Genomic DNA, 56,107 nt, shown 5'->3' with positions numbered 1-56,107 from the left:
CTCAGTGGTTATGATGAGCCAACAACACTCTCTTATCAAATAACGCTATTTGGACCCATAAGCGCTGACGTCAGACAAGTTAAATGTAGATGATCCCGCTGGACGAACATCCATGACTCTTAGCTCGCTGTTAAAGCTGATGCTGTAAGCCCAGGAGCGAACGGTTTCGAAACCCGTTAGGCTTACAAACCAGTGAGGGTTTCGCTTTCGGTATTGGGTCGCCGTCCAACTGCCTACAAATCTTGTTTTTTTCTCGGGCCGAGCAGGGTACAGAACCGGCTGGATATCGCCAACGCGGAACCCGTGATACTTCATCCATTGTTGCACCAGGGTTGGATGATCAAGGCTACTAGCAACCCTGAACAGACAAACTCGGGAGCCGATCATGTACCCAGTTTTTTTCCAGTCCATCAAAAGCAAGTTGGGACTCTCTTTGCTGGCCTCGTCTTCGACCAAACAACTCCCCACATCAGGAAATTGCTCCAACGCATCTTCGAATTGGCTCCAGCGCGGATGGTTTTCATCAATCAGTTTGGTTGCAAACAGAAACGGTTCACTTTCTTGATTGGAGAGATGATCAAATGGGATCGGGCACTCGGGCCCAAGTTCACAATCAGGGAGTGTCAGGTGTTCTGGGAGAGGCGGTAGTTCAGGCTTGTTGTCTGCGGCACCCCGGTCAGGAAACAGTATTAGCAAAAAAGCAAACAACGCAGAGATAGCTAGAACCGGGGTTCGCGTCTGCACTTGTGAAACAATTTTCATGACAACAAACTTAACTTGAGCAGTATTCAGCTTTGATAAGAGCGCAGACGCTGATAAACGTCAAGTCTTAGAAACCAAACCGGAGTAGTCAAACCGCTTTGCTCCCCAATGGTCGGTGGTGGAATATCCAGGTGCGTTCAAAAACGCTCCTTTTTGACACGCCTGTAAAACACCCCGATTTCCGCTGTGACGTTCATCGTTATCTGGCGCGGTTTCTTCGGCGCTACGTGGCGCCGATGACCAGCGTGGAGCGGGCGGCCTCGACCACATCGTCGGTGACGAGCGAGAGTTCGTTGATCTTCAGGATGCGCTCGATCTGGACGAAGAGCCGATGCAGGAGGCGGAAGTTGCCGCCGGTGATCCGGGCAATGGATGCGATGGCCTGATGGTCGGTGAAGTCCGCGTCATCCAGTTGCAGACCGAGCTTGCGCCAGTGGCGGGTGAGCACGAAGGTCAGCTCGTCACCCTTCAGGGGCCGGTAGTGATGGGCGAAGCCGATCCGGCTATAGAGTTGCGGGTAGCGTTCCAGTTTGCGTTCCAGACCGGGCATACCGATCAGGATAACGCCGATGCCGGTACGGTCGAAGATATCGCGGATGTGTTCGAGGCTCTGGGTAGAGAGGCGCTCGGCCTCGTCGATGACAAGCAACTTGACCCCGTCCGTGTTCACGGGTTCCAGACCGACCCGGCCGGGGTGGAGCGCCAGGTCGATGCACCCCTCGATGCGGATAGTGGGCACTGTCAGAAGAAAACTTGTTGAGGCGGGCAGGGTGAGGAATTAGCGTTGCGGTATGATCAAACACAGCCCTTTCCGCTACTTCAAGACGAGCCCAGAGATCATCCGTTTAGCAGTGATTTAGCAGTGATGATGTACGTTCGTTTCCCGCTTTCGCTTCGTAATGTGGAGGATCTTTTGCATGAACGTGGTATCGACATCAGCCACGAAACGGTTCGGTTTTGGTGGAGCAGATTTGGCCCGTTGTTTGCCGCAGAGATCCGCAAGAAAAGTGTCAGTCAGATGCGCGCCTATTCGAATTGGCAATGGCACTTGGACGAGGTGTTCGTGAAGATTAACGGCGAGACGCATTATCTTTGGCGGGCAGTAGATCACGAAGGGGAAATCCTGGAAAGCTTCGTCACAAAACGCCGTGATCGCAAGGCTGCCTACAAATTTCTGATGAAAATCATGAAACGTCATGGCGGCGCAAGTATCTTTGTCACCGATAAGCTCCGTTCTTACAGCGCGGCGATGAAGGTGATCGGCAACGCTGATCGGCAAGAAACCGGGCGCTGGCTGAACAACAGAGCGGAGAATTCGCACCAGCCATTTCGAAGGCGGGAACGGGCTATGCTTCGATTTAGACGGATGCAAACCTTACAGAAATTTGTCGCCATTCACGCCTCAGTCCATAACCATTTCAATGCGGAGCGCCACCTCTACTCCAGAGACAACCTTAAGCTGAACAGAGCCGCCGCTCTCGCCGAGTGGCGTCAGCTCGGCGCTGCATAAGGGACAGCCCCGCTGTCCTTGCAGAGACTGGTTCGCATTCGTCTGACAGCACCTTCCGGCATTGTGCAGCCAACTGAATTGGATGATTAGCGCGAGCATCCGCGTTCTGGTCTCTAGTCTATGAACGGCTGTTTTCTTCAAGCTGGATCTCCACCCACGCAGATGCAGCAAACGACGGCTTCCCCACCTCAGCGAAAATCCCTACTCGGAAACAACCGCTTCGCTTGGTCGCGCGGGTGCATGGCGCGGGGGTGGGGGCGCGTGCGCGGCGCGTCGTCGGCTTGGGGTTCGGTCAGACCAACCGCGGTGTCCATCGGATGTCCGAGCCTGCCGAGGCGGTGCGAGACATCTTCAATGTGCTGCGCAATGAGATGCACCACGATGCCCTCGCGCTGCACCACGCCCGTGACACGCAGCAAACGCCCGCCCATCACCGCGCGGCGAAACTTTTTGTAGACCGTTTTCCATACCACCACATTTGACACGCCTGTTTCATCCTCAAGCGTTAGAAACACCACGCCTGACGCGGTACCGGGGCGTTGTCGCGTTATGACCAGACCGCAGACCGAAATGGCTTGCCCCGCAATCGGGCCAAGGGGTATGTCAGGCAGGGCGGCATGGGGGGTGAGGCCCGTCATCTCGGGGCGCAGCAACTCCATCGGATGCGCCTTGAGTGAAAGGCGCATCGAAACGTAATCTTCCACAACCTCTTCGCCCAAATGCATGGTCGGCAAATCGACAGGTGTTTCATGAATTCCTTCGCCCTCAATAGGATCGCTAAATAAGGGCAAAGGCGCGGTGCCTTTAATTGCCTTCACCGCCCAGAGCGCATTACGTCGCCCCATGCCGAGACCTGCGAAAGCATCCGCCTCGGCCAGCCGCTCCAGAACCGCAGACCCAATCCCTGCGCGCAGCCACAGCGCCTCTGGGTCGGGATAGCCGTTGCCTCGTGCGGCGACGATCCATGCGGCATCCTCTTCGCGGAAGCCTTTGATCTGGCGAAACCCGAGCCTGAGCGCCAGCGACCCGTCGGCACGTTTCTCCAAAATGCTGTCCCATGCGCTGGCGTTCACACAAACGGGGCGTACCTCGATCTGATGCTCGCGGGCATCACGCACGATCTGGGCGGGGGCGTAAAACCCCATTGGTTGGGAATTGAGCAACGCGCAAGCAAAAGCAGCGGGGTGATGGCGTTTGAGCCACGCAGAAACATAGGCGAGCATTGCAAATGCCGCCGCATGGCTTTCGGGAAACCCGTATTCGCCAAAGCCTTCGATCTGGGAAAAACAGCTCTCTGCAAAGGCGCGTTCATACCCGCGCACCAACATGCCGCTGATAAACTTATCGCGCAGCTGGCCAATGGTGCCCATCCGTCGAAACGTCGCCATGGAGCGGCGCAGCTCGTCGGCCTCGGAGGGCGAAAACCCTGCCGCGACCACAGCGATTTGCATGGCTTGCTCTTGAAAGAGCGGCACGCCGAGGGTTTTACCAAGCACCTTCTCTAGTGCATCAGAAGGAAAGCTGACAGGCTCTTTGCCCTGGCGGCGGTTGATATACGGATGCACCATACCGCCTTGGATCGGACCGGGGCGCACGATGGCGACCTCGATCACCAGATCATAAAATTCGCGCGGCTTCATGCGTGGCAGAAAATTCATCTGGGCGCGGCTTTCCACCTGAAACACTCCAATGGCGTCGGCCGCGCAGAGCATATCATAGGTCGGCCCATCAGATTGCGGCACGGTCGCTATGCTGTAATGTTCTCCGCCATGCTGCGCGATCAAATCAAAGCTCTTGCGAATACAGGTGAGCATTCCGAGCGACAGGATGTCGACCTTGAGAATGCCGAGTGCGTCGATGTCATCCTTGTCCCACTCAATAATCGTGCGGTCCTCCATTGCCGCGTTTTCAATCGGACAGAGTTCGTCCAACCGCCCCTTGGTGATGATAAAACCGCCGACATGCTGGCTCAGGTGGCGCGGAAACCCGATGATTTCCCCGATGAGTTTAATCGTTTGCGCAAGGCGCGGATCGCTCATATCGAGGCCCAGCTCCTTAATCCGTTCAGGGTCCGCGCCGCTGTTCCCCGAGCCCCATATTTGGCCCGAGAGGCTGGCCGTGACATCCTTGGACAACCCCATGACTTTGCCCACTTCCGCGATGGCGGCACGCGAGCGGAAATGGATCACCGTGGCGCATAGCCCCGCGCGGTGACGACCGTATTTGGCGTAGATATGCTGGATGACCTCCTCACGGCGTTCATGTTCGAAATCCACGTCAATATCCGGCGGTTCGCCGCGATGCTCGGAGACGAAACGCTCCACCACCATAGTGATGGTTTCAGGGCTGACATCGGTGATGCCCAAGAGGTAGCACAGGATGGAGTTGGCCGCCGAACCGCGCCCCTGACACAGGATGCCCTGAGACCGTGCGAATTGAACGATGTCATGCACCGTGAGGAAATAGGCGGGGAAGTCGAGTGCCTTGATCAAGGCCAGCTCTTTGTTCATCTGTGCGATGGCGGTGTCCGGCGCGCCCTGTGGATAGCGGGTTTTCAGCCCCTCACGCGCCAATCGCGCCAAGCGATCTTGAGGCGGTTCATCGTTTGCGATTTCATCCGGGTATTCGTAGCTCAACTCGGACAGGCAAAAGCTCGATTTGGCGGCGATCTCAACAGTGCGGCGTAAGGCGGCAGGATGACGCTCAAATAGGCGTTTCATATCGGCCTCCCCTTTGAGGCGGCGCTCAGAGTTGGGCAGCGCGCGTGTGCCGATCTCGTCGATGGTGATGTGTTCGCGCAGGCAGGTCAGCACATCGGCCAACTGCCGCCGCGATCCGTGATGCATGAGCACATCCCCGACGGCCACCATCGGCGCGGCGGTGCGATGCGCGAGGGTGGCGCAGGCATCAAAATAGCGCTGATCGCTGCCGTCATAGCGAGGGGTCGCGCCGACAAAGACATCTGCGGGGAAGTGCTTTTTGAGGGTGGCGATCTCAGTCACACTGGCCTTTAGCGCCTGTTGTGGCAGGGCAATCAGGCTCATCCCCGCGCAGCCCTGTGACAAGTCGCACAAATCCAAATAACACGCGCCTTTGGGGGCACGTCGTTTGCCAAGGGTCAGCAGTCGTGTCAGCCGCGCATAGGCCGCGCGATCTTGTGGCAGGGCAATCCAATGCGTATCACTGCCGCGCAGGACCAGACGCGCGCCAATGATCAGCTTGGGCAGCGGGGCGCCGTCGCCAAGTTCACGGCGCAATTCCTTGAGCGCGGAATACGCCCGGACGACACCCGCCAGCGAGTTGTGGTCAGTGATGGCCACGCCGGTCAACCTCAGAGCGGCGGCGCGGGTGATCAGTTCCTCCGGATGCGAGGCGCCACGTAGGAATGTGAAGTTTGAGGTGCAGCATAGCTCTGCATATCCCGGATCGAGAGATGCGTTTCGGACTGTCATGCGAATTCGCCTTGCACGAACCAGCCGGGGTTTTGTGGTGTGTAGAACAGCCACAGCCGCCGCCCTTCGCGCGTGTCCACTTTCCAATAGTCGCGCAGACCAGACCGCCAGTTGTCGTCAGGCAGCCACCATTCGGGGGCGATGCGCTCGGGGCCTATTGCGCGCCCTGTTGTCAGCGACATGCGCCGCCACCGAAACTGTGCAGGCGGCCTTGATCCAACTGCGGCAATAGACTCGGGCGCAAACAGGCGCAAAGGGCGCGGGCGCAGGCTGGCCCATGATTCCGACGCGGTGCTATACGCCGCAGGCACACTTTGAAAGCTACGTTCTGGGATGTGGCTGTCCGCTGGCAAAAACCTCTGGATATTGTCGAGCCCAATGCGGTTGCCAAGGCGCGTGATCAGATCCTCCAAACCATCGGGGCGCGATGCCGTGGTCGAGGTGATCTGTGCGTCCATCAAGCGCTCGACCTGTGTGGCCTCAAGGCGCAGCTGGTCAATGCCATAGCCCGCATCCACCGCGTCAACGCCACGTGCGAACAGTGGCAAGATCCGTGCGGCATCGCGCATGGGGGCCGCCAAGCGCAACTCGACCATTTGTGCGCCTTGATCGACGCGGCGCAGGGTCAGTTGCAATTGCCGCGCGCCCATATCCTGATCTTTGAGCTTGTCGCACAACCGGACCAAAAGGCGCTCGGCGCCCATCATGACGTCTTCGACCAATCCAATCGGGTCGGGTAACGTTAGGCGCACGCCATAGTGTGGCGCCTCTCCCAGAGGCGTGATGGCCTCATCCTGCGCGCCCATCGCTTGATCCAGGCGGAGCACCACGTCTGGGCCAAACCGTCGTGCAAGAGTCGCGCGCGGCAAGGCCATCAGGTCGCGGATCGTTCGCAGCCCAAGACGTTGTAGAGCCGTGTCGGATTTTGCATCAAGGCGCAGGGCGGCCACAGGCAAGGAGGTGATATCCGCAGTGGGGGCGGGAGCATGATGCGTGAGCGCCCAAGCTGCACCGCGCGTATCAGCTGCGGCAATCCGCCCGCTCACCCCCGCTCGGGCCAGGCGGTGACGCATGTCGTCAAGCATCTGCGCCTCGCCGCCAAACAGATGCGCCGACCCAGTGATGTTGAGCATCAGCCCATCCGTGCCATCCAAGCCGACCCATGGGCAGTAGCGCTTGCTCCACCGCGCCAACGTATGCAGGAACTTAATATCGGCGACCCAGTTGGCCGGGTGGCTTTGCAGATCGGGGCAGTAAGCCCGTGCATCCGAGAACCCCATGCCGCGATGCAGACCTTGGGCCTCCGCCGCTTGGTTCAGGCAATAAATACGGTCGGTGTTTTTCTCATGGTGGATAAGGGCGAACGGGCGGTTGTCATCGGCGATGTGCCGCAGGCCTGCGCGTAGAACCCTATCGCTGGGCAACCTCGGAAACCACATTGATACGACGCGTTTGCGCATCCCACTTCACCGACCACGCACCTAATGTTCCTGATTTGTTCTTTATAATTTTCCACCGTTGGAGAGTCGAGTCCTCGCTTTGCGTGTCGAAGAGTGGCGCGGCTTTCCAGCGCGTTTCGGCGGCGTTTGACCCCATACCCTCGGGGATAAGACACAGACCAGTCGTTCCGCCGGCTTTGGCCGCCAATTGCAACCGCCGTCCCTCCCGCAGGTTCAAAGGGCGGGTTATCTCGAGGACAATAAAGGGCAACGCCCCATCCTTGAGCGCTTCCTCTGCTACGGCCAATGCGTCGGCTTGGTTCTTGGGGTGGGCGAGGAGCAGGTCCGCAGGATTGAGAAAGGACATCAGGCCTTGCGGTGCGGCCGTGTCGGTTAGCCAGCTTTCGCGGATCCAAAGGCAACGGCGCTGAGCGGCCATGGCGGCAAAGCCCATAGCACCTGCCCCGCAGACCTCATGGACGCGGGCAGGGCGCAGGGGGAAGACGTTTTGGAAAGTGACTCGCATAGAGGGAACATAAAGGGAACATTCAGGTGCGGCAATGTTTCCGTTTTGTGTATGCTCATCGCTTGAAACATGGTGCTGCTTTAGTTGGTTTTAGCACCTGACACGAACGGCCCTAAGTTGACATACGATTAGACCGCAGCAACGGCAGGTTTAAGTCTTTAATATCCAATGCCCCTGTTAGAGCAAACTGGCTTGAGCCGGGCAGGGCGCTCACCTAGGCTTTCGAAATGACAAAGCGCTCCCCTTTTCGGTATTTTAAAACCAGCTCTGAGATCATCCGCCTTGCGGTCATGCTCTATGTTAGGTTTCCGTATCGCTTCGGAATGTCGAGGATCTGCTGCATGAACGGGGCGTCGATGTCAGCCATGAAACTATCCGTTTCTGGTGGAACCGGTTTGGCCCAATTTTTGCTGCGGAAATACGTAAAAGGCGTGCCCAGAAGTTTTGGGCACATTCAAACTTGCAGTGGCACCTGGACGAAATTTTCGTGAAGATCAATGGCGTGACACACTATCTTTGGCGGGCGGTTGATCACGAAGGTGAGGTGCTGGAAAGCTACGTCACCAAACGCCGTGATCGTAAAGCGGCTTTGAAATTCCTCAGAAAATCAATGAAGCGTTACGGCCCACCAGAGATCATCGTAACGGACAAATTACCGTCTTACGGCGTGACCTGAGCCCCAAGTTTCCTCCAGCTTCGCGCAGAGTCCTCGGGGTTAAATCTTTGGCCTTAGGCAGCCATCTTGTCCATCGCCTTTCTGTGCAAAAATTCCATCGGTGTCAGGTTGCCCAGTGCTGAATGTGGTCTTCGCCAGTTGTAATCCTCCTGCCATTCTTCAAGCGTTTTGCGGGCATCGCGCAATGTACCGAACAGCGTTTCGTTGAGGCATTCGTCCCTCAGCTTGCCGTTGAAGCTTTCGATGAAGCCGTTCTGTTGGGGTTTTCCAGGCGCGATGTAGTGCCAATCAATGCCTGTGTCCTGCACCCATTTGAGGATCGCCATGCTGGTGAACTCAGTGCCGTAACACCTTCGGAATGTCATTGATTGAGAGGCTTTGAACGCCTGCGTAGTCTTCGTGTAACGAAGCAGGTGGTCATAGCCGTGCCTCAGGTCCCTACAGTGGTTTTGCACAAACCACACTGCAAAGGAGACCGACTATGACCGAGACCAGTATTGCACAGAACCCGCCCATTTTGGCGGCGATCGATATCGCGAAGGCGCGTCATGAAGTTCTAATTGCCATTCCCGGCAAGAAGCGACGCCGTAGATTGAAAGCGGCGCACCTTTTCGCCCTTTTCTCCGATGAAAGTCAGGAACTTAACATCCATCTGGATGTGATGACCTCCCTCTCGGGACATTGCTGCGCAATACCCTGTCAGGCAATGGGCGCCTGCTTCTGATAACGCTTGGTATGGACTTTTCGCATGCGGGTGCCACGTGGAAGGCGGTTTAGCCCATGCCGGCGCAGAATGCGCTAAACGGTTGCGTCAGATATCTTGATGCCGTGATAGCGCTCCAGATACCAAACGATCCGCATGGGACCGAGGTGGTATTTGCGACGAAGATAAAGCACCTTTTCCTCGCGCTCCGGTGGCGTTCTGTTCGCGTGCCATTTGGGGATGGGCGGCGCATTGATTAGCCCTGCTTCGCCGTGTTCTGCATAGGCTTTGCGCCAGCGGTAAAAACTGGCGCGACCGATCCCGAAATAGCGGCAGGTTTTGGCAACATGGCCGATCTCTTCGGCGTATCGCAGTATCCGTAACTTGCGTTGTATCTCGCGTTGATCTTTATTCATGATCATCTCCTTCTTCCCGGTGCCGGGAGGTTAAAGGAAATGTCTCGCGAGTAACGGCATATCTACAGACAGCTTAGAATCTGGCGCTTCGCTACAAAGGAAGGCGGCATTACTTTGGGTTATCCACGTGAACATGCCCAAGGCGGATGATACTCCACGGAAATTTGCCCAAACCTGTGTGCTTTACTACGCAATAGGCACCAATTGTTACCCTGTATACAACAAGCGGAATGCCCGCTAAGCAAAGGTGACCTTAATGAGCAAGACGACCCTTCAAATGTGCTATGATTTTCATACTATCGACGGCCAGCCTTTCAATAAAGAGATTGTCATAACGATGGCTAAGGCGCTCGACGTAACAGTGATATTGCCCACAGAGAAAATTGAGGCTGAGGAGTACTGGGGAGCTACAGGCCATTTTGTTGAGCTTTACGATGTAGCCGGGTTCGATCTTAAAATGGCTATCGGGTTCAACCAGAATACACTCCGTGCTTGCGGTCGGCTCCTGACACCCTATCAAGTCAAGGATGCAGGCATTACGCATGACATCCACGTCAACGGTGAGTATTTTGATATGATGAATTTTGAATATCGGTACGGCGAATTGCTTGGCGTGTTTCCTAGTCCGCGATATGGTGATCGCTCAAAAGACCATTGAACGCAAGAGAGGCCAGTTGGGCTAGAATTTTGACTGCTGCCCGGTAGGTAGGCCGACATTCGAAAGACAAACCCTTTATTTTCCTACGATTGGGTATTAGCTCAAATTTTGCACATCAGAATAGGTAGGTTACGGCGGCTGTGCCCTCTCGCAACCAAAAAAACTATACTTTGCATAACCTCCTGTTCACAGGAGGTTTTTTGCTGTCCAGATTTACCGGAAACCCCGTGACCCATCGATAAAATGCCGGAAAGAACACCGCGAACCTATATTGGTGGGGCCATCCGATTGCCGTCTGTCGGGATTGGCGTCACCACGATTTTCTCAACCAAGCTACGAAGTTCTTCCCGTACATCGCTTTTATTGCTGAGCGTGACCAAGCCTTTGATGAAAGGGGACTGTTGCATTAAGTTGATTAGCGCTTGTTCGGGCCAGTTGTGCGGTCAATCCAAACAGTTGATTGGCGAAGGTAACTTCGCCCCTGACGCCCTGTTGCTTTGTATCGACATGTCCATTCTTGATCGTTCTGGCGGGTCCGCTACTTGAGGAATTGCTTTTGCAGATCGCAAGGACCTGAAGTTTTGTCGGTACCCGAGTAATCGCTTTAGTGCAGCATGACCGCTCTCGACGTGATTATTAAGATACCTGCGATCAATGTGCGTGATGGAGACGGGCGATGCATAGCTGTCATCAACACTTCGCTCTGGAAGCATTTCCTCAACGTTTCGAAAACTCAACGGGAAGCGAAAGTAGAGCCAGACAGCCCTCGGAATGATTGCCCGTGAATATCGGTGGTGCGCGTAGGATATATTGCTCGTTCAACGACAATAATACGTCGTTGCGCCGATCGCCAAGTTAACGTGACAATGCCCTATTGCAGCTGCATGGCCAAGGTTTGGTTTCGTTGGCCGGTCATTTCCATCAGGCATAGCGCTAGGTTCCAACGGATGAAATCGTCGTTCAGATCGACGCGCTCAGGGCGACAGACACGGTCGCGTGCGCGGATCCATGCGCGCTGTTCCTCCAATACGACGTCGCCCAGTTTCTTCCGGGCGGCGCTGTATAGCGCGCCAAGGTGGCCGTCGGCATCTGCCAAAGCGGGGAATTTGCAGATCACGTTTGCGGCTGGATCGAGATTGCCGTCGCAATCGAAGCTGGGCCCCTTTATGTCACTTGTCCAATCGGGCAGCCACTCTGGAAATGCAGCATACAGTTCCGGTGCCCTGGACCAACTGCCCACATCTCCGAGTAAAAGGTATCGGTTGATTGGGTAACCTTGCTCGAAATCGAGAACGCGAATCTCGGTCAGATCGGCACCCCGGCCACGAACGTAGGTCCCTTCTCCATCAGGATAGTGGATATTACCGTTAAAGGTGCGCGCGTACCACTGACCGTCGTCGCCACGATAAGCGCTACACTGGATGGGGCCGATACCTGAAAGAATCCCTTCGGTGAAAAACGCGTCCGGATCATTTCCTGGCACCATGCGGTGGTGGGTGGCGTAGCCTATCATCTCCGAGGTGACTTCAGGGAATCTACCTTGCGCGAATTTCGTGGAGGTGGCGGTCCAGGTTCCATCCGCCGACAGATTTGGATTTGTGAGTGACTCCACGGACGAAGCAAGGCCTACCTGGAAAGCGCGACCGGTATTCGCTTGAACCAGAAAGCTGCATGCGGCGCTTGCACCAACACCCGTAATCTCTGCCGGGTATTCCAAAGTAGATGTCAGTACGTTGGCTTTGATCTGTGTGGCTACGAGGTAACTATCAACTAGGACAAACCGCTCCTCTATTGGCCGTGTGTCACCAATATAGCTGTCTTTCGTTAGCATGCCGAATACGAAATCGGATGAGATTTGCCAGTCTGAAATCCGTCCTGCGATCTCATTAATCGCGGCTTGCGCTTGACCGTAGAAACTTTGCGCCATTTGCTGAGTGAGGCCATCTGTCAAAGGTGTGCCTGCCGGGATTTGAATCCCTGTCGGGATCTCAGAAAACGGGGCATGGAACCCAAGCACTCCGTCGACGTGAATGTAACGGCTTGGCCAACTAGGTATACCACGCAAGACGATGGCGCTGCCCCCTAGGAACGCGATCGCGCAAGAAGAGAGGCAACGGTCGTCAGGCCCCACAAATGTGGCGGCCGCGAGCCCGGATATCATGTCTGCGATCGCAAGGCCTTCGTAGAAGTCGCCGCCGTCACTGTTGAATGATACGACAATGTCTTTGAACATGTCGACGGTCCAGTTTGGCTTCTCTTCCCGCAGCATTGCCCCGAGCTTGTCGGCGTCCCCCTTTTCGATCGGACCTTCGACGCGTAAATGCGGTATCGTGGCAAAGGATTTGACATCACCTGCCGCTGTGGGATCGCCGATGGTCTCGGCTGGATAGACGTATTTGAAATCGGCTTCTATTGGGGGCGCCCAATAGATATCGGCCGCCAGAGCAGATGTTGCGTTCAAAGTACAGGTTATGAGAGCGGGAATCAGTCTTGAAGCCATCGGAAACATGTTCCTCTCTTTACATACTCTTCGAGCGCGACCCCGAGGCCACTGCTGCCTAATGTGTCGCGTGTTTCGTCTATGAGTGGGCCGTAGAGTTCGTGAAAGCTCGTGGCATATTCGCAAATCGACTGATTGGTGGTTTTCGGGTCGCATTGGGCAAACATGTTGAACATGTCCCGATTGAAAGGAGGTTTTGCGCAGATTGCCAAGCGGTCGAGGCTATCGGTTAATTCTGCGATTGCGAGCCGGACCTCTTTTTGGCCTGCTTGGCCTAACTCGCCGACGATCGTGTTCCTGATAAATGCCTGTATAGGAGCGCTGGTTGCACCGTAGCCGGCTTCCTGCAAAAGACGCACGTCGTCCCAATGGGTATACCATCGGTCATTGAGAAAGCGTCGGTTCTCTCCGAGTTGGCCCTGGCTGAACTCTTGCACTAGCGACATCGCGGTATCGACGTGTCGGTCGATTCGAGTAAGCGAAAGCTCGAACACTGCGTAGGTACCTGCGAGTATGAGTGCGATAAATTTGGCCGTCTCAAGGTTGGCGAGGCGCTTGGCGAAGCGCCGCGTGGCCGATCCCCGCTGAGGGTGTTCCGACTTTTTACCGCCCGCATTCATTCAGCTTGAGCTCCGCTACCTTGTCCTCTACATCACCTGAAACCCCTTTCCAAATGAAGCTGGTGCTTTCCTTGGCGTCCACCACTTCGTCAAATCTGTCGCGTATACAAGTGATCTGGTCCCGAGAAAGAACGACGACCACGGCCTTCATATTGGCAGGGAGGTTGCCGAGCCCGGGCAGATCCCGCATCTGCTTTTCGGTGAAACGGATGACACTGTCTTGAAGCGAATTCCGCGTGCTGCTTGAACTGATCTGCCCCGGAGCCGGCTTGACGATATTGTCCTCGCAGAATCCGACAAAGACCAGACTCGGTCCGTCACCGATGGTATCTAGATACATGTCTGCCTTAGTCTTCAGGCACTCGGCTTGACTAAGGTAGAGCAGTGGACCGTATGTTTCAGGTCCAGCGGCAGCATTCTGCGCAGCAACGTAATCGGACACGAGGCCGCCAAGAAGAAATGCCGAAATGAATGCTCTGAAAGGCGATGAACAATTTCGCATGGTAAAGCATACCAAACAGAGCGAGGATATCAAAACTCAAAATTGCTATGAATTACGTCGTGCGGACCTTCACGAGGATACTGTTGGGCAAATTAGGTTGAGGCAGGCAAGGCGAGCAATTAGCTTTGCGGAGATAGAAAACGCACCCTGCATTCGCAGCTTTCAGTCTCACTTTATACTCTCGAACAGTTTTATGTGGCCAAATCTGAGCACGGATCAGAAGGAAGAGAACATGGATATGGTAGCCAGCGCAAATCAAAGCTTTCGCGAGTAGCCGAGGCCTGCGGGTCAAAATTGACAGGATTGATGCAGAATTCATTGCGCAGTTTATGGCCTTCCGGCCTGATGCGGAGCTTAGCCCCCCACAAAAAATACAGCCTATCAAGTATTTAGCGGATATGTGCGGCCAGCTATGTGCGGCCAGCGGGCAATTGGCGATGGTCGGCGACTGCTGAGGCATGTGCTGTTTCAGGTGACGCTCGTTGCCAGCCATCACAACCCAGTTCCGAAACTGTAGATATGCCGTTCATCAATGGAAAGGCTCACTACCTGAAGTTGCATTGCTGCAACTGGTAAAAGTTTCTGGGCGAGTAGCGTGTAAAATGTGGTGAACTTGTGTGTATTCATTAAAGTCGTGTGAAGTGCGAACGGTAGCGATTGAACGGGTTGTATTTCCCAAGTTTGAAAGCTGGCCAAGCAAAAAGTTGGCTAAAGGATTCAGTTTTTCTGGAGTTATGTTCATCAGGGTTGTGTAAATAAACTTTCAAGCCTATCAGCGATACTCCGCAATCAAACCATTAGGGGGTCTTGATCAAGGAAAGCCAAGTGGCAGGTGGTGAACGAAGACTATACTGATGAGAAAAGCACATAGACGCAGGGATATTTTTGCTGAGTTCGTAGGCAGGTTTCTCTGAGAGTTTTCCATCTAGATAATCGATGAACGGGAGCATGAGTGTTTTACAGAATAGAAGTTTTTGTAGCCGCCTTTTGTCTGGTTTTAGCCAGTAGCCTTTACCTTATTAGCAGCCATAAAAACGCCGAAGTCGCTAACAGAGAGTTCCAGACGCAAGTCGACGATCATGTTCGCACGCTTCAAACGCGGATTTCTACATATACACAGAGTATGAAAGGGGTTGCGGCCCTCTTGAACTCTTCGGAGTATATTACGGTAAAAGATTTCGAAATTTATGTAAGCTCTCTTGAGATTTTCGAGCAGCTCCCCGGAATTGCCGGAATCGGACTAGTCGTAAAAGTGCCTCATGCAGAACTTGAAGACCTCGTTAATGAAATGCGGGAACAAAACCAGCAGAGCTTCACCCTTCGCAAGCTTTCTAACGAACCTGTTCATTACATCATCAAGCATATGTACCCTGAGGCGGGCAACGAAGCCGCTATCGGGCTTGATGTGACCTACTCTAAAGACATCAAAAAAGTCTTGGATCGCGCGCGCACGACCAGATCAACACTGATGTCACATCCCCTCAAACTTGTACAGCAAGGGGTAGGGCATGCGCCTGGTTTTGTGCTCTATATGCCTGTCTACAAGCGCAACTTGAGTGAAGGAGATGGCGACGGGTTCCGTGGTTGGGTTGAGGCCCCATTTGTCGCGGAAAATCTGTTTTTCAGACTATCGTCTGGCGCAGGCCAAAGCTACCATCTGAGGGTGGTGGATGCTGAAAGTTCCGAGAACAGCACGTTGCTTTTTGATAGCGCAGATAGCGAAACGGAACACGGACAGTATGTGTCCATTCGGGAAATCAATCTTTTCGGGCGGACATGGACGCTAACCTACAACAGCACCCCCCAATTTGATCGCGCATTTCTGGCTTTTCAACCAATCGGTATCCTGATTGTCAGTCTCATCTTGACCATACTTTTGCTTATGTATCTCAGAAGCAAACGGCTTCGTGCTCAAGCTTTGAGTGAGATTACTGCTTTACGCTCCCGTAAAATTACGGCGCAAGAAGAAGAAAATAAGGCGATCATTGAAAATGCGGTGACGCCCGTGTTCGTCTTAGACAGTAGGGATAGCGTTGTGTTTGCGAACCAAGCGGCGCTTAACTGCTTTGGCTATACCCACTCAGAGATCATTGGAGAGATGCACTTCTCGTCTCTGGTTAAGGATAATGAAGACCAGTCAGACAGCTACAATGCGTTGGGAAAAACGAAGTCTGGCGAGATTCTAGAGCTGGACGTGCAGCGTAACAGTTGGAAAACGCACGATTGTGAAACACGTACCACCGCCATTATTCGCGATCTTACTGAACAGAATGATGCCCAACGGGAGTTAAAGCGCAGTCGGACATTGTTTGATTTGGCGTTGAGAGGGGCAAAAATTGGGGTGTTTGATGTCGATCTGAGAACAGGTAAGTCCCAGGTGTCTCAAACGTGGTGCCGTATCATGGGGGCTGATGACACCTGTGAAGGTATGGACGGGGACACGCAGCGCTTCTTTCTATCGCGTATTCACCCGGATGATAAGGCCATCCTTACAACGGCTGATCAGAATTGTATTGAGGGTAAAACGACCAGATCAATCGCAGAGTATCGCGTGAAGACATTGGATGGCACCTGGCGCTGGATGAGATCAGATTCTAGTGCGGTGACACGCGATAAAAATGGCAAAGCCACGCGTTTGGTTGGTACACAAATAGACGTCACCGAGCTTCGGCATGACAAAAATGCACTTGAGTCCAGTGAACGGAAGTTCCGGCAGGTTTTGGCACATGCGCCTATCGGCATGGCTCTCTTGGATTATAATGGTAAATTCACTGGGGTAAACGATGCCTTTTGCCAAATGGCAGGGATGACTACTGACGAGCTTATCGATCAGGCGCGGTTATCTGATCTTATGCCTTATGAGGAGCGCAAAGAAGTTTATAGCGCGATCACGTCATTGATGGAGAATGGAAGTGCTGCTGTTTATACGGCCGAGCATCGGATTTTACATGCGAAAGGGGGCGAAAGCTGGGGTTTGGTCAACGTTTCGTGGTCATACGATAAAAATACTAACAGTCCATTTTTCATCGCCCAGATAATCGATATTACCGAGAAGAAGAAACTGGACAAGATTAAGAATGAATTTGTCTCTACGGTGAGCCATGAACTGCGAACGCCCCTTACTTCTATTAAGGGCGCGCTTGGGTTGCTGACGGCATCAAAAACTAAAAACTTCACCACGGCAGAAACGCGGCTGGTCGAAATCGCGAGTTCAAATGCAGATAGATTGACTGATATTGTTAACGATATCCTTGACCTGGAAAAAATATCCTCTGGTGAATTAACGTTCAATTTTCAAGACGTAAACTTCTCCACCATGATTGAGTCGACCGTAAAAGACATGATGCCTTTTGCGGTGACCCATAAAAACAAGCTAAAGGTTGAATTGCCCAAAGAGCCCCTAGTCGCCCGTGCCGATCAGGGCAGGGCACGCCAGGTTCTTGCAAACCTGATTTCGAATGCCTGTAAATACTCCGATCAAGAAACAGAGGTGCAGATCAGAGCCGAAATAATTGAGGGTATGGCATTTGTTTATATCCAGAATTCAGGGCCAGGGGTGCCGGAAAGTTTCAAACCAAACATCTTTAAAGCATTTTCACAGGCTGATAGCTCCGACACCCGGGCAAAAGGTGGCACTGGGCTTGGGCTTAATATATCGCGACAGATTGTTTTGCGCCACAACGGTCAGATCGACTTTGAGAGCAGTCCGGGCGGTGTCACAGTTTTTTGGTTCGCAATCCCGGTTTCGGAGCCAGATGAACAGTGACGTAATTGGGGGGACTGCCTTTCCACCAAACCGTTGCTACAGTGGCAATGGAGGTGAAAAGGAAAGGGACATTCTAGGTGTTTGATGCCGCAACCGGCCAGCCTGTGCAGCCACGCTCGGCAACCTGCACTACGGTTTCTACAAAGTCTCGGTGCACCTTATTGCTCACGAAAGGCTCGGTTCATGCTATCGATGATTGGTTTCATAAGGTAGTCAAAGAAGGTTCGTTCTTCCGTCTGGATCATAATTTCGGCAGGCATTCCCGGAGTGGGGGTGAAGCCTCGAACTCGCTCCAGTTGCGATTGTGAAACCGAAACGCGAGCAACGTAGACTTCCTGCGGAAGCTCTTGGCTGCGATCGAGAATGGAATCCGCCGAGAGATAGAAAACTTCTCCCAACAAAATCGGGGTTGTGCGCGCGTTGAGGCCCGTCAATCTGACTGTGGCTTCCTGACCTTGTTGGACGACGTCAATCTCGGTTCGTGGAATGCTCACTTCAATGATGAGTGGTTCGCCTGTTGGAAGTATCTCGGCAATAGCTTTCCCGCTTTCGATCACGCCGCCTGCCGTGTGGTAGTGCAAGCTGACGATTGTTCCGGAAACAGGCGCTAGAACTTCGGAGCGTTTCAATACATTTTCTGCCCTTCGGGCTTGCTCACGCACGCTTTCCAGCTCCGATTGAACGATTTGAAGCTCGTTCAAAGCGGCAACTTGGCGTTCACTGATTGTTTGGGCGATCTGGGCTTCATAGCGCTTCGTTACTTCTCTTATTTCGTCTATTTCGGCAGTGAGACGACCGACTTGCCCCTCTGCTTCGGCAATCGCCCGGCGTAGGGTGTTAACCTCTGTTCGCCGAATGAGCCCGTTTTCCAGTAGTTTCTCTTTGGCTTCCAAGTCTTCATGCAGAATTTCAAGTTGTCTGCGCGTGGAGGTGAGCTGGAAGTTGAACCCAGTTGAACGTACCGTCAGGGCAGTTATGCTTTGCTCTAAAAGGGAGATGTCATTGCGGAGCTGGCGTGCAGCCGCGTCGAAGGTGACTTTCTGAGCATCCAACATCGAGGCCACGTTGAAATCGGAACGCAGGCTTTGGATGTGTTCGGGAATAGCCAGCTGCTCGTCCCCGGAGTACTCAGCCAGAATTCGTGTTTCCATCGCTTCGAGCCGCACGCGTCGCAGAAAGAGTTCGCGCTCAGTTGCAAGGGCAGAGGTCTCGTCGAGCATGAGAATAGGTTGCCCCTCTACAACGGTGTCTCCCTCGGCAACGAGAATAGAATGGATGATCCCCCCTTCAAGGTGCTGCACGATTTTGTTGCTGCCTGTTGCGACGAAACTGCCTTGAGAAATCACGGCGGCAGCAAGAGGTGCGCGAAAGGCCCACCAACCGAAGCCTCCAAAAGCCACGACAAATAGGCTTAACCCGAAAATGATATGCTTTGTGACAGAACGGGGAACGTTGGCATACCATTCGAGCGGTTCTTCATAGGTTACCAATTTTGACATCCTAATGGCCTCCGGTTCCGCTTTGGCTTGGAGGAAGGTTTCCGCCAGGCTGATTTCGCTGTGCGAGCTGTGCAAGAACTTGCTGTCTGTGGCCAAACAGGGCGATGTTGCCATCCGCCATAAGCATGATCTTGTCCACAACGCTCAGAAGCGAGGGCTTTTGGGTGATGACGGCAACTGTGATACCGTTCTCGCTTGCGTGTTTTATGGCATTGGCAAGGGCACGGTCTCCCGCGGCGTCGAGGTTTGAGTTCGGTTCATCCAACACAAGGAAACGAGGGTTTCCAAAGAATGCGCGCGCGAGTGCAACGCGTTGTTTCTGGCCTCCCGAAAGTGGGGAGCCATCGGCCTGCACGACGGTTTCATAGCCATGCGGTAGCATCGCAATCATATCGTGAACATCGGCCAAAAGGGCAGCACGGTGAACATCTTCGTCACGGGCATCGGTGCGCATACGGGCAATGTTGGCCTTGATCGTTCCAGGGAAAAGTTGAACATCTTGTGGCAGGTAGCCGATATTTTCGCCCAGTTGCCGTGTGTCCCAATTGCGTAGATCCATCAGGTCTAGCCGCACGTTGCCCGAGGTTGGCAGGATGGACCCCACGAGCATTTTGCCCAAGGTTGTTTTACCTGCGCCAGAATTGCCAATGATGCCCAGTGACTCGCCAGGATTGAGACTGAAGGTGAGGCCATTCAGGATCACTTGTTTGGTGCCGACAGGGACAAAGAGAAGGCGTTCAACGTTGAGGCGGCCTTCGGGATTAGGCAAGACAAGTTTTTCGAACCGCTGAACCGAATTGTGCATGAGCGAGCGGACCCTGTCATATGCCCCGCGCGAGAGTATAAAGCCGTTCCAGCCTTCGATGGAGCCCTCGATGGGAGCCAGTGCGCGCCCTGCAATGATCGACGCGGCGATGACCATGCCGCCAGTAATTTCGCCCTGAATGGCAAGAAACGCACCCCAGCCAAGCATGGCTATTTGAGTAAGCAGTCGTGCGGCCCGTGATACGGCGGCCCATGCGATATTGCGGTCTTGCGCACTAACTTGCGCGCGCAGGGAATCTGCGGTGTCGCGCCCCCAAAGTGCAACCGCTTCGGGGACCATGGCAAGAGCGTTGATAATCTGGCTGTTTCGCGACATGGAATCCAGATGCATGTTGGCTTTGCTCTGGGCGATATTGGCTTCTGCAAATGGTTTGGCCGTTACCTTCTGGTTGATGAACGCGATGATCATCAGCAGAATTGCAGTGACAACAACGATCATTCCGAGATGAGGGTGAACCAGAAAAATCGCGAAGATGAAGAGGGGGGCAAATGGCACATCCAGAAACGATATGAGCGTGCCTGATGTCAGGAAACCACGCAGTTGTTGAAGATCACCAAGGGTTTGGTATTGCCGCCCGTTATCATGAAGCGAGGCATGAGCCGCAGCACTCAAGACAGGCGCGCCCATTCTGACGGCAACTTCAACGGCAGTCCGCATAAGGATGAAGCGGCGTACGGCATCAAAAATAGCTTGCAAGACGACGGCCCCAACGATGACCACAGTCAGCATAATGAGGGTATCGAGTGAACGGCTCGTCAGAACACGGTCAGAGATTTGGAATAGGTAGATCGGGATCGCGAGAACCAACAAATTGGTTGCACAAGTCAGCAGCATGACGAAGCTCAGATTACGCTTCACAACCCGTGTTCCGTTGTTAAGTGATTGCAAAAACTGATCCGGAGCTGCGCGTTTGTGGAAGTTTGACGACCCGCCACCACCGCCGCCGCCTTTGCCGCCACCAGCATCTCTTGGTGGCTTCCCCGCGCCGCCAGTCTTCAAAACGGGTCCAGTGCTGCCTTCAATCTGTTCTCCACCTAAGCCTTGGGCCATTGATCGCTTGCTTTGAAAAACCGCTTCTTTTTGGGGATTGACGCGCTGATCTGGCCTTAGGGGAAGCGGATCAGCGCGTTTTGCACGTGCTTTTCCATTGGGCTTTTCATCATCTTTGAGAGCTGAGAGCTCCTCTGATGCGGCGAAACCTCGGGGATCGTTGAGTGTCATTTTTGGTTCCCTGTTACGCGAGCATTGTTTGCATCAGGTCTGGCGACATGGTGCTTTCGGGTGCTGTTGCCACTATGGGTGCATCCATTGGTTCTGAGCTGGGGCCGATCATGCCTTCGGCCAAAAAGGCGACGGCTTCTGATGCGAGGGCGGGCATGTTCACACCTAATGGATTCGCATCGGTATCGATGAACTCTGCTTGATACAGCATTGCATCATCATAGGTATCGCCGCCGACCATTACCGTGGAATCTACGCCGTATTCATTGATAGAGGCAAGATTGACCACAGCATTCGATCCAGCGGTTACGTTGATCTCGGCGTCCGTTGCGGCTTGAAAATTGTCCAAAGCCAAATGCACCTGATCGGAGTCGCCAAGCACGTTGGTTTGTTCGATCCAGTTAAGGGTGGTGAAGTCGCCCTCGATGTAGAGAACGCGGAGAACCTCGATGCCCTCAAACAGGCTGTCATGCGCAACACTTGTTCCGATATCTGCAGCACCTGTGGCAAGGCCGTTAGCGGCGCTGGCGAAGCTGTCTAGCATTGTGCCGTAGGTGTCCAACCCGACACCGTTGATTTGTGCGCCGTTGAAAAGAAGGTTGTCACCGCCGCTTAGGCTTGTTGGCGTAAACCCTGTGTATGACATCGTATCATTGTCGATCAACACGTTACACTGGCTGATCCAGTTCACGGAGATCATGTTGCCCCCAATCATGATGAGGTCATAGCCATAGCCCAGTTCGGCCAAATTGGTGAAGTTCACGACTGTGTTGTTGCCCAAGCCGATATAGGTGCTAGAGCTGCTGAAGCTGGCATCTGCAATGTCGTTGTCGGTTTGAAAGGTATATTGTTTGATTTGATTTAAGTTAATAAGATCTCCGTCAATTCTTGTGATGGCCCAGTTCGAGGGCAGCACAAAATTGTTGCTGCCTACGCTTGCTCCAGTTGTCCCTGTGGAGTTTTCTCCTGAAGGGTCTGGAACGGTGGTCGAGCTTGAGAAACTCATGGCCGCTGCGTTTAGAGTGGTAGACTCCAGTTCTTCGCCAAGGCTGCCAGTGTCGCGGTCAACCAAAAGGTTGATCTGGGAAATGATATCAAGGTTCACGACATCACCCATTACGGAAATTACAGATGCGTCGAGCCATGCAGAGTTGATCGAGACTTCATTGATCAGCGTGTTTGCACCCGCAACGACCGTATGGCCATCTTCGAATTCAGGCGCATCTTCAGTGCCAGTGATGCTGTTAAGCCCCTCGAACGGATCGGGCCATTCGTAATCATCTTCATTAGTGCCATCTACTTCAGAGACCTCGTTTGGCGCACCTTCGGAGATGGCATCGCTCGTTGCCATGAAGGCAGGCATAACGTCTTCGAGAGATGGAATTTCATCAATCAACTCGCCATTGACATGCAAGCCCGAGGCATCAGCCCCGTGTAACAGGGTTGATGTGAGTCCCGTGAGTGTGGTGGTTTCGACTGTTGCTATTTGATCGAATAGAGCGATTGCATCGTCGTTTGCGTTTTCGCCCGGGTGAATCATATCGGCACTTAATGGTGCTGTGATCGCCTGGGCTATAACCTGAAGAGCCTGCAACTCGGCAAGAAACTCTGATGGGTCGCTAAATTCGATCTCGCTTTCACCGCTAAAAAAGAGGTCGTTGTCTTCAAGAAATGCATATTGATAAGTAATGACAGCGACGCTGGAAGGAGGCTCCAGAGTGAGAAGCGGGCGGCCTTCAATCATAGGTTGATCCGGAATTTTGATATTGCTAGAACTTGAGGCAATAAGTTGAGCAGCATTGGGAACCGCTAGAAAATATCCATAGTAATACGGCGCGCTGATCTGTCCGTTTGGACTTTCCGGACCTGCATCGGAATAGTTGATGTCCGGCGTGAAGCCATCGAGTGTGTATTTTGAATTGAAGGTGATGTTTGCTGCGTCGAGTGCTTCCAATTCCTGCTCGGTTGAATGAAGTGCTTGGAACTTGTCATACGCATCGCGCATCCGTGCTTCTTCCAGAGCTATGTGGAAGTGTCCGAACATATGGGCAACCATTTCGGTTACTCTATCCAGTAGCATCGTAGCCTCGCTCTCAAGTTAAATGGTTTGCATCTCGATCTTGTAGGGTATGAGTTTGTAAAAATTGCTCGAAACGAGCGCTCTAAAATGGAGGTCTGAGCCTAGGGGACCCCAGGCTCAGACGCTTGTTTGGGCTAGGACCTATGCGCCATCGCCATCATCACCGATGTAGCTGGAGCTGAACGAGCCACCGACAACTGTCATATCGACAGTGTTACCGAGCACGTTCGCACCTTGCACGATGGTTTGGTTGAACGCCGAAGTGTCGATCTGCGAAGCAGCCGATGCGAAGGACTCTCCAGTGACGTAACCGTCGTCACCGTTGTTTGATCCCCACATGCCTGCGTTGCCACCGGCACCGCCGCCGCCAGCAAAGGCGTCTCCGCTGTTACCAGCATGGCCACCGCCGGCTTGCACGCCGCCAACCATAGCTTGTCCACCGAAGGCGTTGCCGCTGTCACCGCCCCAGGCGTGTCCGCCGTAGCCGTCGCCACCAGCGCCGCCGATTGCGAGGTTTTCCCCGCCGTAACCAGCTGTGCTGTTGAATGCACCAGAGGCTGCGCCCGCGGCTCCACCGTCGCCGCCGTTTGCATTACCTGCATCGGCATCTCCTGCACCAGCGCCCATGGCTCCTGAAATAGCACCAGCGTCGCCGCCGTCACCACTTGCACCCAAGCCATTGCCCATTCCGGCGCCAAGCGCGTCTGCATCGGCTTCGCCTGTTGAGCCATTATTGGCACCCGCTACGCCGAGACCAAGAAGGCCAAGGCCTGCGCCGATTGCACCGGCATCGCCCGTGTTGCTGCTGTCAGCTCCGGCACCCGCTGCGCCTAGGCCCACGCCCACGCCGCCTGCATCACCGGAATTGCCGCCATCAGCATTTGCATCGGAAAGGCCCGCGCCAATACCCAGAGCAGCGGCAACAGATGCGGCGTCGCCGCCGTTACCACCATCAGCATCGGCATCGGAGGACGCGCCGCCAAGACCCACACCTAGCCCAACAGCTGTACCCGCTGCGCCAGTTGCACCCGTTCCGCCAGCTGCGTTGCCGTTACCAGCCGTTCCGCTGGTTCCGCCCATTGCACCTGCTGCACCTCCGATACCGAGGCCGCCAAGTGCAGAACCGCCAGTCGCGTTGGCTGTTCCGTCGCCTTTGCCGCCGTCTGCACCGGCCGAGATGCCGTCATCAGAATGAGCAAAGCCGCCCTTGGAGGTGTTGGTTTGGTCCAGGCTGCCATCGTTTGACACATTCTTCAAACTGTCATTGTCTGTCAGCTTGTTGGCCTGCGCGTTGATTGTAGCGGAGTCATTGCCAGCACCGTTCAGAGCATCGTTCAGGATGTCTTCAATGTTCATGTCATCGCCGGGGCTGTAATTCAGATCACCGTGCGCCATAATGAAGTCACCTGTTGTCGACCCGTCCAGATCAATGTCTGCGAAGTCGTCATCAGTAGGCACCCATCCTGCCATGTCGAGATCAATATCGACATCAACATCTACGTCGGATGTATTTGTGTTTTCGTTGGCATTCAGGTTCCCGTTCAAGTTCCCGTTGGCATTCAGGTTGCCGTTCATGTTTCCGTTAGCATTTCCGTTGGCATTGCCATTAGCGTTGCCGTTACCGTTGACATTGCCATTCCCGTTTCCATTCAGGTTGCCGTTGCCATTCAGGTTACCGTTACCGTTGCCATTCCCGTTGAGATTTCCGTTGTCGTTGTCGTTATCGCTCGAGGAGTATTGGGCCTGACCTTGCCCTTGCAGCTGGGCCTGAAGCTCGGCTTGCGCCTGAAGCTGGGCTTGATCCTGATCCTGGTCCTGATTTTGGTGACCGTGATCTTTCATGTAAAATGGTGTCCGTTTCATTTTGTATCTCCGTATGATTGAGACATCTACGGGATCGCAACTCTATCCAAAGCGACCAACGTGCAGATGTTTTTCAAAAGAAGTTTGCGTTCGGTTGGTTGCGTTGGACGATGACTCGATCCAATGCTCACCCAAGAAAAGCTGTGCGATCTCTGTGTTTGTGAGAGGCCCCCCTTCCGCTGTTTTTTGTCAGGTTCGAAGCAGGCGATTCGCGTTTTCAGCGAGCCCCTTTTCGGCCTGGGCGAATGCCGAACAGGCATCTGCCATCACGTTTCAAATCGTGACTTGCATAGCTTCCTCTAGCCGGGGGCATCCGTTAAGCTAGATAAAGGGTTTAGAAATACGCGCTCTGTTAGCCTGTTGTTTTCAAGCTGTAAAACTCACGATCCTGCTCTTTAGGTTAGCATCGAAATGCCAAGGGACGAGAGGTGTACCCCGACACATTCAGAACACAATTAGCCGTTGGTTCTAGGGCGTTTTCAGAAAAATGAGCGGACAATCGCCGTAGTCTGCGTTATAGTGACGTTGGTAAACAAATTATTAACGTCTGCCCGGTGGGGGAATTTGCGTAAATAATCGCTTTGTTTACAAGGCTTCACCCGAGAGTTTTTTTCTCTCGGCTCTTTAACTTGTTGCTTTTTTCCAGTTCACCAAATGCACTGATGCATCTCGAGCGCAAAGGCTGGCCGTATATTCAGCGAGCTGTCTAAAGCGACTACCAAGGGGGGTAATCTGCGATGCTAATATTTAAGAAATCAGATTCAAAAGAAATTAGTGGCTTTTTTGTCGGTAACCAAATGAGGTTTTCAGATACAGTCATTCGGCTGGTGGAAACCGAGATGCCTTGCCTGGGCTTTACACGGGTGGCCTCACTGAACGAGCCGCTTTTCATGGAGGAGTCACAGGCACATTCTGTGCGGATAATTATCGTGGACGACTCTTTGGTGAAGGATTTACTGAAGACCCTTCCCCAGTTGATCGCGAAATTCCCGCAAGCCAATATTGTGTTGGCGTATCAAAAGCCGGAAGTGGCCCGTAACTTGATCAGGATTGATGGCGGACAATTTGCTTCGAAGCTGGTTGGTTTTTTGCCGATGAACCTGCAAATTGATAGCTGGCTGTCGGTATTGCAACTTCTTGTGTGTGGTGAAAAATACGTGCCCGCTGAATTGTTTGTTACCGAAGTTGAAACGCTTTCAGGTGAAGGTGAGGTAAACTCCGAAACAGAGATTAAAGCTGCTGATAGTAAAGCTGGAGAAAATGTTCCCGAGGACGATGTCCATCTGACAGAGCGCGAGTTGCAGGTTTTACACTGTGCTGCCGAGGGAAAGCAGAACAAGATCATTGCCGATGAATTGAACCTGTCTCAGCATACCGTCAAGCTGCATATGCATCATGTCATTGCAAAGTTGGGCCTACACAACCGAACGGAAGCAGCGATTTGGTATTTGGGGCAACGTGCTCAAACGTGAGGACATAAGCTATGGCCAAGCGGGCGGCGCCTGTAGAGTTTGAGGCATTCCTGCTGTTGATCGGGAAGCTTAACTACACTTGGTCAAACACTGAAAGCTTGCTTATCCATTTGATTGCCGGCCTTTCAGGAATGGATAAGGAAACGGCCACTGTTGTGTTTCTGACGTTGAACACCACGCGGGCACGTATCGACTTGGTCGAGCGACTGTCAAAGCTTGAGCGCACAAGTGCGGGCGAGCGTGACATGATACTGGCGCTGACGAAGCGTATTCAAAAACAATCTGCGCTGCGCAATCATTATAGCCATTGTATTTATGCCTTTGATGGAGAAGGGGCCAACCCGCGTTCGATTTTGATGCGAATTGCGGATCGAAAGAGCTCACTTGTAATGGGACAGGCTCAGGACCTTGATGCCGCCGCCGCTGAGGATTTATCCGCAGGAATTGCAGAACTGGCAGCAATCAATCATGATATTTGGGAGGCTGTTCGCGAATATGGCTACCCGAGCTAGGGCTACGCGGATCGAGATATCGTTTTGCTAGGTTACCCAAACCAACTGAAATACCTAACCTGAAACTAGATTAGTACGTGATCGAAGTCTTGGGTGGGATAGATTTGGGTTGCTCGGATGGCCGCGCTTTGGCGCCATGGCCTCATTGAACCGAGCCACCTTTCCAGCCTGACCATATCTTCGGAATGATTGTTTCATGGGGGTGAACGATTATGGCTGAACTGATGAGGATTGGTGCGGGAGGCCGCAAGAAACACCAGCGGATTCTAGTGGCGGGTGGTGCTGGATTTTTGGGCAGCAACCTGTGCGAAAGGCTGATTGCGAATGGCAATAGTGTTATTTGTTTGGATAGCTTCCTCACGGGGCATAAGGCAAATGTGGCGCATCTTATCGGGCATCCACTTTTTAAGTTGATCGAGCATGACATCGTTTTGCCTCTGCCCGAGTTTGGCCCAGTCAGCCAGATATACAATCTCGCATGTGCCGCTTCGCCTCCCAAGTATCAGGCTGATCCGTTGCATACGTTTAAAACCAACGTAATAGGGGCTTTGAACCTCCTTGAGTTGGCAGAGCTCTATGATGCGCGAATTCTTCAGTCATCGACGTCTGAGGTCTACGGTGATCCGGAAATCAGCCCGCAGCCTGAAACGTATCGTGGTAATGTCAACACTGTTGGACCGCGAGCTTGCTATGACGAGGGGAAGCGTGCGGTGGAAGCATTGTTTCATGAATTTCACCTTCAGCGCGGTGTGCGCACGCGGATTGCACGTATTTTCAACACATATGGCCCGAGAATGTCTCCGAGTGACGGACGCGTGGTGTCAAACTTTGTTGTGCAAGCGTTGGCTGGCAGTGAGGTGACTGTCTTCGGTGACGGCAGCCAGACCCGGTCGTTTTGCTATGTCAGCGATATGCTTGATGGCCTGATGGCGCTGATGGCTGCGCCTGATACAGTGTGTGATCCGGTGAATCTGGGTAATCCTGCTGAATTTACCGTTCTTCAACTGGCGCGCTCGGTTATCAAGACGATTAAGTCACCCTCGTTGATAAGCTTTGTCGAGCTTCCGGAGGATGACCCAAAACAGCGCAAGCCCGATATCCGCCGAGCTGCTCACGTGTTGGGGTGGTCACCAAAGGTGTCGCTCGCAGAAGGCTTGGCAGAAACGATTCCATATTTTGCAAGTTGCTCTCAACAGAGCGAAAGAACAGTGGTCGCAGGCGAATGACCAGCGTGAACTCCATATGCGTAACGGGCGGGGCGGGATATATCGGAAGCCATGCCTGTTTGGCGGCAGCGGCGCGCGGTATTAAGCCGCTGTGCGTGGATAACTTTTTAACAGGGTCGCGTGAGGCGGTTGAGTGGGGGCCGTTGGCAGAACTCGACTTGCGCCAAACCGAGCTCTTAACCGAAACTCTGATCAGGCATTCTGTTGATACCGTTCTGCATTATGCAGCCTCCGCCTATGTTGGAGAGTCGGTTACAGATCCTCGCAAATATTACGATAACAATGTTGGTGGGATGCTCTCCTTGCTTGCGGCTTGTGCGAACGCTGGCGTTAAAACGTTTGTTCTGTCCAGTAGCTGCGCAACATACGGTGTGCCAGACCAGGTTCCGGTCTCGGAAACGGCGGCGCAGATGCCAATCAACCCATATGGTATGACCAAGCTTATGTGTGAGCAGATGCTCAGGGACATCGCCCCCCAAACGGGGATGTCTTACGGCGTCCTGCGTTATTTCAACGTGGCAGGCGCGGACGTCAGCGGACTTTTGCGCGAGCGGCATGACCCGGAAACCCACCTGATACCATTGACACTGTTTGCGGCTGCGCGCTGGAATCCTGTTCTGAAGCTGTTTGGCAGTGATTATGACACTCCTGATGGAAGCTGCATCCGTGACTACGTTCATGTGTCTGACTTGGTTCACGGACATATGCTGGCCCTTGAGTATCTTCAGCAAAACGGGGGGCAACTCACGCTGAATCTTGGCAGTGGACAGGGAACTTCCAATTTTGAGATCGTCACAATGGTTGAACGAATAACGGGTCGCAGTGTCGCGGTTGAAGTTGCAAGCCGCCGACCAGGTGATCCGCCTGTGCTTGTCGCCGATACATCACGCGCGAGAGATTTGCTCGGGTTCAAGCCTCAAAGGTCAGATCTGGCAACGATCATTTCGGACGCTGCGCGCAGTTTCGGACTGGAGGCTCCAAATGCAATATGTGCCTGAAACCGTTGGAATTTCCAACGTACCCGCGCGCGGCATGAGAGAGCCTGTGTTGCGGGGACGAAAGAGAGCTAAATATATAATGATCGTTGCGATTTATGTGATCTGTGTCGCCTTTTTCTGGATATGGTGGCTTCAGCCAGAGCATAATATCGGGTGGGGACGATACCTTCTGGTTAGCGCGTGCTTGTTATGGATTTTCTTTTTGCAAGCCTACTTCATTGCCATGTTCATGCGGGCGCAGCGCGCTGTTTCCAGTAATGTAAATCTAAGTTCGTATCGTATTGCGATGATTGTCACCAAAACGCCGGGCGAGCCGTTCTTTGTTGTCAAAGAAACGCTCCTCGCAATGCTGGCGCAAGATGTTCCGCACGATACATGGCTCGCCGACGAAGATCCGCAACCTGCGACCGAGGCATGGTGTGCGGAGCATGGGGTAAGAATTTCATCTCGTAAGGGGGTGAAGGCCTATCATAAGGCCGAGTGGCCAAGGCGCACCCGTTGCAAAGAAGGCAATCTCGCATATTTTTACGACCATTTCGGTTACGATGGTTACGATATCGTTGCGCAATTAGACGCAGATCACGTCCCGCAAGCGGGGTATCTCCGTGAGATGCTCTTGCCCTTTGCTGATCCATCGGTGGGGTATGTGAGCGCACCTAGCATTTGCTCGAAAAACGCGAAAGTAAGTTGGGCAGCGCGCACGCGCCTGCATGCGGAAGCAATGTTCCATGGGGTTTTACAAGCGGGGTATTCAAACGGTTGGGCGCCCATGTGTATAGGCTCGCATTATGCTGTGCGCACAAAGGCTCTCAGGCAGATTGGTGGGCTTGGTCCCGAACTGGCAGAAGATCATTCGACCTCAATGCTCATGAATGCAGGTGGCTGGAGAGGTATGCACTCCATGGATGCTATCGCAATCGGGCAGGGGCCTGCAAATCTCAATGATCTGGTCACACAGGAATTCCAGTGGTCACGCAGTCTTTTGACTCTGTTGTTGTCGCATACGCCACGTTACCTTCGTGACCTGTCGCCACGCCAAAGGTTTCAATTCGTATTTTCCCAACTTTGGTATCCGCTTTTTGCAATGTTCATGGCTTTCATGTTCGTTATGCCGATTCTTGCGCTGCTATTTGATGTGCGCTTTGTTGGCGTGACGTATCCAGCTTTTCTGCTTCATGCCTTTCCTTCAATCATTGTTTTGGTTGTTCTTGCCTATGCCATCCGCGCTGACGGTTTTTTCCGCCCGTGCGATGCAAAGGTTCTTGGGTGGGAGAAGGCTTTTTTCGCGGCGCTTCAGTGGCCGTGGGTTTTGCTTGGGTGTTTTATGGCGCTTCGTGACAGGCTGACCGGAAGATTCGTTGATTTCCGGGTGACACCCAAGGGTGAACAAAAAGCGAAGTTTGTCTCTTGGTCAGTGTTGATGCCTTATTTCGGACTTGCTGTTGTCTCGCTTCTCCCAGTTTTGATTGTTGACGGGGCGACTACCGCCGCAGGTTTCTATCTTTTTGCGCTCGTAAATGCAGCGATCTACACGGCCTTGTTTCTGATTATTGTGACAAATCATTTGCGTGAGAACGCCAATATAGAGGCGCGTTCGGCAGGTAGCCGAACACTACCCACCCAAATGATGCTTCAATTTGGGTGTACTGCCGCGTTGCTTGCAGCCATAGGCTATGGGGCTGCCGAGAGGAGCCGGGAGGCAGCGTTGGCTCTGGCGGCAACTCGCGGGGACATTCAGTTCCTTCAATCCGGATATCTCGTTGCCGGTGCGGGGCAGGGGACCACGGGCCAAGTTCATGTCACCTACAATTCTCAATGGTTGTCTCAACTGCTTCACTCTTTAACGGAAGGACAAGAAAAATGACGCTTCAAATCAGTCGCACAATCTCTTGGTCGGCAGGTATGCTTCTCGCCGTAGCTCTCTCCGCAACAGCCGTGTCTTCACAGTCTCTTCCGGCTGGTGATTTGCCAATTGGGGTGTTTGATCCGGGCGGTGATTTTAGCGAGGCCAAAGAGGTATCGATCGAGCATTTGTTTCTCCCGTGGGAAGACGTTTTCCTGCCGAGCCTTGCAGAGGCAGAGGCCTACACGGCCGAACGGGGGCGCAGCCTGCTTGTTACAATCGAGCCGTGGACCTGGACGCGGGATGAGCGAAACTCACCCACGGTTTTGCAAACAGGTATCGCTTCGGGTGTTTATGACGAAACAATGAAAACTGTTTGCACAGCGCTGGGCACGATCAAACGCCCACTTACAATCAGATGGGCGCAGGAAATGGACGACACAACCGGACAGTTTATCTGGGCGGGATGGAATCCAGACGCCTACGCCGATGCCTATCGTCGAATGATAGATATCTGCCGTGAGGCCGCTCCTGATGCGCGCTTCATGTGGTCTCCTCTGGGGTTTGAAAACATGGCAGAATATTACCCGGGGGACGACTATGTTGATATTGTTGGCTTGTCTGTCTTTAGTCTCGGGCCTTGGGAAAAGCAGGTTTTGGGGCGAGAGCAATCCTTTGATGATATATTCGCACCGCGTTATCAGCGGGCCCTTCAATTTGGCAAGCCAATTATGGTTGCCGAACTTGGCTTTGTTGGAGATGCGGATCACGTTGCCAGTTGGGACGCTGATGTCCGCAGTAAAGCAGCACAGTATCCCGAGCTTGATGCCGTAGTTTATTTTAACCAGCAGGAAGTCTATCCGTGGCCGGATGGATTCGGTTTACCTGACTGGAGACGCACGCAGAACGTTCTGAACTGAAAAAAGTCAGTGGTTTTTGGGGGGAGTCGGCGGCATTTTGCCGCCCTTGAAAGACAAGCTCTGTCCAGCTCTAAGAGTTTGAGTTCACGTCTTTTCTACTATTTAAAACGTAAGTTGTATTTTCTCTGGCGGGCAGAGAGGCAACAATCGGCGAGCCTTTTTCCTTACTGACTTGATCGTTTGCGGCAATTTAAGGCACTCTTTCCCAAATTAACGAGGATCACATTCTTTATTGCGATCCCACTTTGAGGAGCGAGCAGTGTCTTATCTAATTGGGCGGCTATTGAGCCGCATCATACCTGTTGCCTTGTTTTTTACGACGGCAGCCATTTCGAGCACGGTAGAGGCAAAAACCACTTCCGTGTCCAGTACGACTGGTAACGGAACCTATATTTGCACCCCGGCCGGATTTGGCAAGAAATCCAACTGTTTCAAGCGATAAGCTGATAACATTGTAAAATGCATGTAATGCGGTGTGCGGGGCCAATCATATTCGCCCAGCACTCGTGTGGTGTGGATATGACGCTGTTCGCGAGATATTTACTTTAACCTGCCAAATCCGGAAAAAGGGGTTTTCTGAATAGCCCTCTCAATGCTGTAAGCCGCAGTGGGCAGGCCGCTTCTTAGAAATGTTTCTATCAGTTTATATCAATGCGCCCTCGGCCAACCGCCGCTGGGGCCTTTCATGTGTTCGTCTTTTCTCGACCACTACCAGTCGCCGATTTAACTGTTGGTTATCGCCCTGATAGACCAGAGGCCGCTCATGCGTTAACAATTGGTTTGGAGAACTTGGTGGAAGTAGACCACCGACACAATAAGGGAGACCTCCTATGAAACATACCCTCTTTTGCGCAGCAGCTTTCGCATTGGCCACATCCGCCACAGCGGAAAGCTGGGACATGCCGACACCTTACGGCGACGCGACATTCCACACCCAGAACATCATGCAATTTGCCGACGATGTGCGCGCCGCCACAGACAGTGGCCTTGACATCACCATTCACTCCGCTGGCTCGCTTTTTCCTCATGCCGAGATCAAGAATGCCGTTCGTAGCCGTCAGGTTCCAATCGGGGAGTTTTTCCTGTCCCGTCTGTCAAATGAAGATCTGGCTTATGGCCTTGATAGCCAGCCCTTTGTTGCGACCAGTTACGATGAGGCCCAAAAGCTTTGGGAGGCTCAGAAACCTGTCATCACCGAGCTTCTGGCCGCCGAAGGGCTCAAGCCGCTCTTCTCGGTGGCATGGCCGGCTCAGGGGCTTTACACCAACGGCGAGATCAAAACTGTCGATGATCTGAACGGTCTTCGCTTCCGTGCTTATAACGCAGCTCTCGAAGAGTTTGCTGCCCTCACAGGAGCAGCCCCTGTTCAGGTCGAAGCGCCTGATATTCCGCAAGCCTTCTCAACAGGCCAAGTTGAAGCGATGATTACCTCGCCCTCGACAGGCGTAAACTCCACAGCCTGGGACTTTGTCACCCACTACAGCCCTATCAATGCATGGGTTCCCAAAAATATCGTCGTGGTCAACCAGCGTGTTTTTGACGGCTTGGACGAAACCACCCAGAATGCCGTCATGGAAGCCGCGGCCGTAGCCGAAAAACGTGGTTGGGAAATGTCGAAAGCCGAAGCCGAAAGTAAAACGGCCGAGTTGGCAGAAAACGGTATCACCGTATACGAGCCAAGCCCCGAGTTGGTCGAAGGTCTGCAGGCAGTCGGAACGAAAATGCTTGAAAGCTGGCAGGCCAAGGCGTCTGATAGCGCCAAAGCTGTTCTGGATACTTACAACGCAAAGTAAGGCTCAATTCCCTTCAGGCCGGCAACCGATCTGGACTGTCGGCCTGAAACCTTCCAGCGAGGCGGAGATACGATGGGCAAAGCACTTCAAAAACTCTACGATATTTGTGGCGCACTTGCCGGCGGGCTAATTATTTGTATCTGTCTACTAATTAGCGCACAGATTATACTTAATCTCGCCGGGCGCATCAGCCCCGGCACGTTGCCGTCTACCATCCCCTCCTACGCTGACTTTTCAGGCTATATGCTGGCTGGAGCCACATTTCTGGCGCTTGCACATACGCTGCGCGCAGGAGGTCATATCCGCGTTAACCTTGTCGCTGACCGGCTCCCACAGCGGGGTCAATTCATTCTTGAAGCCGTTGTTCTGATCCTTTCTTCGGCGCTGGTCGGCTATGCAGTTTGGTTTATGACAAGCCTCGTGGCAGAAAGCCTGCACTACGGCGATGTCTCGCCCGGCATCATCCCTGTTCCTCTTTGGATTCCGCAATCTATATCCACCTTTGGCCTTGGCCTTTTTCTGGTTTCTATACTGCACACATTTGTCGATCTGATGATGGCTGGAAAGCCCGTCCTTTCAACGCCGGATGAGGTATAATTATGACCGATCCGATGATCGCGCTGACCTTGCTGGCTCTCATGATCGGGTTGCTTGCCGCCGGTGTCTGGGTTGCTGTCGCGTTAACACTCGTTGGCCTTGCTGCGTTGGTGCTTTTTTCTAGCGCTCCCTCCGGCCTGATCCTTGCCACCACACTCTGGGGCCACTCTCACTCCTGGGCGCTTACCGCTCTGCCGCTTTTCATCCTCATGGGAGAGATCCTGCTCCGGTCGCGAATGAGCGATGACATGTTCACGGGCCTCGTTCCATGGCTCGGCCGTGCGCCGGGCCGACTTCTGCACGTCAACGTCTTCGGCTGCGCAATATTTGCCGCTGTCTCCGGTTCTTCGGCCGCGACAGCGGCCACCATCGGGCGCATGTCCGTGCCCGAACTGACAAAACGCGGCTACCCCGAAAGCCTTATTCTCGGGACACTTGCAGGATCGGCCACTCTGGGGCTTCTCATCCCGCCCTCGATCATCCTGATTGTTTATGGCGTGGCAACCGAGCAATCCATTGCACGGCTCTTCATCGCAGGCATACTGCCGGGCCTTATGCTGATCTCGATGTTTGCAGGCTATGTCGCAGTCCGCGCATGGATGAACCCCGATCTCATTCCGCCCATCGAAGAAAGCTATACCCTAAGGGAGAAACTCAAAGCTTCGCGACGGCTTATCCCTGTTGCGCTCCTTATTGGTGGTGTCATTGGCTCGATCTATGCAGGCCTCGCCTCACCCACTGACGCGGCGGCGCTTGGCGTTGTGCTCGCCGCTTTGCTCGCATGGCTCTCCGGCTCGTTTAGCTGGAAGCTTTTCGGCGAAGCGGTTATGTCGGCAACCCGCACGTCTTGTATGATTGCCCTGATCCTTCTGGGGGCTGCGTTCCTCTCGGTGGCCATGGGTTTCACTGGCCTACCGCGCAATCTGGCAATCTGGATTGCAAGCATGAACCTTTCCGTTTCGACATTACTGGTTGCGTTGACGATCTTTTTCATCGTGCTTGGCTGTTTCCTTGATGGAATCTCCGTCATTGTGCTGACCACATCGATTATTATGCCGATGGTCACTGCCGTTGGGATCGACCCGCTCTGGTTCGGCATCTATCTTGTTATCGTTGTTGAAATGAGCCAGATCACCCCGCCGGTCGGCTTTAACCTGTTTGTAATTCAAGGTCTGACAGGCATCGACATCTTACGCGTTGCAAAGGCGGCTTTCCCGTTCTTTTTATTGCTTCTTGCTGGCGTCGTGTTGATTACTCTCTTTCCACAGATCGTGACGGTCCTACCCGAGTTAATGAGCCGTTAAGGCGTCAGCATTGTGCGCTGCGCATGGCCAGATTGGCCTGTCGATATGGACGTGATTTCAAGCTTGCGAATGCTGTAAGCTATCAGCCAAAGTTTTTGCCGCATTGGTGACGGCCTCGGCGGCTTGTTCTGTTGCTAGCTCTTCTAGGGCGACGACACCGATTGAAAAAGCAAGTCCTGCAAGGTCATCGTCTGGCAGTTGAACGGCGCTAGATATGCCGATAGCGCCTTTGTGCAACTGGCCTCTGGTCAAGCTATACCCATGGGTGCGGGCAAAGCGGATATCATCGCTATCTTCTTTCATCTCGGGGCGGGCGGCAAGAATTGCGATACCAGCAGCTCCGCGCGTAATCGGGTGGCGCGTACCGACACGGTAGTGAATATTCATCGAGGCATTGCGCGGTTCAGCTGTTAGAGCGACGACGCACTCACTCCCTTCGGCCATCGAAAGAAATGCTGTTGCCCCCGTGCATTCGGCAAGGTCTTCAAGTACCGGACGTGCCTGACGTTCCACGCGGTCGATTGCTCGCCCGCCTAGTAAATATGCGCCCGATCCGAGGATATAGTGTCCGTCATCAAGCCGGCGCAGCATTGCGTGATCCGACAAAGTGCCGACAATCCTGTAGGCAACAGCGCGTTTCAGGTCCAGTTGCGCTGCTAGATCTGCAACTTTCAGCCCTCCTGGTGTCCGCCCGATCAAAAGTAGTGCGGCAATGCCGCGATCGAGTGTTTGCAGCTTACTTTTCGACATATGTCGCAGCACCTTTCGAGTTGTCAGTTTGCCAATGATATTTTGAAAACGATTGATAGGCTAGACATGTTTTTCCCGATATTCGGACATATATTTCCGTTATTCGAGATTGATTTTGACCCTATTGATGAATTATCAGTTGATTCGAGGGCTTAGATTGGCTTGGGGGAGACATCAAAATGACTGGTGAGGCTTATAAGAGCGCCGATGGGTGCCCGTTTGGTGGCGCGACGAAGGACAATGTTTGCCCGATGGGTGACCCAGCAGATCTTGCACGCGACTTTGATGCATTCGAAGGAGCTTATCAGGTGGACCCGGCCCAAGCTCTGCGTTGGGCGCGCGACCAAAAACCCGTCTTTTACGCCCCCAACCTTGGGTACTGGGTGGTTACTCGTTATGATGACGTGAAAGCCGTTTTCAGAGATAACATCCTGTATTCGCCGCGCAATGTGTTGGAGAAAATCACTCCGGTGACCGACGCCGCAATCGAAGTTCTCAAGGGCTATGATTATGCGATGAACCGAACCTTGGTAAACGAGGATGAACCGGCACACATGGAGCGGCGAAGATTGCTTCTGGATCACTTTTTGCCGGAAAACTTGGAGAAACACCAAGATATGGTGCGGCGCCTGACGCGTGAAAAGATCGATGCCTTTGTTGATAGCGGCCGCGTAGATCTTGTAGATGCGATGCTTTACGAAGTGCCTCTTTTAGTGGCCCTACACTTTCTGGGGGTTCCGGAAGATGAAATTGACACTTTACGTAATTTCTCGCTTGCGCACTCGGTGAATACCTGGGGAAAGCCCTCGGACGAAAAGCAGATCGAGGTTGCCCATGATGTCGGTCGTTTTTGGCAATATGCAGGAACAGTCATTGAAAAGATGCGCGCAGAACCAAACGGAAAGGGCTGGATGCATCACACGATCAGGATGAATGCAGAGCGACCTGATATCGTCACTGACAGCTATGTGCATTCCATGATGATGGCCATCATCGTTGCCGCGCATGAAACTACTTCGCTTGCTTCTGCCAATATGTTCAAGACACTCCTGTCCCATCGTGAAGCCTGGAGTGATATCTGTGCCAATCCGGCCCTTATTCCGAATGCTGTTGAGGAGTGTTTACGCTACGCTGGATCTATTGTCGCTTGGCGCCGCGAGACGACTGCAGCTACGAGCCTCAGCGGTGTTGATCTGCCGGAAGGGGCCAAGCTGCTGATTGTGCAAGCATCTGCCAATCAGGACGACAGACATTTTGAAGCGGCTGAGGCTTTTGATATCTATCGGGACAATGCGGTCGACCACCTGACTTTTGGTTATGGGGCGCATCAGTGCATGGGGAAAAATATCGGTCGTATGGAGATGCGGATATTCCTTGAAGAAATGACCCGCCGGTTGCCACACTTGAAATTGAGTGAACAGGAATTCACATATCTCCCCAACACATCCTTCCGAGGTCCGGATGAGCTTTGGGTGACGTGGGATCCCTTGCTTAATCCGGAACGGGAGCCGCAGGACCAAGCGATCCAGCCACGACATTTCCCTGTTGGCGCGCCCATCCGCCGAGATGTTGCCCGCAGTATCCACGTAACACAGATGCACAAAGAAGCTGAGGGTGTTCTTGGCCTGACACTGTCAGACGCTCAGGGGCGGCGCCTACCGAGCTGGACACCCGGGGCACATATCGAGCTCTGTGTGGGTGACTATGATCGCAAGTACTCTCTTTGTGGTGACCCTGCCTCAGATACCTATGAGGTTGCGATCCGCAAAGAGGATCTCGGGCGGGGTGGATCGCGCTATATTCACGAGACTGTTTCAGAGGGTGCCGAAATCAAAATGCGCGGCCCGTCAAATCTGTTCCGTCTTGACGAGACAGCAGCGCATTATGTTCTGGTTGCAGGAGGGATTGGCATCACACCGATCATCGCTATGGCGGATCGTTTGCAGAAGATTGGAGCCTCTTATGAACTCCATTACGCCGGGCGATCGCGCAACACGATGGCATTTTTGGAACGAGCCGCGCGCGATCATGGTGCTGTGCTGGCCATTTATGCCAGTGACGAAAGCGCTTCTTTGGATCTGGTGACGCTTGTTTCTACGTTGTCTCAAGGCGCACAAGTTTATGCCTGCGGCCCTGAGCGGCTATTAACAGCCCTTGAAGAGCTTACAGCCGATTTGCCGGAGAACACCTTTCATTTTGAGCACTTCAGCTCCTCGAATGCAGTTCTAGACCCTGCTAACGAAACTTCCTTTGAAGTCGAATTTGCAGATTCAGGTCTGGTGATCAATGTACCGGCAGATACGACATTGCTGGATGCTATACTTGCAACCGGAATTGATATCGCTTGCGATTGTCGTGAAGGGCTTTGCGGCTCTTGCGAGGTTGCGGTGGTTGAGGGGGAGGTCGATCACCGCGATGTTGTGCTCACCCGTTCCGAACGCGCCACCAACAAGCGTATAATGACTTGCGTCTCACGGGCGCAAAAAGGCGGACGGATCAAACTTGCGCTCTGATCCGACGATATCTAGTTCTTTTAAGAGGGAGGACCCAACATGAAGCCGAGAAAGAATATTGCAGCAGCGGCAGCTTTGGCCGCAATCGCGACTACAGCTCAAGCCGAAACCACACTCAAGATCAGCCACTATCTACCTGCTGTTCATGGCATCCATACTGATTTTATCGAACCATGGGCGCAGCAGGTTACTGAATGCACCAATGGCGAGGTCAAGTTCGAGATTTTTCCTGCTGGCACGCAATTGGGGAACGTGGCGCGTCAACAAGAGCAGGTGATGGCCGGAGTTGTGGACGTTGCACACGGGCTTACAGGGATCCCACGTGGACGGTTCCCGCGGACATCACTGATAGACATGCCATTTCTGACCGATAATGCGGGCGCTGCCAGCTATGCTTTGTGGGAGCTGTTTCCCGATTATTTGGCTGAAGAATACAAAGGATTGAAGGTGTTGGCCTTGCACGCTCACAATGGCGGGCTGCTGCACACCAACGAGACCAAAGTTGAGAAAATGGAAGACCTCAAGGGGCTTCGCCTACGCACGCCCAGTCCAGCTGTGTCTGAAATGCTGTCCTTTCTCGGAGCAGATCCACAAGGTTTGCCACCAGGAGAAGTTTATGAGAGCCTCCAGCGCGGCGTAATCAACGGGACAGTTTTCCCGTGGGACCCGGTGAGAAGCTTTGGCCTGAACGAGGTTCTGAAGTATCACCTCGATCTTGGAGCCTATACCGTATCTTTCTTCTTTGTGATGAATGAGCGCTCTTACAGTAGGTTGAGCCCGGATGCGCAGGCCTGCGTTGATAAATATTCTGGTGCCGACCTTGTCGCCAAGTTTGGCGGCTGGTGGGATTCATGGGATGCACCCGCGCGTGAAGATGCAGTAGAGGCAGGCCATGAAATCACCAAACTTTCAAAAGAAGAGCGCGCTCTTTGGGAAGAAGCTCTGCAGCCGATGATGCAATCCTATATTCAAAGTGTAGCGGATCAAGGTGTCGATAACGCTGAAGAGATAGTCCAAGCGATGCGTGACAAGGTCGCCGAATATGATGCTGCCAAGACAGAGTGATCTACTTGGATGGTAATCATAGTGTCTGGCATCGGGGTTGCCCCGGTGCCGGAGATTTTTGACGTGGGGAGAGCACTTTGCATCTGGTATTGAACATGTCTCGTGCGCTGGTCAAAGCACTGGCGGCACTTGGCGTAGCCGCATATGGGCTGGCCGCGCTTGTGACCGTGGCCGACGTGATGGGGCGAAAGCTTGGATACCCGGTTAAAGGGGTTGTAGATCTTGTCCAGCTGTTCGTCGTTACAGGCGCCTGGCTTGTTATGCCATTTGCCTTTATGGTAACAGCCCATGTCAGTGTTGATTTCGTAATTATGAAATTACCGAGAACTGCAGTCGTCCCTCTACGTTTCATGGCCACTGCGCTTGGGGTTTGTCTTGTTGGGCTAATGCTTTGGCAAGGGTATTTGACGTTCCTGACGCGAACGATGTTTGGCGATACGTCACAACAGCTCGGAATACCGGTCGCATGGTACTGGTATCCGCTTCTGATCGGGCTGAGCATGTCGCTGTTCGCGCTCGGCCTTGAACTGATCGGAACACTTCAGGGAAAAAACAAACATGAGTGATGCAATTTTAGGGATATTCGGCTTTGTTGCCGCCCTCACGCTTATAGGTTTCGGTGTCCCTGTCGCCGTATCTATGGGGGTAATTGGCGCGCTCGGATACTGGTATCTGAATGGCTGGACTGGCGTATCGTACATTCTCGGCTCCAGCCCGTTTGAATCGATTTTTCCCTATTCCTTTTCCGTAATCCCGTTGTTTGTGATGATGGGCGTCTTTGCATCTCATGCAGGTCTGTCCCGTTCGCTGTTTAACGTGATCAACTCCTTCATCGGCCATCGCAAGGGGGGGCTGGCGGTTACAACCGTCGGGGCAAGCGCCCTGTTTGGAGCGATATGCGGCTCTTCTTTGGCCACGGTCGCCACGATCGGTCGCGTTGCCCTGCCAGAAATGAAGCGCCATGGTTATGACCCGTCACTTTCGACGGCAACCGTTGCTGCGGGCGGCACACTTGGTGTTTTGATCCCTCCGTCAATTCTTCTGGTGATCTATGGCTTGCTGACGCAAAGCTCGGTCGGACAGCTTTTCATTGCCGCGCTTATTCCGGGAATTTTGGGAGCGGCGCTATACGCGGCTGCGATCATGGTCCGTGTCTATTTTCGCCCCGACCTTGCACCAGCGGCTGAACGCACCCCTTGGCGCGACCGATTGCGCTATCTCGGCCAAGTCTGGCAGGTCGTGCTGCTTTTTGCGGTCGTGATAGGGGGCATATATATCGGGTTCTTTTCTCCGACAGAAGCTGCCGCCGTTGGGGCCGTGGGCGCTTTTGTGCTGGCCCTTTTTTCAGGACAGATGACCCAGAACGCGCTTAAAGAGTCAATCTACGAAACTGCAGGCCTTACCGGTATGATCTTCTTCATCCTCATTGGTGCGGCGCTATTTAATTTCTTTTTGGAAAACACCGGCCTGCCGCAGCTTTTGATTGAGCAAATACGATCCGCCGGACTGGGTCCGACGATGGTGCTATTCCTGATTGTGCTGTTCTATCTCGTTCTAGGTTGTTTTATGGACGCGATGTCGATGATCCTGTTGACAGTGCCACTGCTCGCACCCGTTGCTCTCGAACTTGATATAAACCTCATCTGGTTCGGTATCATTGTGGTGACCGTAGCTGAAATCGGCCTGATCACCCCGCCAATAGGAATGAACTTGTTTGTGGTGCAGGCTGCTTCTCCCGGCACGCAGCTCAGCACTGTCGTAAAAGGGATTTTGCCGTTTATTCTGGCTGATGTCGTGCGGCTTGCCTTGCTGATCGTTTTCCCCACCATCGCCTTGTGGTTGCCGGCGCAAGCATTCTGAAGGCGTAAAATGCTGTCACCGCAAGTTTTGGCTTGAGGGGATGGTCCAGAGTAGCCAAGATGAATTGCACAAGCCCCAGACAGGCCGCGTAGGGTGCCAGGGAAAGAGCGACACATGACTGATAATTGCCTGTTTTGCCGGATTGCTTCCGGCGGTTTACCTGCGCATCGCATTTATGAAGACGATCATATACTTGCCTTCCTTGATTTGCATCCGATCCGCGCTGGCCATCTGCTCGTTATCCCCAAAGCGCATCATGTCTGGTTCGAAGATCTGCCTGAAGACCTAGCAACACGTATCACCAGTTGCGCACAACGGTTGGCAAAACGCATGAAGGTGCTCTACAAGGTCGAGCGCGTGGCGATGTTCTATACTGGGATACATGTTCCTCATGCCCATGCGCATGTCGTGCCTATGCATCATGTGCATGACGTGACCTCGCAAGCATATCTCTCGGAAGACCCCGACAGATATGCAACCCCACCACAATTGACTGCCTTCGAAATGGAACGGATTGCTCTACAACTCCGCATCTAGCGTTGTTCCGTTTTGCGCATAATCTGTCAAAAAGAACAACGGCAACAACATTCTATTGCACTCAGATTTTTCCAGCAACGGATTGGTTTCGCGCCTCATTAGGTCACTGCGCTCTAGTGGCTTCGTGTCCGATGCCACTAGAGCGCGGTTTGTTCTTTGGCCATGAGTGCGTCAGGGTCAATGCCGCGCTCTTTTGCACTGGTGCGAATGGCTTTCTGTATCGCAGGGCGACGGGCGAGGAGGCGGCGGAAGCGTTCGGCGTCAAGCACGAGCAAAGTTGAAGGAGCGATTGCCCGCACTTGTGTGCGAACCGCTTTTTTCGACAAGATTGCTATCTGCCCGAACATCTCACCGCCGCCTCGCCGCCACGTTTGACCGGCGCTCTCGAGTTCGACCGCACCCGAAGCAATAAAGTAAACACTTTCTGCAGGGTCATCCTTACCGATGATCAGCTCTCCAGAATTGACGTAAACAGTCTTGAGTGAGCGCCCCAACTGTTTGAGCGCAGGATCTTCTATCCCCACAAAGAGTGGAAAACGCTGAATGAGTTCCAAGCGCTGAATTGCGATGTCAAGTTTAGGGCGCTTCTCTGTTGCGGCTCGTTGCGCATTCAGGCCTTGCATCAAGGAGGTATAAACCTCCGCGCCAATCAATCCATCTTCGCGCATAATGGAATATTCTCGCTCTTCAAGGCGTAGCGCTGTGCGCCGGATGAAGCGGCGTTCAAGTTTTTCCGCGTATCCGGGATACTGCAACCGCAGACCTTCCAAGGCGGTCTCCATGTTTTCCACCCTCCGCGCCAGTAACTCGTGCAAAAGCTCCGCAACTCGACGCCCATGAATACGCCGGATTCGTCTATCAATAAACGCGTCCAGGTCGCGTAAAATGAGCCGCTGTACCAGTAAAAGTTCAAAGCGGTCAGCGGTCATGCGGGCCAGGGGGCCCGACAAGCGTAAACGCCGTTGCAAAGCCACACCAATCTTAAAGCCTCGACCATATGAAACACTTCGTCGCGCTGCACGTTGGTATCCATTTCGCCCGTTTGATCGCGCGCCTTCAATCAACCGGTCCGCGTCGGACAAGACCTGTTCCGCCATCCGTTGTGAAATTGTCCGCTCTCGCATCCTGACGAGGACAGTGTCGCGCTCATGGCCCGCCAGAGCAATCAATCCCAAGGTAATCCGGTCCCGATCAAGGATTTCCGCACCGTCTTCTGCGGCCTGGACTGTTTCGTTCAATCGCTCACCGAAATTTTTAGCCTCGGAGCGAACAATGTCGCGATTGAGTTCATAGTTTTCGGTGGTTTGTTCGACATCCTCTCGAACGGTCTGGAGGGCCACGGCGACAACCTGACGTGACAGGGCTTCGTCAATCGGTGACAGCCGGTCAAGCCCGAGCCATTTGATGACGGTTCTCAATGTCGTTCCCTGCACAATCAGCGTAAAGAGTGTGAACCCTGTTGCGAAAATCCCTACCACGCGTTTGATTTCTAACGGAACGCGGATGCTTTCAGTAACGGCCAGAGCCAGCGCAAGAGTTACGGCCCCTCGCAAGCCTCCCCATAGAATTGCAACGCGATAAGGCCGCTCAACGGCAGGAGACAGATGCAGCAACGTCAGCAATGGTAGCAATCCGAACAGGATGGCGGCTCGGGCGAGCACAGCGGCGCAAATTACGACACTGACCAGCACAAAATCCTCTGCGCGGACTTCTTCCAAGAGCCTCGGTATGAGAAGCGCGGCTAGAATAAAGATCAACGCTCCTGCCCAATGTGCCAGTAGGCCCCAAACCTCACTGATGTTTGTCCAGGTTTGCGGTGATAAGCGACGGGGCCCCGCAAGATTCATGGTTATTCCGGCCGTGACGACAGCAATAACGCCAGACGCGCCGATAATCTGTTCAGCGCCGATGTAGACAAGATAGGGAAGCGCAACAGAAACAGAAATTTGCGCGCGTTCGTATTGTACAAAAATTGACATGGCCCAGACTGAAAGCCGCGCCGCAAGCCAGCCGACAATGGCCCCTCCGCCGATCAATAGCGGAAACTGTCTCAACGCATCCGTCAACGTCGGGTCTGGGATGCCAAGCATCACAAATCCCATAAACAACCCGAAAAGTGCGATGGCGGCGGCATCGTTCAGCAGGCTTTCACCTTCGATGATACGCGCCAGCCTACGTGGTGCAGAAATGGAGCGGAAAATCGAAACCACTGCAGAAGGGTCTGTGGTTGATACAATGGCCCCGATCAGCAAGCAGGCGGCAAGCGGCAATGTGCTGGTCCAAGACAGTGCATAGCCTACACTCAAAGTCGCGACGACCACCGCCACGACAGCGAGTACCAGAATGGGAACCCAATCGTCGAGCATTCGCCGCAGATTCATTCCCAGAGTTGCCTGAAATAACAGTGTTGGCAGAAATACATAGAGGAAAACGTTTGAACGGATCGGCAAGGCGAGAATTGCCTCGGCAACAGGGTTCAGTGCATCTGTCAACTCGGTGCGCAGAAAGAAAATCGCTCCAGCGCCGATGAGCATTCCAAGAACAGCCAAGATTACGCTGTAGGGAAGCCGCAGCCGTGCGGCCAAAGGCTCGGCAGCTCCGATAATCAAAAAGAGTGAGGCTATAAAAGTAGTAATCAATATGATGCTCATGAGCAAAAAAATAGCAGAGATATTGACCGGAGAAAATCTGCGACATGCAAGAAACACTGTTTTAGTTGGAAGCGTGTTTTCTCTTTGGATGAACTGTATTTGCGAGTGGTGCGCTTACCGTCTTGGATGATCTTCGTGCAGAACTTCTGGGGTGTTTCCGCGGCTTTTCACTTTTAAATTGGCCTGATGGAGGTCATCATTTGGGCTGCCGTTTGTAGTGTGTATGGGATCGGCGTTTTGCCATTGGCTTTGGATCATTGCTGTTTAGCAATCATAGCAATACAGAAAGCACGAAATGATGGGGAACATGAACGAAATTACGGCTGCGGCTTTTGCGGCCCAGAGTGAGGGTGTTTTAACACGCCGTCAGAGTTTCGGGCTTGTCGAGCGCCGCGCTGCACTTGCACGCCTTGCATTAGCCGTCCGCCAAAACGAACTAGCTCTGATTGCGGCAATATCTGCAGATTTTGGCAAGCCCGAAGCCGAGGTTATCCTGACCGAGATACTGCCCGTGATGCAGGAAATAAGACATGCTTCACGCAATTTGAGGCGTTGGATGCGTCCGCGCCGTGTGGCCCCGACACTTGCCACGCTGGGCACGTCTGCACGTGTTCGGTCCGAAGCGCGTGGGGTCTGTCTGATCATCGCGCCGTGGAATTATCCGTTTAGCCTGGCTCTTGGTCCATTGGTCTCGGCTCTTGCTGCGGGTAACAGCGCGATCATTAAACCCTCCGAAATGACGCCGGCCACGTCTGCGGTGATTGCGCGTTTGGTCCATAGTGTATTCCCGCCTGATCTGGTGGCAGTGGTTGAAGGCGGTGTGGAGGCTTCTCAGGCTTTGCTGGCGCTCCCCTTCGATCATATCTTTTTCACGGGCAGTCCTGCAGTTGGCAAAATCGTCATGTCGGCGGCCGCAAAAACGCTGTCTTCTGTCACGCTTGAGTTGGGAGGCAAATCTCCGACCATCATCGGCCCTGACGCCGACCTCAAAAATGCGGCAAAATGGATTGCGTTTGGAAAATTTGCGAACGCGGGCCAGACCTGTATCGCTCCGGATCATGTTTTTGTGCATCGCTCCGTTAAGGGAGAATTCCTGACTGTGCTGCGTGAGCAGATTGCGCGGTCTTATAATACGGGCATAAACAGTCCACACCTTGCGCGTATTGTGAATGAGCAGCACGCAAAGCGGCTTGCGGACTTGTTGAAAGATGCCATTGGTAAGGGCGCGCAAATCACATTGAAGGGCCAGGTAACAGGCACGTGTATGGAGCCTACGCTTATTGAGGCGATAACCCCTGAAATGGATATAAGTGACGAAGAGATATTTGGACCGATCCTGCCGATCATATCATACGATGATATTGATGACGTGTTAGGCCAGATGAATGCGAAGCCCAAACCTCTCGCACTTTATGTTTTTTGTAAGTCACGGATGCTGACTGACAAGATTATTGCGAATACCAGTTCAGGTAGTGTTGGCGTTAATTTGACCGTGGCGCAATTCACTCATACTGGCTTGCCGTTTGGCGGGGTGAACACTTCGGGAATTGGGGCGGCGCATGGGCACTATGGCTTTCGTGCTTTCAGCCACGAACGCGCAATTCTTTCAAACCACTTTTCTGCTCTACCACTGGTCTTTCCGCCCTACACTGGCCGGGCTAAGCGGCTTATTGGCCTCATCAAACGCTTTTTGGGATAAGATATGTTTGATTACATCATCGTCGGTGCCGGGTCTGCTGGCTGCGTTCTTGCCAACCGTCTTTCGACCAATCCGACGACACAGGTCTGTCTTATCGAAGCGGGCGGCCTTGATCGCAATCCATTGATTCACATTCCACTTGGTCTGGCCGTTCTTGCGCGAAATAAAAAGATCAATTGGGGGTATGATACCGCCCCAGAAGCGGCGCTGGATGGTCGACGTCTGTATTGGCCAAGGGGCAAGACGCTGGGCGGCTCCAGCTCGATCAATGCGATGATCTACGCACGGGGGCATCCCGACGACTATGAAGGCTGGGCAAAAGCGGCTGGCCCGCAGTGGGGCTGGAAGCGTGCGCGCGAATTGTTTCTGCGAATGGAGGGCAACACCGCACTCTCGGATGAATATCACAACACCGATGGGCCGTTGGCAGTCAGCAATCTGCGTGATGTGAATCCGATGAGTCATGCTTTTGTTCAGGCTGGTGTCGAGTGCCAGTTTCCGATCAATCCTGATTTCAATGGTGAAGGCCAAGAGGGGGTCGGCTTATACCAAGTCACGCAACGGGGCGGAAAGCGCTGTAGCGCCGTGCGCGCATTTCTTGATCCGGTGCGACACCGCGCCAACCTAACCATTGAGACGGGCGCACAGGCCGAACGGGTAATATTTGAGGAGCGTCGTGCTGTTGGCGTATCATTGCGCGGTCGTAATTTATGGTTAAAGCCAAAGGGTGAGGTGATCTTGTCGGGAGGTGCCGTAAATTCGCCTCAGCTTCTTATGCTATCAGGAATTGGCCCAGCCTCCGAACTGGCGCGTCATGACATTCCACTTTTGCACAATGCGCCGGAAGTGGGTGAAAATCTAGCTGACCATCTGGACATCTCGGTGATGTCGGCCGCCAAAGGTAGAAGCCCGATTGGTATTGCACCGAGTTACTTGCCCCGTGCCATCAAGGCCGCATGGCGTTTTGCAACGAAAAACACAGGCGAGTTGACCTCTAATGTGGCTGAAGCTGGCGGCTTTGTTAAATCCGACCCCTTGCAAACGCGGCCAAACCTGCAGTTTCACTTCCTGCCCGCCTATCTGCGTGATCACGGGCGCAAAACATCTTGGGGGTATGGCGTGACATTGCATGTTTGTGATCTTTTGCCCAAAAGCCGGGGGCGTATCCGGCTGGGCAGTCGCGACCCGTTTGCACCAGCCATGATCGAGGCAAATTACCTGAGCCACCCCGACGATATAGGAGTGTTGCTTAAGGGCTTAAAATTGGCGCGCCGTGTCATGGCTGCACCTGCGCTTGCGACATTGATCAAGGCCGAAGTGGCACCGGGGTGCAGAGTTCAGTCAGACGCCGCCCTGATTGCCGATATCAGGGCGAGGGCGGAGACGATTTATCACCCCGTAGGAAGCTGTCGCATGGGATCAGATGATGGATCAGTGGTTGATCCGCGGGCGAGGGTGCGCGGAGTAGACGGGCTTCGGGTTGTCGACGCATCAATCATGCCAACGATCGTCGCAGGAAACACCAACGCGCCAACCATGATGATTGCGGAAAATGTGGCCGATATGATCCTGAGGGTAGAACGAGATGCCTGATTTTGCTATGCTGTCTTCACAGTCGCGTAATTCCCTAACGACTTGTCGCGCCCCTTTGCTCTGGCTGCCCTGAGCAAAAGAACCAGCTCTTCGGAAAGCTCTTTCTGCTACTAGTTCCCGGATCAAAACCGCGCTTGCCCAAAGGCGCGGGTTAGGGCGTATCACTGTGCAGCCATGCAAGTATGTCATCAGGCTGTGGCGCAACTGCCGTGGCCAAGCCACCAGTAAAGCTGTCAAAGGCCGCTTTGCTGGGCTCACCCACGCCGACAAGCACAGGAATGCCATGCTCTATCGCGGCTCCGATCGCACTACAGAACCCGCGCCCTGCAGCTTCTTCGGGGCCAAATTTATTGAGGATAAAAAGGTCGGCGTTCTGCAGCGCGCCATTCTCGACACTGGCAACAGCTTGAGCGATAGCTCCGGGGTCAAGTCGACAGGCATCAGACCCTGCGCCAAGATCCTGCGTGATCTTGATCACCGGCCCGTCAGGCAGAACACGCACTTTCATGTCGCAGCCGTTATTAAAGGCGCTGGCATGGTCCAAGTCCTTCACAATGCCTGCAAGCGATACACCTTGCGCCTGCAACTGGTTGGCAATTTCGGTAAGCACCCTGTCGGTTTCGCCTCGTATCGGCGATGTCACACATGCAAATTTCATATCCGCTCCTGTTTTCCGGAATGCGTGGACTGGCTTGCCCAGTTCGGCCCCTTTTGCCTGTCAAAAAATATCGAACAGGCGCATGCTTTCGTCAATGCGGCGGATCGCATCAACCGTCTGTTTCGCGCCGTTGCGCAACCGCCGATAAAGCTAGCAATCCCCACAATCCACAACAGACGCTGTGTTTAAGCGTGCTAAAAAACGCGCGCCTATGGCGTGCCAGTGATCCCGCCCGATTCTGCTTGAAGTCGTTTGGATGCAGCCCCCGGTGTTGCACCCCAAACAGCGATCCAACGATAGAAGATAGGGGTGAGAAACAACGTGAACACAGTCGCAAAGCCAAGTCCGCCGACGATCACCCAGCCCACACAAATACGAGCTTCCGCGCCCGCACCTGAGGTCATAATCAAGGGCAGACCGCCGAAAACGGTAGAGACCATGGTCATCATCACGGGACGGATACGGAGGCGCAGAGAATTGCGGATGGCGCTGTCGATATCCTGACCTGCCTCGCGCAACTGGTTTGCAAATTCGACGATCAGGATACCATTTTTCGACATGACCCCGATCAGCATAACAAGGCCGATCTGGCTGTAGTAGTTCAAAGATCCGCCTGTAAGAGAAATCGCCAGCAATGCGGCGGCGAGGCCGAAGGGCACTGTCAACATGATGACGACAGCACTGGCAAAGCTTTCAAATTGCGCGGCAAGAACCAAAAGCACCACGACGAGGGCGACGCCGAACACCATGTACATGCCTGTGGCCGTGTCATCGAGCGTGGCGGCTTCGCCGGTGAAGATAATGCCCATGCCATCGGGTAAAACCTCTTCAGAGATTTCCAAAAGACGTTTCATCGAGGTCGACAAATCGATACCTTCGCCCAGGTTGGCGCGCAAAGATACAGCGAGAGAGCCGTTATAGCGTTCGATCTGTGCTTCACTGACAACCATTTGAAGGCTCGCGACAGCAGACAGGGGCACGTATGCGCCATTGTCCAGACGGATTGACATGGAGGCGATATCAGAGGGGTCGTCAATCGGCGGTCCACCGGGCACCACGTTAACATCGATTTCCGTGTCGTCTGAAAAGACGCTGACCGCGACATCGCCCTGTACGAGAGCGCGCACAAGGCTTGATACGGCTGCGGTGTTCAAGCCCATGTCACCGGCTGCGGCATCATCTACTGTTACTTCCAGCTGCGCGTTGACTGCATTGTTGGACAGTTGCGGATTTAGAAAGGTGTCGTCTTGAGACATGGCCCCGACCAAAGCGTTGGCGGCGGCAGTCATCTCATCGAGGTTTTTACCTGTGATAGCAAAACCAAGGCCACTGCCTCCGCCACGAATGTTGAGGCTGTTGGTGGAACGCGCGCTAACTTGCACGCCGGGAACAGAGGAAAGTTTGCCGCTGATCTGCCCGATCAGTTCCTGTTGGGTGAAGTCGCGCTCGGCCCAGTCGGGCAGGCGCACGATGATGAATGCAATTGTGCCACCACGCACGCCGATGATGCTCTGCACAACTTCGACTTGGCCGGTTTCTTGATAGGGCGCGAGGATGTCTTCTATCTGGACAACCTGCGTATCGAGATAGTCGATTGTTGTGTCGGACGATCCGCGCGCGAATACGATGAAGAAACCACGGTCTTCTTCAGGCGTCACAGTTGAGGGCAGTGTTATAGCTGCACCTATTGAAATGATAACAAACCCCATCGCTACAGCCAGCACGAGCAGGGGGGTGCGAATGGCAAAATCCATCACCGCATCAAAACTACGGGACAAGCGGCCACGAGGGGCATCTTTTGCATTGGGTTGGGTTTTGCCTGGGTCGAGCAAGGCGGCCAGAACAGGCGTAAGGGTCAGCGCGGTGAAAGACGAGAGCGTCACTGAAAAGGCCAGAACAAAGCCGAATTCGGAAAACACGCCGCCCGCTTGCCCCGGAAGAAACGAAATCGGAATGAAGACAGCAGCCAGTGTTGCCGTTGTTGAAATAACGGCAAAGAACACCTCGTTGGCGCCGGCTGCTGCGGCTGCATAAGCTCCAAGCCCGGCCTTGCGCTTGCGCACGATATTCTCGATCACAACAATCGCGTCATCAACAACCATACCGGTGGCCAGCACAAGTGCCAGCAGACTGATGGTGTTCACGGAAAACCCTGTTATCCAGATTGCCGCAACTGTGCCGATCAAGGCCACAGGAATAGTGATCGCGGGGATCAGTGTTGCACGGGCAGAGCGCAGGAAAAGAAAGATCACAGCAACAACGATGACCGTGGCCATGAGAATGGATTTGACGACCTCGTTGATGGAGCCCTCGATGAAGACACCGTCATTGGTGGTGATGATCAGTCGCACGCCTTCAGGCAGCTGCGGGCGCAGTTCTTCAACTGCAACAGCAACATCGCGCGAGATTTCGAGTGTGTTGCCAACTGATTGGCGAGTGATATCAAGGCCGACGGCCGTTTCTCCATTTACGCGGGCGTAGACGCTCGCTTCCTCGGGGAGCAATTGAACAAAGGCCACATCGGCGACTTGCGTTGTGTCGTTGATTGGGAGTTGGTTGATGGAAGCGACGGTCACTTCTTTGTTGCCAACACGTAAAGCGAGTGTTTGGGATTCGCTTTCAAGCGAACCAAGCGCAGTGTCGTCACGAAGGTGTGCCAATGCACTGGAGACATCAAAGATCGTCAAACCACGGCCGAGTAGAGACGGCATATTGAGTGAAACGCGAAACTCGTTCGCACGATTGCCGCGCACTGTGACTTCGGCGATCCCGTCGACGAGGGACATTCTTTCGTAAACAATGCCTTCCGCAAGCTGTGTGAGCTCGTCAAAGCTTGCGTCTCCCAAGAGGGCAAGGCGGATGATTGCGTCTGAGTTGCTGTCGCTTTTGGTGACGACAGGATCGTCTATGTCGTCAGGTAAATTCCGCAATGTTCCGGACACAATCTCGCGTGCTTCGTTGGCGGCAATATTAACGTCAGTGCCATCGGATAGATCAATCGTGATCCGGCTTGCTCCGGTAGACGAGGTGGATTCGATATTGGACATTCCCTCCAGTGCGCTCAATGCATCCTCAAGGACTTGGGTCACCTCTGTATCTACAGTGCTCGGCACCGCACCTTCATAGGTGGTGCGTACGGAAAGAACAGGTCGGTCGACATCGGGCATTTCCCGGATGTCGACGCTTGTCAACGCAGCCAGACCCGCGATGATGATCAGAAGGTTGAGAACAATACCAAGGATCGGACGCGCAACGAATGTGTCGGCAAAACCAGCTTTACGCGCCATCTTCTCGATGCTCATCAGCTCTGAACCTTGCCTATTTGGGCGCCTGTCACGACAGCCCCATCGCGTAACTTTGATGCGCCTTCCGAGACGAATTGCGCTCCGATGGGCGCATCTATTTCGATCCAGACCTGATCCCCGTCGCGATAGCGGATAGTGACTGGCACACGAGTTACCCGCCCTTCTTCCGAGACCCAAATTCCTGCGCCCGAGCGATCCCATATAATTGCAGTTGATGGCACAACAGGCAAAGGATCGGTGACTTCGGACATACGGACAATGAATGTCATACCGGAAACTAGCAATCCGTCTGAATTGTCAATTTCTGCCTGCACGGTCGCACTGCGGGTAACACTGTCGAGGCGGCTGTCAAAGGCCGAAACCTTGCCCTCAAAAACGCGGCCAGCAAAGGTCGGGGTTGCTACAAACACCGGTTTGCCTACGGCCAGAAGGCCAATGGAGCGTTCCGGCACTTCGAATTCGGCGAGCAGCGTAGTGGAATCATCAAGCGTCACAATGGTTTGGCCTGATGTCAGCTGATCCCCTATATTGACATCGCTCAGTCCGAGACGTCCGGTAAACGGAGCAATAATTGCCCGTTTATCCAGTGCAACCTCGGCTAATCCGACATTGGCCTGTGCAAGGCGCAGCGCGACTTGTGCTTCAGCAAGTGCCACGTTTGTGACAACAGAACTGCCATTTTTTTGCAACCCCTCGAACCGGGTCACAGTGGCCTGAGCCTGATCCCGTTCGGCCTGCGCGATTTCAAGTGAAAGGCGTTGGGTTCTGTCATCGAGACGCACGATCACTTCTCCTCGGTTCACCAGTGCGTTTGCACGAAGTGCCGCTTCGACGACTTCACCGGCCTCTGTTGTCACCACTTCGGCACGGCGCAATGAAACGGCACTGCCCACCGAGCGAAGAACGAGGTTGTAAGTGCGCTCTTCCAAAGTGGACAGAACAACGGTTGTAGCCTGCCTTGGCCTCGTGGGGCCTGCTTGCCCTCCGTTTTGCGCGCTTGTTTCTTCAGGTGCAGGCGCACCCAAGACTTGGGAGATCTGATCCGGTATCCCAAACGCGAAGACATATGCGCCAGCCAGAACGCCTAAAGAAACAATTACAACAATAAAATTTTTCAAAGTCTTTGTAACTCCAGAGTTCTATTCACCCATATGGGCCGTGGTTCACTGTTTAGATGACAAACGCACCAGCTACGTGTGGGGCTATTGCTTTCAAGAAACCTTTGAGACAACTGTAACCGGTTCGCGTGCTCAAAATCATGTGTTTCTTTCATTCAAGCAATGGTTAAAAACTCAAACGCAAGGCTACAGAAATTCTGTCGAAAAATGCACGACTTATCTCGTGATCTGCCAAATTGCCTGCATTGTTAGCGTGGTGGTCGCCAAACGGCCAATCAAAATACCTTGAAAGAGCAATTGGTGGCCAAGCGGATGTGCGCAGGCCTGTGACCGAGATCTGGGGGCTATATGAGACGCCCCATTCTAAAGTGCCGTTTCTTGACTTGTGACGAGATGCGTTCAACAACATCCTGAAAAATGTGTCTAACGCTTATCAGTTATGCGAGCGCAGTCGCGAGGCGGCTTTACCTCGCCAGGTTTGCCGAGGTAAAGTTTATGTGCATTCTTTTAGCGCCTAGGCGCCCTTCATAAACATCGGGCCGCCTTTCCAGCGCGGGAAGCCGAAAGCGTTGACCATGGTCACGTCAATGTCTTCTCTGCTGGCGGCAATTCCTTCAGACAAGATCGCCGCGCCTTCGTTCTGCATACAGCCAAGAATACGGGCCATAAGCTCTTCTTCTGTGAATTTCTTACGTGTGATGCCTTTGCGTGCCGACTCTGATATGATCAAGGCCTCGACCTCGGGGTCACGCGTTGGCTTTCCATCGTCATAAAGATACCAGCCACGGCCCGTTTTCCGGCCAAAGTTACCTTGCTTGCAGATGCGATCAGGGATGTCGACATAGCGCTCGCTTGCGGGGCGCGTAGCCGCACGGCGTTTGCGGGCGGCCCAGCCAATATCGAGCCCTGCAAGGTCTTGCATCTCGAAAATCCCCATAGGCATCCCGAAGTTGCGCATGGCTGCATCCACTTCATACGGTAGGGCACCGTCTTCCAGCAGATAATCAGCCTCACGCCGGTAGGAAGACATGATGCGATTGGCGATAAAACCGTCGCAGACACCTGCGAGAACAGGCAGTTTGCGCACTATTTTAGCAAACTGGATTGCCGTAGCAAGCACATCATCTGCTAGGGCTTCAGGCACAACAATCTCCAGAAGCTTCATGATATGGGCAGGCGAGAAGAAGTGTAGTCCGACCACGCGTGAGGGGTCTTTCACGCTGGCGGCGATCTCGTTTATATCAAGATAAGACGTGTTGGTGGCCAGCACAGCTTCAGGCTTGCAGGCAGCCTCAAGCGCGGCAAAGACCTCTTTTTTTACATCCATGTCCTCAAAAACAGCCTCTATCACAAGATCGGCCTCGCCGAGTTCCGCATAGTCACTGGCGGCCTCGAAATTGGCGTGAAGGGCATCGTGCTTGGCTTCAGTGATCAACCCACGTTTAAGCGAGCCACCGAGAATCCCTTCCACGCGTGCGGCCCCCGCATTGGCTGCGTCTTGGTTACGCTCGATCATCTGGACTTTGAGGCCAGACAGAAGCGCTGCTGCGGCGATCCCTGCGCCCATGGTACCGCCACCGATAATGCCGATCTGCGCGAGCGGGCGGGGAGCAACGCCCTTGGTGCGGGGAGACTTCCCAACAGTGCGCTCGGCAAAGAATATATAGCGCAGAGCAGCCGATTGCGGTGAGCCTTTGAGGCGCATAAAGCGCTCGCGCTCAAGCTTGAGGGCTGCGGGCCCGTCATGATCAAGCGCATCGCGCACAGCGGCAGCGGCTTCATGCGGTGAGTTTTGCCCACGTGCTTTTGCGGTAAGCTTGGAAATGGCCGCATCCCAAGTGGCTTGGTCTACTTCGGGTGCTGCGCGGGTGAGAAGAGGTGCGCGCATGGGTTTGTCGGCCGCATCTTTTGCAAGTTCAACAGCGGCTTCCAATAGATCACCCTCTGCGATGGCATCAAAGAGGCCAAGCTTGGTGGCTTCGCGCGCTCCAATCGGTTTGCCCGTTATGGCAAGGCGCGCCGCGTCGATTGGGTCAATCAAACGGGGCAGGCGTACGGTTCCGCCAGCGCCGGGGATGAGGCCGAGGTTGACTTCGGGCAGGCCGATCTTGGCCGTTGCCGCACCGATACGGTGCGAGCAGGCCAGAGCAAGTTCGCAACCGCCGCCAAGTGCTGTGCCGTGAATGGCCGCAATCCATGGTCGCGTGGCCGATTCAATTGCGTTCAAAAGCTCGGGGAGGCCGGGCTCAAGGAAAGGTTTGTCAAACTCGCGGATGTCAGCACCCGCCACAAACGTCCGCCCTGCACAGGTAAGCACTACAGCGGCGGGTTTGGATTTCTCAGTGGCCATGAGGGCATTCATCAGCCCTTGGCGCACGGCCTGGGAGGCGGCGTTTACAGGCGGGTTGTCGATTGTGACGACGGCGATATCGCCGTGCATTTGAGTGGTAACAACAGACATGGGGGCGCTCCTATTGGCCAAGTTCAGATGAACCTGTCTCGCGCCATGTCAAAAGTCAACCGTGCGGTCGGTTATCTGCCGTAGTAAAGAGCCTGCACATGCTCGGCCTCGGCAAAAAAGAGCCAGCGGCCAGCGAAAATACCAACAAGATGTGCGAGGATCGCAACCAGCGCCGTGGTGTGTGTTACAGGCAGTAAGAGCATGAGCAATACG

Annotated in this window: 39 protein-coding genes and 3 pseudogenes (1 of these 42 cut by a window edge); 20 read left to right on the top strand and 22 right to left on the bottom strand. The window is 53.7% G+C overall.

The window, feature by feature from the left end; translation table 11 throughout:
- Positions 1-45 precede the first annotated feature (45 nt).
- Together OE750_RS10065 and OE750_RS10060 are read right to left on the bottom strand one after the other, a co-directional pair.
- A complete protein-coding gene (locus tag OE750_RS10065) occupies positions 46-762 on the bottom strand; it encodes a hypothetical protein (RefSeq protein WP_263764041.1) in 717 nt (238 codons plus the stop codon).
- A gap of 223 nt (positions 763-985) precedes the next feature.
- A complete protein-coding gene (locus OE750_RS10060) occupies positions 986-1,501 on the bottom strand; it encodes an AAA family ATPase (RefSeq protein ID WP_263764040.1) in 516 nt (171 codons plus the stop codon).
- A 126-nt stretch (positions 1,502-1,627) separates the two neighbouring features.
- Here OE750_RS10060 and OE750_RS10055 point away from each other — a divergent pair, with 126 nt between their 5' ends.
- Positions 1,628-2,272: an IS6 family transposase gene (locus tag OE750_RS10055; RefSeq protein ID WP_263764052.1), complete on the top strand. Its 645-nt coding sequence runs from the start codon at positions 1,628-1,630 to the stop codon at positions 2,270-2,272.
- A 188-nt stretch (positions 2,273-2,460) separates the two neighbouring features.
- Here OE750_RS10055 and OE750_RS10050 read toward each other — a convergent pair whose 3' ends face one another.
- The 3 genes from OE750_RS10050 to OE750_RS10040 are packed head-to-tail and all read right to left on the bottom strand — an operon-like array spanning position 2,461 to position 7,689.
- Positions 2,461-5,724, bottom strand: a complete 3,264-nt coding sequence (locus OE750_RS10050; protein ID WP_263764039.1) for an error-prone DNA polymerase — start codon at positions 5,722-5,724, stop codon at positions 2,461-2,463.
- On the bottom strand, positions 5,721-7,184 hold the full coding sequence (locus tag OE750_RS10045) for a Y-family DNA polymerase (RefSeq protein WP_412176219.1): 1,464 nt from the start codon (positions 7,182-7,184) through the stop codon (positions 5,721-5,723). The genes OE750_RS10050 and OE750_RS10045 overlap by 4 nt, the downstream gene beginning before the upstream one ends.
- Positions 7,135-7,689, bottom strand: a complete 555-nt coding sequence (locus tag OE750_RS10040) for an ImuA family protein (protein ID WP_263764038.1) — start codon at positions 7,687-7,689, stop codon at positions 7,135-7,137. The genes OE750_RS10045 and OE750_RS10040 overlap by 50 nt, the downstream gene beginning before the upstream one ends.
- Positions 7,690-7,916: 227 nt before the next feature.
- Here OE750_RS10040 and OE750_RS10035 point away from each other — a divergent pair.
- A pseudogene (locus OE750_RS10035) lies at positions 7,917-8,356 on the top strand (IS6 family transposase); the annotation flags it as partial.
- Between the two features lie 62 nt (positions 8,357-8,418).
- On the opposite strand, the pseudogene OE750_RS18200 reads toward OE750_RS10035, so the two are convergent.
- A pseudogene (locus OE750_RS18200) lies at positions 8,419-9,484 on the bottom strand (integrase core domain-containing protein).
- 256 nt (positions 9,485-9,740) lie between these two features.
- Between OE750_RS18200 and OE750_RS10020 the strand changes: the two are divergent.
- Positions 9,741-10,142 (top strand): hypothetical protein, encoded by a 402-nt coding sequence (locus tag OE750_RS10020; RefSeq protein WP_263764037.1) that lies wholly within the window; start codon positions 9,741-9,743, stop codon positions 10,140-10,142.
- Between the two features lie 443 nt (positions 10,143-10,585).
- On the opposite strand, the gene OE750_RS18195 is transcribed toward OE750_RS10020, so the two are convergent.
- The 5 genes and pseudogenes from OE750_RS18195 to OE750_RS10000 form a co-directional block, all read right to left on the bottom strand.
- Positions 10,586-10,855: a DDE-type integrase/transposase/recombinase gene (locus OE750_RS18195; RefSeq protein WP_412176221.1), complete on the bottom strand. Its 270-nt coding sequence runs from the start codon at positions 10,853-10,855 to the stop codon at positions 10,586-10,588.
- Positions 10,835-10,918 (bottom strand): annotated as a pseudogene (locus OE750_RS10015) (IS6 family transposase); the annotation flags it as partial. The pseudogene OE750_RS10015 and the gene OE750_RS18195, both read right to left, overlap by 21 nt.
- A gap of 95 nt (positions 10,919-11,013) precedes the next feature.
- Complete coding sequence (locus OE750_RS10010; RefSeq protein ID WP_263764036.1) at positions 11,014-12,651, bottom strand: lysozyme inhibitor LprI family protein; 1,638 nt, start codon at positions 12,649-12,651, stop codon at positions 11,014-11,016.
- Positions 12,627-13,262 (bottom strand): hypothetical protein, encoded by a 636-nt coding sequence (locus tag OE750_RS10005; protein WP_263764035.1) that lies wholly within the window; start codon positions 13,260-13,262, stop codon positions 12,627-12,629. The genes OE750_RS10010 and OE750_RS10005 overlap by 25 nt, the downstream gene beginning before the upstream one ends.
- Positions 13,246-13,602 (bottom strand): hypothetical protein, encoded by a 357-nt coding sequence (locus OE750_RS10000; protein ID WP_263764034.1) that lies wholly within the window; start codon positions 13,600-13,602, stop codon positions 13,246-13,248. The genes OE750_RS10005 and OE750_RS10000 overlap by 17 nt, the downstream gene beginning before the upstream one ends.
- Positions 13,603-14,716: 1,114 nt before the next feature.
- On the opposite strand from OE750_RS10000, the gene OE750_RS09995 reads away from it, so the two are divergent.
- Complete coding sequence (locus tag OE750_RS09995) at positions 14,717-17,530, top strand: PAS domain S-box protein (RefSeq protein WP_263764033.1); 2,814 nt, start codon at positions 14,717-14,719, stop codon at positions 17,528-17,530.
- Positions 17,531-17,688: 158 nt separating this feature from the next.
- Here OE750_RS09995 and OE750_RS09990 read toward each other — a convergent pair whose 3' ends face one another.
- From OE750_RS09990 to OE750_RS09975, 4 genes are all read right to left on the bottom strand, one after another.
- The gene (locus OE750_RS09990; protein WP_263764032.1) at positions 17,689-19,029 is read right to left on the bottom strand and encodes an HlyD family type I secretion periplasmic adaptor subunit; all 1,341 of its coding nucleotides are present in this window, start codon (positions 19,027-19,029) and stop codon (positions 17,689-17,691) included.
- 1 nt (position 19,030) lies between these two features.
- Entirely contained in the window at positions 19,031-20,905 is a 1,875-nt protein-coding gene (locus tag OE750_RS09985) for a type I secretion system permease/ATPase (protein ID WP_263764031.1), read from the bottom strand.
- 184 nt (positions 20,906-21,089) lie between these two features.
- On the bottom strand, positions 21,090-23,156 hold the full coding sequence (locus tag OE750_RS09980) for a type I secretion protein ATPase (RefSeq protein ID WP_263764030.1): 2,067 nt from the start codon (positions 23,154-23,156) through the stop codon (positions 21,090-21,092).
- Between the two features lie 141 nt (positions 23,157-23,297).
- The gene (locus OE750_RS09975) at positions 23,298-25,019 is read right to left on the bottom strand and encodes a hypothetical protein (protein ID WP_263764029.1); all 1,722 of its coding nucleotides are present in this window, start codon (positions 25,017-25,019) and stop codon (positions 23,298-23,300) included.
- A gap of 737 nt (positions 25,020-25,756) precedes the next feature.
- On the opposite strand from OE750_RS09975, the gene OE750_RS09970 reads away from it, so the two are divergent.
- The 9 genes from OE750_RS09970 (at position 25,757) to OE750_RS09930 (ending at position 35,684) form a co-directional block, all read left to right on the top strand.
- On the top strand, positions 25,757-26,491 hold the full coding sequence (locus OE750_RS09970; RefSeq protein ID WP_263764028.1) for a response regulator transcription factor: 735 nt from the start codon (positions 25,757-25,759) through the stop codon (positions 26,489-26,491).
- Between the two features lie 11 nt (positions 26,492-26,502).
- Positions 26,503-27,003 carry a hypothetical protein gene (locus OE750_RS09965; RefSeq protein WP_263764027.1) on the top strand — a complete coding sequence of 167 codons (501 nt, stop codon included), beginning with the start codon at positions 26,503-26,505 and terminating at the stop codon, positions 27,001-27,003.
- Positions 27,004-27,215: 212 nt separating this feature from the next.
- Positions 27,216-28,229, top strand: coding sequence for a UDP-glucuronic acid decarboxylase family protein (locus tag OE750_RS09960; RefSeq protein ID WP_263764026.1), 1,014 nt, complete (start codon positions 27,216-27,218; stop codon positions 28,227-28,229).
- Complete coding sequence (galE, locus tag OE750_RS09955) at positions 28,226-29,227, top strand: UDP-glucose 4-epimerase GalE (RefSeq protein ID WP_263764025.1); 1,002 nt, start codon at positions 28,226-28,228, stop codon at positions 29,225-29,227. The genes OE750_RS09960 and galE overlap by 4 nt, the downstream gene beginning before the upstream one ends.
- Entirely contained in the window at positions 29,211-31,091 is a 1,881-nt protein-coding gene (locus OE750_RS09950; RefSeq protein ID WP_263764024.1) for a glycosyltransferase, read from the top strand. Before galE ends, OE750_RS09950 begins: the two co-directional genes overlap by 17 nt.
- Positions 31,088-31,990, top strand: coding sequence for a glycoside hydrolase family 26 protein (locus OE750_RS09945; protein WP_263764023.1), 903 nt, complete (start codon positions 31,088-31,090; stop codon positions 31,988-31,990). The genes OE750_RS09950 and OE750_RS09945 overlap by 4 nt, the downstream gene beginning before the upstream one ends.
- Before the next feature lie 830 nt (positions 31,991-32,820).
- Positions 32,821-33,783, top strand: coding sequence for a TRAP transporter substrate-binding protein (locus OE750_RS09940; RefSeq protein ID WP_263764022.1), 963 nt, complete (start codon positions 32,821-32,823; stop codon positions 33,781-33,783).
- A 72-nt stretch (positions 33,784-33,855) separates the two neighbouring features.
- Positions 33,856-34,380 carry a TRAP transporter small permease gene (locus OE750_RS09935; RefSeq protein WP_263764021.1) on the top strand — a complete coding sequence of 175 codons (525 nt, stop codon included), beginning with the start codon at positions 33,856-33,858 and terminating at the stop codon, positions 34,378-34,380.
- 2 nt (positions 34,381-34,382) lie between these two features.
- Positions 34,383-35,684 (top strand): TRAP transporter large permease, encoded by a 1,302-nt coding sequence (locus tag OE750_RS09930; protein ID WP_263764020.1) that lies wholly within the window; start codon positions 34,383-34,385, stop codon positions 35,682-35,684.
- A gap of 57 nt (positions 35,685-35,741) precedes the next feature.
- Here OE750_RS09930 and OE750_RS09925 read toward each other — a convergent pair whose 3' ends face one another.
- The gene (locus OE750_RS09925) at positions 35,742-36,434 is read right to left on the bottom strand and encodes an IclR family transcriptional regulator (RefSeq protein WP_263764019.1); all 693 of its coding nucleotides are present in this window, start codon (positions 36,432-36,434) and stop codon (positions 35,742-35,744) included.
- Positions 36,435-36,613: 179 nt separating this feature from the next.
- On the opposite strand from OE750_RS09925, the gene OE750_RS09920 reads away from it, so the two are divergent.
- The 5 genes from OE750_RS09920 (at position 36,614) to OE750_RS09900 (ending at position 42,409) form a co-directional block, all read left to right on the top strand.
- Positions 36,614-38,947, top strand: a complete 2,334-nt coding sequence (locus tag OE750_RS09920) for a cytochrome P450/oxidoreductase (RefSeq protein WP_263764018.1) — start codon at positions 36,614-36,616, stop codon at positions 38,945-38,947.
- Positions 38,948-38,986: 39 nt separating this feature from the next.
- Positions 38,987-40,012, top strand: a complete 1,026-nt coding sequence (locus OE750_RS09915; protein ID WP_263764017.1) for a TRAP transporter substrate-binding protein — start codon at positions 38,987-38,989, stop codon at positions 40,010-40,012.
- Positions 40,013-40,107: 95 nt separating this feature from the next.
- Positions 40,108-40,578 (top strand): TRAP transporter small permease, encoded by a 471-nt coding sequence (locus OE750_RS09910; RefSeq protein WP_263764016.1) that lies wholly within the window; start codon positions 40,108-40,110, stop codon positions 40,576-40,578.
- On the top strand, positions 40,571-41,872 hold the full coding sequence (locus tag OE750_RS09905) for a TRAP transporter large permease (protein ID WP_263764015.1): 1,302 nt from the start codon (positions 40,571-40,573) through the stop codon (positions 41,870-41,872). The genes OE750_RS09910 and OE750_RS09905 overlap by 8 nt, the downstream gene beginning before the upstream one ends.
- A gap of 114 nt (positions 41,873-41,986) precedes the next feature.
- Positions 41,987-42,409: an HIT family protein gene (locus tag OE750_RS09900; RefSeq protein ID WP_263764014.1), complete on the top strand. Its 423-nt coding sequence runs from the start codon at positions 41,987-41,989 to the stop codon at positions 42,407-42,409.
- A gap of 137 nt (positions 42,410-42,546) precedes the next feature.
- Here the strand turns inward: OE750_RS09900 and OE750_RS09895 are convergent, their stop codons facing one another.
- Entirely contained in the window at positions 42,547-45,060 is a 2,514-nt protein-coding gene (locus OE750_RS09895; protein ID WP_263764013.1) for a cation:proton antiporter, read from the bottom strand.
- 307 nt (positions 45,061-45,367) lie between these two features.
- Between OE750_RS09895 and OE750_RS09890 the strand changes: the two genes are divergently transcribed.
- Positions 45,368-46,759: an aldehyde dehydrogenase family protein gene (locus OE750_RS09890; RefSeq protein ID WP_263764012.1), complete on the top strand. Its 1,392-nt coding sequence runs from the start codon at positions 45,368-45,370 to the stop codon at positions 46,757-46,759.
- A 3-nt stretch (positions 46,760-46,762) separates the two neighbouring features.
- On the top strand, positions 46,763-48,352 hold the full coding sequence (locus OE750_RS09885; RefSeq protein WP_263764011.1) for a GMC family oxidoreductase: 1,590 nt from the start codon (positions 46,763-46,765) through the stop codon (positions 48,350-48,352).
- A gap of 151 nt (positions 48,353-48,503) precedes the next feature.
- Here the strand turns inward: OE750_RS09885 and OE750_RS09880 are convergent, their stop codons facing one another.
- From OE750_RS09880 to OE750_RS09860, 5 genes are all read right to left on the bottom strand, one after another.
- Positions 48,504-49,010: a DUF2478 domain-containing protein gene (locus OE750_RS09880; RefSeq protein WP_263764010.1), complete on the bottom strand. Its 507-nt coding sequence runs from the start codon at positions 49,008-49,010 to the stop codon at positions 48,504-48,506.
- A 209-nt stretch (positions 49,011-49,219) separates the two neighbouring features.
- Positions 49,220-52,312, bottom strand: a complete 3,093-nt coding sequence (locus OE750_RS09875; RefSeq protein ID WP_263764009.1) for an efflux RND transporter permease subunit — start codon at positions 52,310-52,312, stop codon at positions 49,220-49,222.
- Positions 52,312-53,433, bottom strand: coding sequence for an efflux RND transporter periplasmic adaptor subunit (locus OE750_RS09870; RefSeq protein WP_263764008.1), 1,122 nt, complete (start codon positions 53,431-53,433; stop codon positions 52,312-52,314). Before OE750_RS09870 ends, OE750_RS09875 begins: the two co-directional genes overlap by 1 nt.
- 514 nt (positions 53,434-53,947) lie before the next feature.
- Positions 53,948-55,894: a 3-hydroxyacyl-CoA dehydrogenase NAD-binding domain-containing protein gene (locus tag OE750_RS09865; RefSeq protein WP_263764007.1), complete on the bottom strand. Its 1,947-nt coding sequence runs from the start codon at positions 55,892-55,894 to the stop codon at positions 53,948-53,950.
- A gap of 71 nt (positions 55,895-55,965) precedes the next feature.
- Positions 55,966-56,107, bottom strand: the 3' portion of a protein-coding gene (locus OE750_RS09860) for a dimethyl sulfoxide reductase anchor subunit family protein (RefSeq protein ID WP_263764006.1). 728 nt of this gene lie beyond the right edge of the window; 142 of the gene's 870 nt are visible here — the last part of the coding sequence; its start codon lies off the right edge, out of view; the stop codon is at positions 55,966-55,968.

The organism is Lentibacter sp. XHP0401, from assembly GCF_025751535.1.
Classification (GTDB): Bacteria; Pseudomonadota; Alphaproteobacteria; order Rhodobacterales; family Rhodobacteraceae; genus Lentibacter.
Note: the sequence above shows the minus strand (reverse complement) of the source record. Positions and strands in the feature narration are given on the sequence as shown.

Coding starts and splice junctions, on each gene's coding strand:
- OE750_RS10045 (WP_412176219.1), bottom strand. CDS start 7,184: ATGCGCAAACGCGTCGTATCAATGTGGTTTCCGAGGTTGCCCAGCGAT.
- OE750_RS10020 (WP_263764037.1), top strand. CDS start 9,741: ATGAGCAAGACGACCCTTCAAATGTGCTATGATTTTCATACTATCGAC.
- OE750_RS09950 (WP_263764024.1), top strand. CDS start 29,211: ATGCAATATGTGCCTGAAACCGTTGGAATTTCCAACGTACCCGCGCGC.
- OE750_RS10005 (WP_263764035.1), bottom strand. CDS start 13,262: ATGAATGCGGGCGGTAAAAAGTCGGAACACCCTCAGCGGGGATCGGCC.
- OE750_RS09960 (WP_263764026.1), top strand. CDS start 27,216: ATGGCTGAACTGATGAGGATTGGTGCGGGAGGCCGCAAGAAACACCAG.
- OE750_RS09905 (WP_263764015.1), top strand. CDS start 40,571: ATGAGTGATGCAATTTTAGGGATATTCGGCTTTGTTGCCGCCCTCACG.
- OE750_RS09975 (WP_263764029.1), bottom strand. CDS start 25,019: ATGAAACGGACACCATTTTACATGAAAGATCACGGTCACCAAAATCAG.
- OE750_RS09945 (WP_263764023.1), top strand. CDS start 31,088: ATGACGCTTCAAATCAGTCGCACAATCTCTTGGTCGGCAGGTATGCTT.
- OE750_RS09885 (WP_263764011.1), top strand. CDS start 46,763: ATGTTTGATTACATCATCGTCGGTGCCGGGTCTGCTGGCTGCGTTCTT.
- galE (WP_263764025.1), top strand. CDS start 28,226: ATGACCAGCGTGAACTCCATATGCGTAACGGGCGGGGCGGGATATATC.
- OE750_RS09910 (WP_263764016.1), top strand. CDS start 40,108: ATGTCTCGTGCGCTGGTCAAAGCACTGGCGGCACTTGGCGTAGCCGCA.
- OE750_RS10065 (WP_263764041.1), bottom strand. CDS start 762: ATGAAAATTGTTTCACAAGTGCAGACGCGAACCCCGGTTCTAGCTATC.
- OE750_RS10055 (WP_263764052.1), top strand. CDS start 1,628: ATGATGTACGTTCGTTTCCCGCTTTCGCTTCGTAATGTGGAGGATCTT.
- OE750_RS09915 (WP_263764017.1), top strand. CDS start 38,987: ATGAAGCCGAGAAAGAATATTGCAGCAGCGGCAGCTTTGGCCGCAATC.
- OE750_RS09935 (WP_263764021.1), top strand. CDS start 33,856: ATGGGCAAAGCACTTCAAAAACTCTACGATATTTGTGGCGCACTTGCC.
- OE750_RS09940 (WP_263764022.1), top strand. CDS start 32,821: ATGAAACATACCCTCTTTTGCGCAGCAGCTTTCGCATTGGCCACATCC.
- OE750_RS09895 (WP_263764013.1), bottom strand. CDS start 45,060: ATGAGCATCATATTGATTACTACTTTTATAGCCTCACTCTTTTTGATT.
- OE750_RS10010 (WP_263764036.1), bottom strand. CDS start 12,651: ATGTTTCCGATGGCTTCAAGACTGATTCCCGCTCTCATAACCTGTACT.
- OE750_RS09865 (WP_263764007.1), bottom strand. CDS start 55,894: ATGTCTGTTGTTACCACTCAAATGCACGGCGATATCGCCGTCGTCACA.
- OE750_RS10000 (WP_263764034.1), bottom strand. CDS start 13,602: ATGTATCTAGATACCATCGGTGACGGACCGAGTCTGGTCTTTGTCGGA.
- OE750_RS09980 (WP_263764030.1), bottom strand. CDS start 23,156: ATGCTACTGGATAGAGTAACCGAAATGGTTGCCCATATGTTCGGACAC.
- OE750_RS09890 (WP_263764012.1), top strand. CDS start 45,368: ATGAACGAAATTACGGCTGCGGCTTTTGCGGCCCAGAGTGAGGGTGTT.
- OE750_RS09875 (WP_263764009.1), bottom strand. CDS start 52,312: ATGAGCATCGAGAAGATGGCGCGTAAAGCTGGTTTTGCCGACACATTC.
- OE750_RS09920 (WP_263764018.1), top strand. CDS start 36,614: ATGACTGGTGAGGCTTATAAGAGCGCCGATGGGTGCCCGTTTGGTGGC.
- OE750_RS09930 (WP_263764020.1), top strand. CDS start 34,383: ATGACCGATCCGATGATCGCGCTGACCTTGCTGGCTCTCATGATCGGG.
- OE750_RS09880 (WP_263764010.1), bottom strand. CDS start 49,010: ATGAAATTTGCATGTGTGACATCGCCGATACGAGGCGAAACCGACAGG.
- OE750_RS10040 (WP_263764038.1), bottom strand. CDS start 7,689: ATGCGAGTCACTTTCCAAAACGTCTTCCCCCTGCGCCCTGCCCGCGTC.
- OE750_RS09900 (WP_263764014.1), top strand. CDS start 41,987: ATGACTGATAATTGCCTGTTTTGCCGGATTGCTTCCGGCGGTTTACCT.
- OE750_RS09990 (WP_263764032.1), bottom strand. CDS start 19,029: ATGTCAAAATTGGTAACCTATGAAGAACCGCTCGAATGGTATGCCAAC.
- OE750_RS09925 (WP_263764019.1), bottom strand. CDS start 36,434: ATGTCGAAAAGTAAGCTGCAAACACTCGATCGCGGCATTGCCGCACTA.
- OE750_RS10050 (WP_263764039.1), bottom strand. CDS start 5,724: ATGACAGTCCGAAACGCATCTCTCGATCCGGGATATGCAGAGCTATGC.
- OE750_RS09970 (WP_263764028.1), top strand. CDS start 25,757: ATGCTAATATTTAAGAAATCAGATTCAAAAGAAATTAGTGGCTTTTTT.
- OE750_RS09985 (WP_263764031.1), bottom strand. CDS start 20,905: ATGGCCCAAGGCTTAGGTGGAGAACAGATTGAAGGCAGCACTGGACCC.
- OE750_RS09965 (WP_263764027.1), top strand. CDS start 26,503: ATGGCCAAGCGGGCGGCGCCTGTAGAGTTTGAGGCATTCCTGCTGTTG.
- OE750_RS18195 (WP_412176221.1), bottom strand. CDS start 10,855: ATGCTTCCAGAGCGAAGTGTTGATGACAGCTATGCATCGCCCGTCTCC.